The 57,671-nt window shown below is 37.4% G+C and carries 40 protein-coding genes and 2 tRNA genes (1 of these 42 running past the window's edge); 12 read left to right on the top strand and 30 right to left on the bottom strand.

Annotated features, from left to right (window positions below):
- The 3 genes from A6733_RS03140 to A6733_RS03130 all read right to left on the bottom strand — a co-directional run.
- Positions 1-738: the 5' portion of a cell division protein ZipA C-terminal FtsZ-binding domain-containing protein gene (locus A6733_RS03140; RefSeq protein ID WP_175330508.1), read on the bottom strand. Its footprint begins 312 nt before the window's first position; 738 of the gene's 1,050 nt are visible here — the first part of the coding sequence; it begins with the start codon at positions 736-738; its stop codon lies beyond the left edge, outside the window.
- Between the two features lie 87 nt (positions 739-825).
- Positions 826-4,341 (bottom strand): chromosome segregation protein SMC, encoded by a 3,516-nt coding sequence (gene smc / locus A6733_RS03135; RefSeq protein ID WP_175330507.1) that lies wholly within the window; start codon positions 4,339-4,341, stop codon positions 826-828.
- A gap of 102 nt (positions 4,342-4,443) precedes the next feature.
- The gene (locus A6733_RS03130) at positions 4,444-6,447 is read right to left on the bottom strand and encodes an acetoacetate--CoA ligase (protein ID WP_092402043.1); all 2,004 of its coding nucleotides are present in this window, start codon (positions 6,445-6,447) and stop codon (positions 4,444-4,446) included.
- Between the two features lie 316 nt (positions 6,448-6,763).
- Here A6733_RS03130 and A6733_RS03125 point away from each other — a divergent pair, with 316 nt between their 5' ends.
- Together A6733_RS03125 and A6733_RS03120 are read left to right on the top strand one after the other, a co-directional pair.
- The gene (locus tag A6733_RS03125; protein ID WP_176696101.1) at positions 6,764-8,125 is read left to right on the top strand and encodes a high affinity choline transporter 1; all 1,362 of its coding nucleotides are present in this window, start codon (positions 6,764-6,766) and stop codon (positions 8,123-8,125) included.
- A gap of 58 nt (positions 8,126-8,183) precedes the next feature.
- A complete protein-coding gene (locus tag A6733_RS03120; protein ID WP_175330506.1) occupies positions 8,184-9,626 on the top strand; it encodes a high affinity choline transporter 1 in 1,443 nt (480 codons plus the stop codon).
- 3 nt (positions 9,627-9,629) lie between these two features.
- On the opposite strand, the gene clpA is transcribed toward A6733_RS03120, so the two are convergent.
- The 7 genes from clpA to rplU all read right to left on the bottom strand — a co-directional run bounded on the left by clpA (position 9,630) and on the right by rplU (position 16,748).
- Positions 9,630-11,948 (bottom strand): ATP-dependent Clp protease ATP-binding subunit ClpA, encoded by a 2,319-nt coding sequence (gene clpA, locus A6733_RS03115; RefSeq protein ID WP_092402051.1) that lies wholly within the window; start codon positions 11,946-11,948, stop codon positions 9,630-9,632.
- A 315-nt stretch (positions 11,949-12,263) separates the two neighbouring features.
- Complete coding sequence (gene dapE / locus A6733_RS03110) at positions 12,264-13,412, bottom strand: succinyl-diaminopimelate desuccinylase (protein WP_092402054.1); 1,149 nt, start codon at positions 13,410-13,412, stop codon at positions 12,264-12,266.
- Entirely contained in the window at positions 13,405-14,232 is an 828-nt protein-coding gene (locus tag A6733_RS03105; protein WP_242641481.1) for a 2,3,4,5-tetrahydropyridine-2,6-dicarboxylate N-succinyltransferase, read from the bottom strand. Before A6733_RS03105 ends, dapE begins: the two co-directional genes overlap by 8 nt.
- Positions 14,233-14,273: 41 nt before the next feature.
- Positions 14,274-14,945, bottom strand: coding sequence for a VirB8 family type IV secretion system protein (locus A6733_RS03100; protein ID WP_092402057.1), 672 nt, complete (start codon positions 14,943-14,945; stop codon positions 14,274-14,276).
- 123 nt (positions 14,946-15,068) lie between these two features.
- Positions 15,069-16,121, bottom strand: coding sequence for an Obg family GTPase CgtA (gene cgtA / locus A6733_RS03095; RefSeq protein WP_092402060.1), 1,053 nt, complete (start codon positions 16,119-16,121; stop codon positions 15,069-15,071).
- Between the two features lie 6 nt (positions 16,122-16,127).
- On the bottom strand, positions 16,128-16,397 hold the full coding sequence (rpmA, locus tag A6733_RS03090) for a 50S ribosomal protein L27 (protein ID WP_092402063.1): 270 nt from the start codon (positions 16,395-16,397) through the stop codon (positions 16,128-16,130).
- 39 nt (positions 16,398-16,436) lie between these two features.
- On the bottom strand, positions 16,437-16,748 hold the full coding sequence (rplU, locus tag A6733_RS03085; protein WP_092402066.1) for a 50S ribosomal protein L21: 312 nt from the start codon (positions 16,746-16,748) through the stop codon (positions 16,437-16,439).
- 240 nt (positions 16,749-16,988) lie between these two features.
- Between rplU and A6733_RS03080 the strand changes: the two genes are divergently transcribed.
- From A6733_RS03080 to A6733_RS03065, 5 genes are all read left to right on the top strand, one after another.
- On the top strand, positions 16,989-17,972 hold the full coding sequence (locus tag A6733_RS03080) for a polyprenyl synthetase family protein (RefSeq protein WP_092402069.1): 984 nt from the start codon (positions 16,989-16,991) through the stop codon (positions 17,970-17,972).
- A 7-nt stretch (positions 17,973-17,979) separates the two neighbouring features.
- Positions 17,980-18,056, top strand: a tRNA-Pro gene (locus A6733_RS03075).
- A gap of 45 nt (positions 18,057-18,101) precedes the next feature.
- On the top strand, positions 18,102-18,293 hold the full coding sequence (locus A6733_RS08275; RefSeq protein WP_139057492.1) for a hypothetical protein: 192 nt from the start codon (positions 18,102-18,104) through the stop codon (positions 18,291-18,293).
- 3 nt (positions 18,294-18,296) lie between these two features.
- Positions 18,297-19,001, top strand: coding sequence for a hypothetical protein (locus A6733_RS03070; protein ID WP_092411353.1), 705 nt, complete (start codon positions 18,297-18,299; stop codon positions 18,999-19,001).
- Position 19,002: 1 nt separating this feature from the next.
- Positions 19,003-19,314, top strand: a complete 312-nt coding sequence (locus A6733_RS03065; protein WP_092402078.1) for a hypothetical protein — start codon at positions 19,003-19,005, stop codon at positions 19,312-19,314.
- A gap of 8 nt (positions 19,315-19,322) precedes the next feature.
- Here A6733_RS03065 and A6733_RS03060 read toward each other — a convergent pair.
- A tRNA-Met gene (locus tag A6733_RS03060) sits at positions 19,323-19,399 on the bottom strand.
- 666 nt (positions 19,400-20,065) lie between these two features.
- Between A6733_RS03060 and A6733_RS03055 the strand changes: the two genes are divergently transcribed.
- Both A6733_RS03055 and A6733_RS03050 read left to right on the top strand, forming a co-directional pair.
- Positions 20,066-21,967 carry a coiled-coil domain-containing protein gene (locus A6733_RS03055; RefSeq protein WP_092460405.1) on the top strand — a complete coding sequence of 634 codons (1,902 nt, stop codon included), beginning with the start codon at positions 20,066-20,068 and terminating at the stop codon, positions 21,965-21,967.
- A gap of 333 nt (positions 21,968-22,300) precedes the next feature.
- Complete coding sequence (locus tag A6733_RS03050; RefSeq protein WP_092411351.1) at positions 22,301-23,185, top strand: hypothetical protein; 885 nt, start codon at positions 22,301-22,303, stop codon at positions 23,183-23,185.
- 259 nt (positions 23,186-23,444) lie between these two features.
- Here A6733_RS03050 and A6733_RS03045 read toward each other — a convergent pair whose 3' ends face one another.
- The 10 genes from A6733_RS03045 to A6733_RS03000 all read right to left on the bottom strand — a co-directional run bounded on the left by A6733_RS03045 (position 23,445) and on the right by A6733_RS03000 (position 39,234).
- Positions 23,445-23,822, bottom strand: coding sequence for a hypothetical protein (locus tag A6733_RS03045; RefSeq protein ID WP_092460402.1), 378 nt, complete (start codon positions 23,820-23,822; stop codon positions 23,445-23,447).
- A gap of 1,616 nt (positions 23,823-25,438) precedes the next feature.
- Positions 25,439-25,969, bottom strand: coding sequence for a hypothetical protein (locus tag A6733_RS03040; protein ID WP_092460400.1), 531 nt, complete (start codon positions 25,967-25,969; stop codon positions 25,439-25,441).
- A 787-nt stretch (positions 25,970-26,756) separates the two neighbouring features.
- Positions 26,757-27,380 (bottom strand): hypothetical protein, encoded by a 624-nt coding sequence (locus tag A6733_RS03035; RefSeq protein WP_141663338.1) that lies wholly within the window; start codon positions 27,378-27,380, stop codon positions 26,757-26,759.
- Positions 27,381-28,172: 792 nt separating this feature from the next.
- Positions 28,173-28,625 carry a hypothetical protein gene (locus A6733_RS03030; protein WP_092460398.1) on the bottom strand — a complete coding sequence of 151 codons (453 nt, stop codon included), beginning with the start codon at positions 28,623-28,625 and terminating at the stop codon, positions 28,173-28,175.
- A gap of 150 nt (positions 28,626-28,775) precedes the next feature.
- Positions 28,776-29,669 (bottom strand): hypothetical protein, encoded by an 894-nt coding sequence (locus tag A6733_RS03025; RefSeq protein WP_092460396.1) that lies wholly within the window; start codon positions 29,667-29,669, stop codon positions 28,776-28,778.
- A gap of 2,228 nt (positions 29,670-31,897) precedes the next feature.
- Positions 31,898-32,062, bottom strand: a complete 165-nt coding sequence (locus A6733_RS08810) for a hypothetical protein (protein ID WP_176695669.1) — start codon at positions 32,060-32,062, stop codon at positions 31,898-31,900.
- Positions 32,063-32,570: 508 nt separating this feature from the next.
- Complete coding sequence (locus A6733_RS03015) at positions 32,571-33,548, bottom strand: hypothetical protein (protein ID WP_092460393.1); 978 nt, start codon at positions 33,546-33,548, stop codon at positions 32,571-32,573.
- A 1,570-nt stretch (positions 33,549-35,118) separates the two neighbouring features.
- The gene (locus tag A6733_RS03010) at positions 35,119-36,603 is read right to left on the bottom strand and encodes a hypothetical protein (protein ID WP_092460391.1); all 1,485 of its coding nucleotides are present in this window, start codon (positions 36,601-36,603) and stop codon (positions 35,119-35,121) included.
- A 673-nt stretch (positions 36,604-37,276) separates the two neighbouring features.
- Positions 37,277-37,705: a hypothetical protein gene (locus A6733_RS03005; protein ID WP_141663444.1), complete on the bottom strand. Its 429-nt coding sequence runs from the start codon at positions 37,703-37,705 to the stop codon at positions 37,277-37,279.
- Positions 37,706-38,448: 743 nt separating this feature from the next.
- Positions 38,449-39,234: a hypothetical protein gene (locus A6733_RS03000; protein ID WP_092460387.1), complete on the bottom strand. Its 786-nt coding sequence runs from the start codon at positions 39,232-39,234 to the stop codon at positions 38,449-38,451.
- Between the two features lie 1,523 nt (positions 39,235-40,757).
- On the opposite strand from A6733_RS03000, the gene A6733_RS02995 reads away from it, so the two are divergent.
- From A6733_RS02995 to A6733_RS02985, 3 genes are all read left to right on the top strand, one after another.
- Entirely contained in the window at positions 40,758-41,882 is a 1,125-nt protein-coding gene (locus tag A6733_RS02995) for a hypothetical protein (protein ID WP_092460385.1), read from the top strand.
- Positions 41,883-42,436: 554 nt separating this feature from the next.
- The gene (locus A6733_RS02990) at positions 42,437-42,958 is read left to right on the top strand and encodes a hypothetical protein (RefSeq protein WP_092402783.1); all 522 of its coding nucleotides are present in this window, start codon (positions 42,437-42,439) and stop codon (positions 42,956-42,958) included.
- Between the two features lie 1,119 nt (positions 42,959-44,077).
- Entirely contained in the window at positions 44,078-44,659 is a 582-nt protein-coding gene (locus A6733_RS02985) for a hypothetical protein (protein WP_092402785.1), read from the top strand.
- Between the two features lie 366 nt (positions 44,660-45,025).
- Here A6733_RS02985 and A6733_RS02980 read toward each other — a convergent pair whose 3' ends face one another.
- The 9 genes from A6733_RS02980 to A6733_RS08805 all read right to left on the bottom strand — a co-directional run.
- The gene (locus A6733_RS02980) at positions 45,026-45,229 is read right to left on the bottom strand and encodes a hypothetical protein (RefSeq protein WP_092402787.1); all 204 of its coding nucleotides are present in this window, start codon (positions 45,227-45,229) and stop codon (positions 45,026-45,028) included.
- Between the two features lie 15 nt (positions 45,230-45,244).
- Positions 45,245-45,463 carry a hypothetical protein gene (locus A6733_RS02975; RefSeq protein ID WP_092402789.1) on the bottom strand — a complete coding sequence of 73 codons (219 nt, stop codon included), beginning with the start codon at positions 45,461-45,463 and terminating at the stop codon, positions 45,245-45,247.
- A 15-nt stretch (positions 45,464-45,478) separates the two neighbouring features.
- Complete coding sequence (locus A6733_RS02970) at positions 45,479-45,661, bottom strand: hypothetical protein (protein ID WP_092415145.1); 183 nt, start codon at positions 45,659-45,661, stop codon at positions 45,479-45,481.
- Between the two features lie 736 nt (positions 45,662-46,397).
- The gene (locus A6733_RS09610; protein ID WP_278183846.1) at positions 46,398-46,520 is read right to left on the bottom strand and encodes a hypothetical protein; all 123 of its coding nucleotides are present in this window, start codon (positions 46,518-46,520) and stop codon (positions 46,398-46,400) included.
- A gap of 67 nt (positions 46,521-46,587) precedes the next feature.
- Positions 46,588-47,223: a ShET2/EspL2 family type III secretion system effector toxin gene (locus tag A6733_RS02960; protein ID WP_092415147.1), complete on the bottom strand. Its 636-nt coding sequence runs from the start codon at positions 47,221-47,223 to the stop codon at positions 46,588-46,590.
- Between the two features lie 633 nt (positions 47,224-47,856).
- Positions 47,857-50,364, bottom strand: a complete 2,508-nt coding sequence (locus A6733_RS02955; RefSeq protein ID WP_092415149.1) for a ShET2/EspL2 family type III secretion system effector toxin — start codon at positions 50,362-50,364, stop codon at positions 47,857-47,859.
- Between the two features lie 609 nt (positions 50,365-50,973).
- Positions 50,974-53,481 (bottom strand): ShET2/EspL2 family type III secretion system effector toxin, encoded by a 2,508-nt coding sequence (locus A6733_RS02950; RefSeq protein WP_092402799.1) that lies wholly within the window; start codon positions 53,479-53,481, stop codon positions 50,974-50,976.
- Between the two features lie 886 nt (positions 53,482-54,367).
- A complete protein-coding gene (locus tag A6733_RS02945; protein WP_092411374.1) occupies positions 54,368-56,848 on the bottom strand; it encodes a ShET2/EspL2 family type III secretion system effector toxin in 2,481 nt (826 codons plus the stop codon).
- Positions 56,849-57,399: 551 nt separating this feature from the next.
- A partial coding sequence (locus A6733_RS08805) for a hypothetical protein (protein WP_176696760.1) occupies positions 57,400-57,671 on the bottom strand: 272 nt, incomplete at its 5' end.

Below are 57,671 nucleotides of genomic sequence, written 5' to 3'. Positions count from 1 at the left end.
ATCTAGTGTAGTAAGGCGGAATTGTTCAACACCGTTAGTAGAAATACGACTAAAATACCCCCACTCACTGTTGTAGTAGCACGCAGAGGCCTCAGATAACGATCTAATCTTTGTCCCTAAGAAATTAATACGCTTAGGAATTATATTAATGGCTACAGAGGCATCAACCTCGGATACCAATTTGCTAAGTTTTTTTGCCTTGGACATAACATCAGCTACACTGTCAATATGTAAAACAGCGTTACGTGATTTTGCAAAAGACTCTGCTTGTTCATGAACGTAGCGAATAACATCTTCCGAAATCAACGACTGACGATCACATAACTGCAATGAAAATACCATCCTCTTGGTTTCAAAAGAAACTCTAAATGGCTGCCATACACCGGATAGATTGTGCCAATAAAAAATCCTAAGTTGTGGTATGGAAGAAACTCTAGAGTAAAATTCTGCAAAATCTTTATGCGTTACTGGTTCTGCAAAATTAATAATTAAAATATCATCAACCTGATCAGATAAACAGTTGGGATAAATTCCATTATCTAGAAGTGATTCTTGTAAAGTTGAAAAGCCATGCATATCATTATCAGCGCAAAGAATAGGAACATTAAAATCAGATGCCGTATCAATTTCATCTATAGTACCATTATCAACTACACTTTCCGATTTTGGTGATAAATTTTCAGCACCATTATCAAACGATCGTAAATCCATGCTCCTGCGCTGCTTTTTTTTAATCATATAAACTGTGCCTGGTACGACTAGAAAAACAGGTAACATAAAAACAACTGTGTACCAATGGAACATAGAATCTCCCATTCTATGAACTTAGTGAATAAGCTCACTTTCTTGATTTTTTTCTACCTGATCAACAACATTAACTGTGTCCCTTAATCCAACCTCGACTATACGTGAAATGCCTGACTCTTGCATAGTGACACCTACAAGCTGTTGGGCTATTTCCATAAATACCTTACTGTGCGTAACAAATATGAACTGAGTTTCTAGAGCCATATCTTGGATTAATTTACCTAGACGAATAGTATTAGCCTCATCTAGGGGGGCATCAACCTCATCTAGGAGACAAAACGGAGCTGGATTCAGCTGAAATAGTGACAGGATAACACTTAATCCCGTAAGGGCCTTCTCTCCTCCCGACAACAAATAAATGCTACTATTTTTTTTGCCCGGTGGACGTGCAACTATATCCATACCAGATACTAAAATATCGTCATCTAGTAGAACAAAACGCGCCTCTCCACCTCCAAAAAGACGTGGAAAAATCTGCAGCAGGTTTTCATTAACCTTAGCAAAAGTTTCTTGCAGTCTCTGGCGAGAGGTACCGTCAATCTGTGATATGGCATCTCTAAGAGTTTTGATAGCTTCTGTTAAATCATTAATTTGGTTTTGCAAAAAATCATGCCGTTTATTTTCCTCTTCCCACTTGGCACAAGCACCTAAATTAACAGTTCCTAATTTCCCTATCTCAATTTTCTTCTGATTTATCTCATCTGACACATCATCAAATGAACAACTAGCAAACCAAGATAAAATTTCATCCGAATCATACTCCCAATGATCTTTTCTATTTTCCATTAACTGGGAATACTGAATATGTAATCGCTCGTATTTTAATTGTTCCTTAGTTAGCATTGATTGGTTATTTTCCTTACGCTTTCTACAGGAACGTATTTTCTCTTCATGCTTGCTCAATAATATTTGCACACGAGCGTTATCATCCTCCACCGCGGCCAATTCAGATTCAGCCTTTAACTTTTCGGCTATAGCAGCCTCACTATCATCTTCATTTTCCTGCTCTAGTATACAAGCTGATAATTCTTCACAGCAATGTACATACTCCCTTTCATTAGCCTCTTGTATCAATGAAAACTCTTTCCTAAGATCAATTAGATGCTTTTCCATTTGCTTATATTCCATTACTCGAAGATATCTTTTCTGCTTTTCCTGATATACATCTTTGTAATCTTTTTTTACCTTCTCAAAACGTTCTCGCAAAGAATTAGCAGTGTTTCCAACCTTAACTTTTTCTGCATAAATAACTGCCCGCTCATCTTCCTTATCAGAAATAAGCTGCACTAAGTTATCGTGTACTGTACTCCAATGCTCCATTTTATTTTTTGCTTCATCTCGCACACGATTAAACTGCGCCTTCCTGTCATTATAAGACTTAATTTGCTCTTCACACTTTATTATGCTCAATTCGCAATCATAGATCAACTTAGAAATCACATCTTTTTTATTCCGCAAATTATCGATATCTATATTAGAATCATTAATACATTTATCATGGCGCTCAATATCTAAGCTGTATTTTTTTAACATATTATTATTCTTGGCAATTTCACTTTGCAACTCATCTATCTCCAATTGCCTAACTAAAACACCATTAGATGAATTAGCATAAAAAGAAATCATAGTTGCTGTAGCAATATCGCCTTCTGGAGTAACCAATATCTGATTATGTTCCAAATCTTTTTTTTTATCTATCAATTCACAAAAATTATCAGCGCAAATAACATCTGCCAACCAATCAATGAGCGCTCCTTTAAATCTATGATCAATAATCTCTACCTTATTTATCAAACTATTGGGACAAACAGGTATATCTACATTAGTGTCACAAAAGACAGTAGCACGAGAGGTAGGCCTATTTTCAAGACAGCTAAGCAAATAATCATTATTTGCAAAAAATCCAGCTTGCAAGCGATAATCCAAAACCACTTCAACTGCTTTTTGCCATCCTTTTTCTATTTTCAAGAACTGCCATATAGGACGAACAGTATTATCTCCTAACCATTTGCTTAAGTAAAAATCATCCGTGTCTGTAGATTGTTGATCCTCCAGTAGTTCACATCGAGCCTGAACAGCAATAGTCCTATTTTGAATTTCATGTTGTGATCGTATTACCTCACTACGCTCAAGTTTAATATTATCAACTTGTGCAAGTTTTTTATCTATTTCCTCTGACAACGAGGACAAAGTATGTTCATGTTGCTGCTTCTTCTGCACAATGGAGTCAAGATCAGAATTATCTAAAACTTGCAAACTAGATAGCATCTCTTCTGATTCTATAAGACGCTGTGACCAATCATCAATTTGACATTGAGCTGAACTTTTCTCAGTTTCATGCAAAGCCAATTTCTGGGTTAATTGGAGATACTTGTTCTCAAGTAGTCTAAACTGGGAGTCAGAAGCATTATAATCTCTCTCAGCCTCTTGCAACTCATTATTGATATTATCATGTTTAGAAAGTATCTCATCGTAATGCACCTGGCTTACTTCCAAATTCTTAGAAGCATCTAACAAACTGCCTTTTATTTCCTCAAGACGTTCTACCGTGGAATCAATCTTCTTTTGAATAGATTCCTTATGTACACAAAGATCATTCTTCTTTTCTTGCAAATATTTTTTCTCTGACTCAATTTTGGTAAGAATTTTCCCTTTCTCAAAAATAATTTCCCGGGCGTTATCTATTTTAAGGGAGATTTTAACTTGCTCAGCTTTAATTTCAGACAACTCTAGCTCTGATTTTGACAATAACGTATCTTCATTGGCAACTAAACTTTCTGTTTCTTTCAACGACTGTTGAACTTTATTACGATCGGACTCTAATTTTATTTTTCTATATCCCCATACCCAGTAATTAAGATAATCCAGCCGATCATTGAGACATTTGTATTCACTAGCAACCTTAGCTTCACCTTCTAGCACTGTCAAAGTACGAAGCAATTCAGAGCGAATGTCTTCTACCCGCTGTAAATTCTCCATCGAAGCAACTAAGCGTGATTCAGTTTCCCTACGACGTTCACGGTAACGTGACACTCCTGCGGCTTCTTCAATAAATAGACGAACTTCAGCGGGCTTAGATTCTATGAGGCGGGAAACCATACCCTGTTCTATGATCGCATAGGCACCAACGCCGGTACCTAAAAACGCGTCCACGACATCACGGCGGCGAACAGTCTGCCCGTTCATGGAATACACAGAATCACCAGAGCGAGTTATGACTCGCTTTATGGAAATCTCTGCATGACCACTCCAGCGACCGGGAAAGCTACCAGAATTATTATCAAATATCAACTCTACACTGGCTCTAGATACTGCCTTACGGGATTGAGAACCACAAAAAATAACATCCTGAGACCCCTGACCACGCAAAGCAGACGCTCTGGATTCACCTAGTACCCAACGTACAGCATCAATAACATTTGATTTTCCACAACCATTGGGCCCAACGATACCTACCAAACGACATGTTGTAACAATAAGAGTAGGATCCAAGAATGTCTTAAAACCAGACATCTTAATACTTTTTAAATACACAATCCCCCTCACACACATACAGGCCGTAAACACAAACCTAGATTAGGTCACAAATCCACCAATCTAGGAAAAACGTATATTCTATTGTTACTAACTTAGTACTCATTCAGTAGTTAACTCCTCTCTATCCTTGAAAAACTCAAGAACATCCGGATTGTCTAATGCGTCCGCATTGGATACTTCATGACCCAACACAGTGGCGCGAACAGACAACTCCGCCAACTTGGCATTGTGCGTTCTTGGCAAATCAGGTACAGACAAGATCTTGGATGGAACATGTCTGGGAGAAACATGAGTGGCCAAATAATTACGGATCTTGGAAGACAAATCACCATCTAAATCGACTCCTTCTTCCAAAGCAACAAACAAAATTATCCTCTCGTCACCTTCCCATGGCTGACCAATAGCGACACTACCACGTATAAAGGAAAAATTTCGCAAAGCATTGTAAATCTCAGCAGTTCCTATCCTGATTCCACCAGGGTTCAAAGTTGCATCTGAGCGTCCAAGGATAATAAACGTTGAGCGCTCGGTTTTTTGACAGTAATCGCCATGAAACCAAGAACCTGGATAACGCTCAAAATAAGCCCTGTTATATCTGGTACCTTTTTCATCATCATTCCAAAACTTAATTGGCATTGATGGAAAAGGCTTAGTACAAACCAGTTCCCCTGGTATACCAATACAAGGAAGGTCTGCTTTATCAAAAACTTGTACTGACATTCCTAGTCCAGCACACTGAATTTCTCCAGCAAAAACAGGCAAAATTGGATTGCCAAGCACAAAGCAGGACAATATGTCAGTCCCACCAGATATTGAAGCTAAACACAGATCTTTCTTGAAATTTTCGTACACATACCCAAATCCTTCGGGACTAAGTACTGAGCCTGTGGAAAAAATAAACCTAACAGATGACAAATCATGCTTTTTAAGAGGCTTAATATTCTCAGAGAGACAGTAGTGGATCCACTTAGCAGACAAACCTAGGTGAGTTATCTTTTCTTCAGTAACTAAGCGAAATAAAACCCTATTTTTTTCAGCAAACGGGTACCCATCGTAGCTGTAAATAGTGGCACCGACAGCCAATCCGCCTACTAGCCAATTCCACATCATCCAGCTACAAGTTGCATAGTAGAAAAATCTCGATCCCTTAACAATATCACTGTGAAGAGCGTGTTCCTTTAAATGCTGAAGCAACACTCCGCCAGAAGAATGAACAATACATTTAGGACTGCCGGTAGTACCTGAGGTAAATACTATGAGCAAAGGATGATCAAAGGGGAGCTGCTCAAAAAATATGGGATCATCTAAATTAGAAGTAATCCATTCTGACCAATCTACAGCACCAGTCAATGAAACTAAACTATCATTATGCTCAGAAAACGCTGTCTTTATGGAAACGACTGTTTCTACAGAAGATAATCCATTTAGAATTTGGCTATTTTTCTCTGAACAGTCATAGTCTTTACCATTGTAATGGTAACCATCCATCAGAAAAATTATCCTAGGAGAAACCTGGGAAAAGCGGTCCAATATGGCCTTGGCACCAAATTCCGGCGAACATGCACACCAGATAGCACCAATGCTAGATGCAGCCAAAAATATAACAACAGCTTCAGGACGTGCCGTCAATACTGCTACTACGACGTCCCCTCTACCAATACCAGCAGCGCGCATTGAAGAAGCACAAACCCTAACCTGCTCACGCAAGCTTCCCCAAGACATTAAAACCTTTTCTCCGCTTTCGGAGTAGAAACCAATTGCCGTATCTTCATCACTACAATCAGCCCTATACAACAGATTTTGCGCATAATTAAGCTGAGCTCCTGGAAACCACTTTACCGAGAAACTATTAGGGTCACCACGAGTAATTTCTTCTCCCCGTTGAGCCGCCATGATTTGGAAAAAATCCCACACAGAGCACCAAAAATCATCAGTTTTATCAATACTCCACTGATAAAAATCAGGCCAATTATTAATATTGAGCCCATTTTTTTCAATAGCGTACCTGGCAAATTGAGTAATCTGAGCGGATTCAATTTGCTCTTGCGTAGGAACCCATAATGGCTTTTGAAGCATTTTTGATGGGACAGACCTCTTTTTCATAATCACCACTCACTAAAAAATCATCTCAACAAAAACATCAATTCTTAGTACCTATGAGATACTACAAAAATAAATAGTAACTAAAAACCCATTACTGGTCTCAAATTAGAAACCACGCCGCTTTATCATGCAATAGCATTTAATCAGTATTCAACATAATACCAACAATACTTATCCGAATAGAAAAACCATCTTGTCAAAAAAAAAAAATTATTGAATTATTGATCCAATAGAGTGCAAGTATGCTGGAAGGCAATATCCCATGTTATTAGGTCTTATATCCGTTTTTATTATCTTCATCCTCATACTAAGTTATGTGTCATCGAGCAATGTTAAGACACTGGAAGACTTTGTATCAGCTGATGGCAAGCTGCCAGTATACCTTCTAGCACCAGTGGTAGTATGTTCTTGGATAGGTGGAGGCACCCTTATAGGTGCGCCTGCAATATTTGTTGATAAGGGTATATCAGGAATATTCGGGGATCCTCTTGGAACAACAATGTGCTTGTGGTTGGTTGCACTTTTTTTGGGAAAAACAATATATAGGGAAAAAGTAGTAACTCTAGGTGAATATTTTCGTAAGCGCTTTGGGCGTCAAGTTGAGCAAGTACTGTCTCTAGCCATAATCGCATCTTACCTGGGATGGTCGGTAAGTGTTATTCACGCAGCGCAAATAGTCATACAGCTTCTTACTGGCGAAGCCTTTGGCAAAACTTCTGCCGCTATTGTATCCGGTTTGGTCATAACAGCCTACACTATATTAGGCGGGATGTGGTCTGCAGCACTAACAAACTATATAATAACTGCCGCTGTTCTATCAGGGTTGTTCTGGGTGTTTTATTCCGTAAGCGCCCCACTAGGTGGCATTGTTCCATTGGTAGAAATAGCTATAAATCAGGGAAAATTTACTTTCTTCCCAGACACTTCGGCGGGTGCGCTATTAGCACAATTTTCCAATTTATCCATAATGATGCTCGGACTTATGCCACAACAGGACTTGTTACAAAGAATAAACAGTGCTACGAATGAAAGAACTGTCAGGTCGTCGCACTTAATTGGTGGGGCAATGTACTTACTTATCTCTATGGTGCCTATTTTAACTGCATATGCCGTAAAGATATCTCACCCAGACATATCCAACCACTGGATGCAAAAAGATCCCCAGTTTGTTCTACCAATGTATATACTCACATACAGTTCCACTGCGGTTAAAGTTTGTTTCTTTGGAGCCCTGTTCTCTGGTCTGTTAACTTCTGGTAGTGCATCTATGCTAGCACCATCAGTATCCTTAGTTGAAAACATTATCCGGCCATTTAAAGATATAACTAACGAGCAGGCCTTATTTCTATCTAGGGCGGTTGTTGTTTTATTTGCTCTGGGAGTTACCACAGTTGATATTTTATCTTCAGACTCAATTTATCAACAGATACTAAACGCGTACAGCGTAACCCTAGTATTGGTTCTAGTGCCCATGGTGGCTGGATTGTACTGGAAAAAAGCCAATATAAAAGGAGTTTTATTCAGCGTCATACTTGGCATAGTGTTTTGGGCTCTTTCTAATTTCACACCTTCTGAATTTCCTGGTGTATTGGTTGGAGTATCTGGAAGCGCTCTTGGTATGGTTTTAGGTAGTATGTTGCCCTCAAAAAGTCTAAATGTAATTTTTAGACCCAAGTAGTTTTAATTGGCTAATATATTATGCGTATAAATATTAAGTATTAAATACAGGAATCATTGTGAATTGGTTAAATTTAAGCATCGCCTCGTATGTTATATTTTCTGTCCTATTGGGTGTTTATGCGGGAAGAAAGGTTAAGTCTTCACGGGACTATGTAATAGCTGGCAAGCATCTTCCCTTCTCCATTGCTACGGCCACGATAATTTCTTCTTGGTTCGGTGCTTCTTCGGTACTGGGATCGTCAGGAAAATTCATTCGTGATGGTGTAATTGGTATTATTATGGATCCTTTTAGTGCTGCCATGTGTTTGATTGCTATTGCGATATTCTACGCACGGCGCATATATAGATGCAACACGGTAACAGTAGGTGATTTTTTCCACAATCACTATGGGGAAAAGATATCGATATTGTTTTGTTTCGTTAGTGCTATAACCTATATAGGATGGATTGCGGCACAAATCCAGGCATTTAGCTTGATAATAGATGTTCTTTCAGGAGAAAGCATATCGCATGTGTTGTCCATAGTAATATCATCAGCTGTGGTAGTAACTTACACTATGTTTGGTGGAATGTGGTCTGTAGCTCTTACAGACTTTCTGCAAACAACCATTATTATCTGTAGCATGATATTTTTGTCATTCCTTATCTTTGGCAAGATACACCCGGCTGAAATATTCCATCATGCTCAGCAAGCACACAAAATGGATTTTCTCAGAAACAGATCGTGGTCCGAGGTAGTTGCTCTTGTATCTTCACTTTTAACCATACCTTGCGGATTGATCCCGCAGCAGGATGTTTTTCAGAGGGTAAACTCTGCAAAAACTGAAAATACGATAGTCGCTAGCTCCCTAACTGCAAGTGTTTTGTATCTTATCTTAGGATTATGTCCAATAGTTTTTGGCTACGCTGCAACCATACTGGTACCAGATTTGGTGACTCAATATGCTGCAACTGATACCCAGATGATACTTCCGGAATTTATCCTCAACTATACTCCGTTTTTAGCACGTGTTTTGTTTTTTGGTGCAATAGTATCTGGGCTAATGGGAACAGCCAGTGCAGGAGTCCTTGCATCTTCTGTAATTATAGCTAAAAACCTGATAGTACCTATATTTAAATTCCCTAAGAGTGATAGTCAATTGCTTTTTACGATTCGTTCTGTTTCTGTGGGAATAGGTATACTTGTCGTTATTTTTAATCTGATATCCAACAAAATGATCCTAGACGTAATAACTGGATCTTTTTCTATAAGCTGTGTGTTTATATTTGTTCCGTTTAGCCTGGCATTGTTCTGCCCCAACAGGGCGAACAAAAAAGTAGCTTACTTCTCCATAGCTACTGCTATGTTGTTCTGGGCTACATGGGGTATATCAACTGGCAATATGTCAGCATCCACCTCCATTGTTGGAATATTAGGAAGCTTATTGGGTGGTGTTATAGGAATCTTCGCCACCAGATACGACAAAAAAGTAATCTATAAAATACATGCAATACAGTAGCGTTTAGGCTGTTTTTTCTTTCTCTGGCTGCCTCTCTTCCTTAGTAGGATTAAGTGGGAGGCGGTTATCTAGGTCGAATTTTATTATCCCGTTCTCATCTATATCGATACTGACCTTACCTCCGTTAGAAAGGCCACCAAAAAGAGTCTCCTCTGATATAGGTTTGCGTATTTTATTTACTATAAGTCGATTAAGTGGTCTAGCACCCATAACAGGATCAAAGCCATTTTTAGATAGATAGCTACGAATGTTATTAGTAAAGGTAACCTCAATATTTTTATCTAGCAGTTGTTCTTCGAGTTGTAATAAAAACTTATTAACAACAGAGTTTATTACTTCTTTATCAAGAGCTTTAAAACAAACAATTTCGTCTAGGCGATTACGAAATTCTGGAGAAAACACCTTCTTGATCTCTACTAATTCATCACCATGCTCTCTTTTGGAATTAAATCCCAAAACCGGCTTTTGCAAAGACTCAGCACCTATATTAGTTGTCATTATAATTATAATATTACGAAAATCTGCCTTTCTTCCAATGTTATCTGTCAGCGTACCGTGATCCATAACTTGCAACAAAATATTAAAAACATCGGTATGTGCTTTCTCAATTTCATCTAGCAATAAAACGCAATGTGGCACCTTACAAATTGTTTCAGTAAGCAACCCTCCTCGATCGTATCCGACATAACCTGGAGGTGAGCCTATAAGCCTTGATACAGCATGCCTTTCCATATATTCAGACATATCAAACCTAACTAAAGTTAGGCCTAATAAATATGCTAACTGCCTAGCCAATTCTGTCTTCCCGACACCAGTTGGTCCACTAAATAAAAAGCTGCCTATAGGCTTATTTGGCGAATTAAGACCAGCACGCGACAATTTAATAGCAGATGTTAGGGAATCAATTGCTGCATCTTGACCAAAAATAACGGACTTCAGGTCGCGCTCTATTCTAAAAAGCAGTGCACGATCATCACTACTAACGGCAGCAGGAGAAACTCTAGACATATTTGCGACTACATCTTCTATTTCTGCTTTATCTATAATTTTTTTACGATTCTTCTCTGAAAGTAGATGTTGTGCTGCCCCTGCTTCATCTAAAACATCTATGGCTTTATCAGGCAAGTTACGATCGTTAATGTATTTTGATGACAGTTCTGCTGCAGATACAATTGCTGCTTTTGTATATTCAACAGAGTGGTGTTGTTCTAGATATTCCTTCATTCCCATAAGTATTTGTATTGTATCTACTACTGACGGCTCATCAATATTTATTCTTTGAAACCGACGAGACAGGGCAGCATCTTTATCGAATATCCCTCTAAACTCAGAGTAAGTTGTAGCTCCTATGCAGCGTAATTGACCGGATGATAGAGCAGGTTTAAGCAAATTTGAGGCATCTAATGTACCACCAGAAGACGATCCGGCTCCTATCATGGTATGTATTTCATCAATAAAGAGAATAGAGTACGGTCGTTTGGACAGTCCGTGAATAACTGATTTTAGGCGCTGTTCAAAATCTCCTCTATATTTTGTTCCAGCAAGTAATACCCCCATATCTAAAAGGTATACTACTGCACCTCTGAGAATATCAGGAACTTTACGCTGCACGATTAGCTGAGCCAATCCTTCTACAATTGCGGTTTTCCCAACTCCAGCTTCTCCAACTAGGATAGGGTTATTTTTTCTACGACGACACAGTACTTGTGCTACTCGATTGATTTCTTTTTCCCTGCCAATTAGCCTATCTATACCCCCCGATAGGGCCATTTTGTTCAAATTATGTGTGTATACTTCAAAAGCATCTTCATCGGGATAGGAAACCTCGTCTGGCAAATTATGGGCCACGTTATCCATACTTAGGCTACGAGAAAAATCATTATCACTACTTCTATTAACACTACCATTGGATACACAATTTACTACGTCACTTCTAGTCAATCCCTGCTCATTTAAGAAATAAAGTGCGTGTGAATCTCGTTCTGAGAAAATAGAAACTAAAACATTGGCGCCTGTAACCTCGGTTTTACCGGATGATTGTACATGTAGAATTGCTCTTTGAATAACTCTTTGGAACCCCAAAGTTGGACTAGTATCAACAATTTGGTCACCTTGAACAATTGGAGTATGTTCATCTATAAATAGAGATAATTGACGCCTTAGAAGATCTATATGAACTGAACATAGGCGCAAAACATCTGCTGCGGAGTGGTTATCGAGCAGCGACAACAACAAATGTTCAACAGTAATGAACTCATGTCTTTTTTGTCGCGCCTCAACAAAAGCATTATGGAGAGTAATTTCTAGTTCTTGAGATATCATATACCTTCCAATAATGTAAGTTGTAATTCTTTGTTTTTATACATTATATATGTCCAATCTAGCTTCTTATAAATTTATTATTGACATCTTTATTGTTGATATCTTAATTTTTCATTAATTAGACAGTAATTCAGGGGTTGGACAAAAAACTACCAACAAAATTAGGCGGCTCATCTACTAAAATAACCCAACGGAAACGTCCGATATCTGCAAAACGTTATTACAGAAGGAAAAAATACGTTTAAACTAACAACAAAAATTTATTGATATTCTCAATTATAAAAAACTAGCTTAGAATCCATAATAAAACCGAGCTTATTTACTAACTCCTTCACGGTAACTCAACAATTCATCTAAAACGCCGCGATATATGCCAACGAGAATATCTACATCACTCACCAAAACTCGTTCATCTACTTGATGAGCTGTATCACCAACAACACCAAATTCTACTACTTCTCTACAAATATCGACGATGAAACGACCATCACTTGCACCTCCTTTTGTATTAACAACTGGTCTGTAACCGGTTATTAGTTCCGTTTGTTTAGATAAAACTTCGGACATATAACCTGTATTAGAATAGAAAGGAATAGCTCCAGAAACCCATTTCTTATTAGATAACGTTACCCTTGTATCAAGAATTATTTGATCAATCTCTGCCTTCAAATCACTTTCATGATGATCGGGGCAATATCTAATATTTATGGCTACATAGCAGGACCCAGGGACAACATTATCAACCCCAACACCTGCTTTAATATTGGTAATTTGCAGTGAGGTTTTTTGGAAATTATTGTTACCACAATCCCAATGATGTGAAACAAGATTAGTCAAGAACGCCAATGCGTTATGGCATGCATTATTTGCATTTTCGTATGAGACATGACCTTGTGTACCTGAAACAGTAAAGTTACAAGACAGCGACCCACGAGCGCCATTTTTAATTCTATCTCCTATACGAGACAGGCTAACTGGTTCACCAACAAGGCAAAAATCAATTTCTACATTCTGTTCCTTCAACCATTTTACTACTTTAGCCGTTCCATCTATCGCATAAGATTCTTCATCAGAAGTAACTAAAAAACATATAGTACCGCTATGATCAGGAAATTCCGTCACAAAATCTTCAGCAGCAACCACCAGAGCGGCTAATCCGGTTTTCATATCGCAGGCTCCTCTACCATAAAGATAGCCATTAGAAACAACTGGATCGAAAGGAGGATAGCTCCACTCTGAAAATAATCCTACTGGTACCACATCAGTATGTCCGGCAAAACAAATGCATGGGCTACCTTTACCATGGGTGGCCCAAAAATTTTTCACATTTCCATAATTAAGTCTTCTGCAAAAAAAACCAGACTTCTCGAGACGGGAGATAATAATATCCTGGCACCCTGCATCTTCTGGGGAGACTGATGGACAGGCAATAAGTTCCTTGGACAGCTCTAAAACTTTATTCATCCCTTAACAATTCACTAAAAACGATCTTCTTACGTGTACCATCATCAACTGTTTTTACTATAACAGCGCAGGATATGCTGCAACCACCTTTATCTTTGCATGATCCAGGAACAACCACTGAATATTCTGGAACTACACCGTATGATATAGATCCGGTATCTCTATTCACTATTCTAGTAGAAGCGCTTATGCAAACCCCTGCTCCTACAACGCTACCGCGTTTTACTATAATACCTTCTGCTATAACGGATCCTGCACCTATTAATACATCATCTTCGATGATAACTGGCCTATCTTGGATTGGCTCTAGGACTCCTCCGATCACAGAGTTAGCAGATATATGGCAATTCTTGCCAATCTGAGCACCCCCACCTAAAACTGCACCTATATCGATCATTGTACCCTTATCAACGTAACAGCCAACATTTACGAAGCATGGCATTAATATTACGCTAGGTGCAACATAGGAACCAAATCTTACTATTGCACCTGGAACAACGCGACACTTTGACTCATAGAAATCATTCTCGTCAAAATCTGAGAATTTAAGCTTGCACATATCAAAATAACGAAAAACACCATTTTCATATAATTTCATTGTTTGTGTACGAAATGACAAAACGATTGCCTTCTTCAACCATTCGTGGGTAATCCACTCACCAGATACAAATTCTGCTAAACGCAGATAACCATTATCTAAAGAAGATAAAATTCGGTTGATACAATCTCTATATTCTGGAGCAATAGTTTTACTTGATAAAGATGTGCGCTCAATCCATGCCTTGTTAACAATGTTCTCATCAGTCATTTGAAAAGACATATATGATTTTACCTTGTATAAACTTACTTCAACAAAAACAATCAGGAACTATGTCCTAAGCTTGATGCTATTCCGGAGGCATTCATAGGAGAAATAGAAAAATGAGTTACAAACAAACCTAATGGATTATATTTTGCATCATTTTCATGCACTGGTGGCAAAATAAAAAACTCTATGTGCATCATTTTATCTTCGCGGCTTGTTACTGCTCCATTGTGATAAATGGTCAATGTAAGGGTTAAGTCAGCATAGCGCGCATCATGATTTCCCCCGATAACTAGGGAGTGAAAAGACACGGAACGTCCATATCCTTTGTTATCGGAAATATTTTTGCCGGGCATATCTGACTGTACAAATCTGTATAGTTCTGTAACTGCTGGTCCCCTGACCCAAGAGGATGCCAAGGATAAATCCCTACGTATGCTACGAATATCAACTGACAATAGTCTTTCTACCCAAAGGCGAATAAAATATGAAACATTAGCTGCTGTAGGAAGAAATGGTTCTATATCTAAAGTTTTCAGATGTCCATTCGCATCTCCAACTATGATAAAGCGATTCTCTCTACTTGAGTCAATCAATTTCAAAATAACAACAGACTGAAGGATATTAGAAAGTACCAGTAGTATTACGAGAATAAAAACGCGTCTATTGATAAAAGCGGGCAGGATAAACAATTTATGAAAACGTTCCAAAGACGAGAAGGAACCCATACATCACCTTAAAGGTAAGATTCAGTTAACAAGATGATAATTTGAAATTAGCAATATTTATTCTTAATTATTAAATCAGGCCATGCCACTATGTATAAGTAAAGGAGGATACGGTCTACGTTATCAAGCAAGACCCTCTATGAGGGTACCAGTATAAACTGGTGTGCCTAACTCTCTCAGGAAAAGCGACACATCATTCACCAGTGTATTACAATTCATACCACTAAGGCTGGATATGCAGTAGATCTGCTCTATAGGAAACGGCAGACGTTTGGATAAATCTGATCTTAGTTGAGATATTTCATCATTTGAGTAAGATTCTGATTTATTGCAAACTAACCACCTTGGCTTAAGCAGCAATTCCGAATTAAAGTTTACCAGCTCTGTTTCTATAGCGCGAAACTCCTTTTCTATGGCATCTAGATCCATAGAAAAGGCATCAATTACCTGAAACAACAATCTAGTACGCTGTACATGCCTCAAAAATCTGTGTCCTAATCCCAGTCCTTCGGAGGCTCCCTCTATTAGTCCTGGAATATCGGCCATAACAAAGCTATTAAAATAGGAAGTACGAACTACTCCTAGATATGGCTGCAGGGTAGTAAATGGATAATCAGCTACTTTAGGCGTAGCGGAAGAAACGCAGCGAATAAGAGTTGATTTACCGACGTTAGGCTTACCAATCAGCCCGACATCGGCCACTACCTTCAATTCAAAATGTACATTAACTGACTCTCCAACTCCTCCTGGGGTAGATTGCCTTGGTGCACGATTAGACCCGGACTTAAAATGCTCGTTACCAAAGCCTCCTCGTCCCCCCTTAGCTAACAAAACTTTCTTTCCATGGGATTCTAGATCTCCCAAGATAATGCCAAGATCATGATTACGGACTATTGTTCCCACAGGAACTGGCAGGAACACATCCTCCGCGGCACGTCCATAACAGCTACGGCTTCCACCACGCTTGCCATTCTTGGCCTTACAATGATTCTTATAGCGGTACTCTATGAGGGTATTTATATTTTCATCAGCTATTGCCCAAACGCTACCGCCACGCCCCCCATCGCCGCCGCTTGGACCTCCCTTAGGAACGTACTTCTCCCTACGGAAGGAGACCATTCCGTCACCACCATCACCTGCACTAACTTTAACGAGCACCTCATCGATAAATTTCATTAAGGGCTAAGAAACGCAAGTAGCTGGAATAATTGATACTACTCTTCTCTTCAAACGTCCCCCCACAGTAAATTTAACGTGACCTGGGGTTAGTGCAAAGAGAGTATAATCGCGACCCAGGCCAACGTTCTTTCCTGGATGAAAACTTGTACCACGTTGACGAACAACAATACCACCAGCCTTTACAAACTGGCCACCAAAAACCTTGATTCCCAGTCGCTTTGACTCAGAGTCACGACCATTACGAGAACTACCACCAGCCTTCTTATGAGCCATAATAAAACCTCACATTGTAAGCGGAACAATCATCAAAAACTATCCAATGCTATCAATACGAACATCAGTGTAATACTGGCGATGCCCCTGTCTCTTCTGATAATGCTTACGGCGGCGCATCTTAAAAATATGTATCTTCTCCCCACGACCAGCTGATACCACAGTGGCTTTCACAGAAACGCCATCCAAAAAAGGGCAGCCTACATCTATTTCTTCTTCAGAACGCTTTACAAGCAAAATCTCTTCAAAATTCCAACTAGAACCAACTTCGGCATCCAAACGCTCCACACGTATGACATCCCCGACGGAAGCACGATACTGCTTACCACCGGTCTTAAAAACTGCATACATAAATTAAGCTCCTGAGTAGAAACGTGTTTAGCAAAAACACCGCTTAAACACGCGCAGTGTCAATTCTATGATAGGTTAAGCTAAAATGAAAGCTAGCGGATACCGAAAAGTATATGATACGGCCGCTGCTGCTGTATAAAGCGGAAAGATATTAACATGTCCCTTTCTTGAGTCAATACGGATAAGGTCTTGTAGCTCTGCATAAACCACATCACACGTTGCAAATCGCAGGGGTCAGATATGACACAACATCACGATAGATTGGTAGCAATACACGAATTTATGAAGGAAGAATTACTACATTTTGAAAATGCCATGAAAAAACATCTTTCCTCTGGAACAAAAAAAATTGAAGATATTTCCCAACATATTATCAACGGTGGGGGGAAAAAAATTAGGCCACTGATTGTGCTAGCTGTAGCACGCACGTGTGGTTACCAAGGATTACTGCATGCTGATCTTGCTGCCATGATTGAACTTATACATGTCGCTACGCTTCTTCACGACGATGTAGTTGACGAAGGTTCGCTACGTAGGGGGGGTAAAACGGCCAATGCTGTCTTTGGAAATGCAGTTAGTATTTTGGTGGGGGATTTTTTATACACACGAGCTTTCCAGATAATGGTTCAAGTAAAAGCACAAGAAATTCTGGAGGTCATGTCTGAGGCCACAAACAAGACAGCAGAGGGCGAAGTAATACAGCTAGTACACAATAAACACCTGGAACTCAAGAGACAGGACTATATGGACATAATAGACAAGAAAACAGCTCAAATATTCTGTGCAGCTGCGCAAGTTGGAAGCATAATTGCTGAATCCTCTCTAGACAATCAAAAAAAGTGGGCAAATTACGGATACAACATAGGCATGGCATTTCAGCTAATGGATGACCTACTTGATTACACGGCTAACCCCAAGCTTTCCGGTAAGGTTACGGGTCAAGATTTGTCTGAGGGAAAAGTCACCCTGCCGATTATACACGCCCTAGAACAATCTTCCTCAGAAGAAAAGCAAATAATTAGCGAAATAATGTCGCAAAAGAGCGTTAAAAACTTAGATAAAATAAGACATATACTGCATAAAAAATGCTCACTAGAATATGTTCATCAGCAGGCGGTACATTTTTCCCAAAAGGCTAAAGAGGCTATAGAAGAGGTAGTAGATTCACAATTCAAATCAATATTGCTAGAATTAGCTGACTTTACCGTCAATCGTCACAGGTAGGTTATCGCGGGGTGTAGCTTAGCCAGGTAGAGCGCTACGTTCGGGACGTAGAGGCCGGAGGTTCAAATCCTCTCTCCCCGACCAATATGATCTTCTATTCTATGGGGGATCTTTTAAAGGGGGATTATTATGAAATTAGGCAAGAAAAGTTTCCGTGCATCCAATAGTACTTGCAACGATTGCCATCAGAGCTCATACAAGCAATATGGTAGCTACGGTCAGTATGGTAGTAGCTATGGTCAGTCTTATGGAGCTTATGGCAATCATTATGGTTTTGCTTATGGCCAGTATGGTCAAAGCAAAATAAGTAAAACTAGGTAGTAAATGCAATCATCTAGGATTACTGTAGGATGGACACTATCCGAAGAAGGCGGATCCGTCCTTTTCTACAGCCCTGAGCCGTTATCGTCTTTGTATTCTAGAAAAATGATTGGTGTATCGGCGTGTCCTGCTGTTCAGCACTATGAGCATCGCGTGTTTTGTGTACGTAGTCCCTATTCTTTGCGCATACGTGCTAAGTTCGACAATGATAAATGGTATTTTTACCCTGTTTATCCTTTTACAGAAATGCCTGAGAGTAGTCTTTTCGAGCGTGTTCAATTTCAGCCAAGGTCTGCTTGGCGTGATCCTTTCGTTCCGGTGTTGCAGTTACTTTTACCGTATGTATTTGTAAGTGATGAGGATGTTTTTTTGAATCAGATTGAGGCTCCGTGTGGGAAAAACCGCAATTGGTCGCTTCTATCTGGTCGTTTTAACATTTATGACTGGCAACGCCCTATAAACTGGGCCATTTCGTGGACAGACACATCCGAAGATATAGTTATCAGACGAGGCGATGTATTGTTCGGTTTGTTATTTGAAAGTTGTCATCCGAACAAGGGGATAGTATTAAAGAGGATGCCATATGAGGGCGCCATAAGGGCTCTTGTTGAGGAAACAAGAGGTGTTAGCACACATGTGCGTGGTACTTTTAGTTTATTTGCCATACAAAGACAGAAAAGGCTACCTGTGTTAGGTACGGAATCTTAGCATGAAGAAGGAAACCATGTGGTATGCCAACCAATGTGTGGTGGACATACTGTTTGATGAAATAAGCCAAATATACCGTGTTGGCAACAACATATGCCTGCATATAGGAAGCGATTGTGGCATAGAAAGTGGAACTCACACCATAAAAAAAGAAAAAGCCAGGCTCATAATTCCCATAGAGAGCATCGGCTCCATAATATCTGACTTCAGCCAAAGCAAACTGTTAGTAAAAGAGGACTGCTCACAAGCAATCACAGAAGAAAAAGAGAATGAAGACAGCCTCTTAGGAGAGCCATTTCACGTAGACGACTAGGGAACCACTGGTTGCGGGGGCAGGATTCGAACCTGCGACCTTCGGGTTATGAGCCCGACGAGCTACCAAACTGCTCCACCCCGCGTTAAGTAAGAGGAGAGATGAAGATTCTGCATTTACAAATCGGTTCTGTCAATAAATTTCTTTGTAATGTGAAAATATTTTTTTCTTGGCCATCTATGATCAGTATGCAGAAAAAAAGTCTAGTAACCTAAGATATAGAACAAACATAAATCTCTCATGAATAAATAAAAATAGACCGAAACAAAAACCTATGCAAATATCATATAATAAAAATTGAATTGCACTTCACTTTATATTTTATTTGTCATTAAAAAAATTAAGTTGGTTTTTTATTTTTGCATTAAGCAATGCACCTAAAAATTAACGGGTTAAATTCGTAGGTAGTTTCTCTACTTTTATTGCTGCTAAGGAAAGATTAATAATGTGTTTTCTATGCTTATTAATTATTATCTCATAGTCATTAATGAAACCTAATTCGATTAGTACATTGTCCTGGTTATCCTTAATGATACGGGTAATGCCTTCCATGATTGATATTGTTTCATGGCGGCAGATGTGGTCACATAAGAGATATGCCATAGTTTTAGGTCTTACTATAATTTCTTATAGCTATGGTAGTTGTAGATCACTTTGTAAGTAGTATTACTTATACTTATTTGCGCTTCATAATGCAGGACATAATATCGAAAAGCATTTTTGCAATATAAGAATGAACGAGGATAAATTTATGGCCGAGGGCGTAACACCGGTCGGGAGATCTGGTAGTGATCCCGCTGATGGTGGTGAAACAACTCAAACAAATCCTAATGCATCGTTGGGTGACATTACTACACGCGAAGGACGTGCAGAAAGAATGGCACAGGCAAGAGGTGCCGCTGCTTCCGCTGGCGCGAGAGTATATGCTTCTGCCGCAGAGCATGCAGAAGCAGTGGAGGAATCGTCTAGAGCTGTAAAAGCTTTGAGTATCCAGAGGGATGTTCTGTTCTACTTAGGAATTATGCTCCTTATTGTAGCGATAGTAGCGTTAGTTTTATTGCTACTTGTTAATCTCGAGGTAATTACTGCCGGCGCCCTACATCTTTCAGTTAAAGCACTCACTCTTATAGCTCTTGGATGCTGTGTTATATCTTTGGTATTACTTATAGGATCGAAAATATCATCTTCTTACCTAGAGTCAGCTTCTGTTTCCCTCAAAGAGATGGAAGTACTCAACCGCGCTGACGTTACTCTAAAAAATGCGCATGCCAGAGACATGGTGGATAAATTAAGAAATGTCGTTAGGGATGATAGCATGTCTAGGCAATTATCAGCTCAATTAGGAACGCAAAGCAAGCTTATAGATCAACAGAGAAAAGACTTAGCCAATCAAAAAGAAGATTTGGATAAAATTAGGAAAGATGCTGAAGATACTATTACAAGAATGAATAGAGAGAGAGAAGAACTTAAAGCTGAAAGAGACAGGTTACAACAAGGAATGCAAAGACTTGACAAAGAGAAACTAGGTCTTATCGACGATAAGGAAAAGCTCGAATCTGCAAGGAGGGAACTGGAATGCAGGTGCACTAAGCTTGGGGAAGAAATGGTTACGATGGAGAAAATGGTTTCTGCTGCCCAACAAACCACAAAAGAAATGCAAGAAGCCGCTGAGCGTGGTAAAGAAGATTTGAAGAGTGAAAGGGAAACATTAGAGCGCGAGAGAGCCAAAGTAGAGAGAACGTTCTACAAGCTAGGCAAGGAATTTCCAGAGTATTTTGAACAAAAAGATTTAAGACTTGATTTTGATCCAGAAGGTAAGGGCAAGGATAGAAAACGTAGTGGATCATCCTCATCATTATCATCCTCACTAAGAAGCTTATCAAGTTCCTGGGGTGCTGCTATATCAGCTTCTTTTGGTGGCAACAGCAGTAGAAGATCGTCACAAGCATCACATCATAGTGACAACGGTTCCGACAGTGAAGGGTCACCTAGGATAGTACGTGCTGGTAGCAGTAAAGGTAGACAACATGCGCCAGAAGATTTTAGCCCAGAACTTGCTGGAACCTCCAGTTTATTTGGTGGTGCTATAGCTGCTGCTGTAATCCAACCAAAGCCTACTGACTCAGGTAAAAGAGCAAAAAGAGTTACCAGAAGCGGCTCATCCGGGCCTTTTGATCGTGGTAGTCGTTACCGCTCATCAGATGGTTCAAGATCAGGTAGTAACAATGGCAGAGGTACACATGGAGAAAGAAAAGAAGATGGCAGAGATGATGCTATGACTAGCTTAGCACAGAGATTAATGATGAGCATGTCCCCTGCTTCCCATGGACATATGGGACATCCTGGTGGAATGGAACCACCACATGATGCTGTGACAACTGGTAATGCTGGAAGTAGAAGAAGCTATGCTGGAGGTTTTGGTGCTGCGGGTGACACAGGACCTGGTGGTGAACCTAAGACTAGGAAGAGCTATGCGGAAGGCACGGGTGGTAGTAGAGAAGGAGATAATCCACTTGTTAGGTTTGGCTATGATCCAAGGCGTGTATTAGATCTAGGTTCAAATAGAGGGGGTGAAAATGATGGAGATGGTAAAAAAGATGGTAAGAAAGGTAGAAAGAGTAATAAATTTCTGAGATTGTTTAAAAATAAATAGAAGGTAGTATTTAACGTAATGTCAGTAAATTAGTTCATTTAATAGTTGCTATTAGTGGGGTTAGTTGTGCCTAAGTAAGAGACTATGTAAGAGAAATTGTTTATATAGATTACCATTATAAATACACAAAAAGGTTAAATATTGAAGTGCATGTCAGGCAATTGTGACATTAAAATGGAAAACTACAGTAATAAAGTACTGGGTGTAGTAAGTGCAGAAGTAGCAGATGAAAATGACTATAAGAAATGAAATGTTAGACCGATACTTCATGTGAATTTTAGTAGTTGGTGTATCCGGTGTAACGTTAATTAAACTTAAGAAAGGAATACGAATATGGCTACAAATGGTGTTGGTGGACCTGTAGACGGACCTGTAAACGGCGATGATGGTACTCAAGTATACTCAGAGATTGGTCCTCGTGGTGTAGGTGGAGCAGAGCAGGGGGGTAGTGATAACCCTTACAGCTTAGTAGGTCCAGATGGTAGTGGTGAACACGTAGGAGTACCTGTACGATCCGGTGGAAATGGTCCGCAACTACCACCAGGAGTTAATGGAGGATGGAGGGATAAAGTAAGACAGATACTTGGCGGTGTGGGTGATAAAATTGATCCAACTGCATATCATAGGTTGTTGGGACAATATAACGCTGATGACATTCGTGCAGTTGAGGGACGTCCTGGCTTCAAAGTTAGGCATGAGGATAACACGTACATTTACACTGCTCCTATGTCTCCTGCCACCAAATTGGTGATTGTGTTCATGGTACTTCTGTTTTTATTAGTTGTGGCGTTTGCTATATTGGCTATACTTCAGAAATTAGGAGTTGTAAAGCTACCTATTGACTTGCACATAGTTGGAATAGTGCTTGCCTGTACTGTTGGTGCGGGTATGTTGTTTACTGCTGGGTTCTTTCTCGGATTGAGTGCTGGAGAGTACAAAAAACACTCAGAGGTACGAGTCAGGACTATGTTAGAAAGAGATGCTTTAAGGCAAGAGTCCAAGTTGCTAACAAATGGCTTGAAAAAGTTGGGTAAGATTGAGGATGAAGTACATGCAGCTACGGAAGAGCTTGGAGGAGCTATCTTAGGATGTAATATTAGAACCAATGCTACAAACAATGAAAATCGACGTCTTATGGAAGAAAACAAACGATTGAGAGCTCATTTGGCTAGAGTAGGAGGTTCTGGTCCTGAGGTAAGTTCTGGTTCTGAACAGTAAGGCAGTAAATTTGGTTTATCTTGTGCATGCGTGGGGCAAAGTAACTGCCCCACCATGCCTCGTCTTTTTTTAGTTTTAAGAGTAGCAAATAGTAATAGAATGAATAATATGGTGTAGCAGTACGGTGTCTCATGTCCTTTATTTCTCAGAAGCGAATCCATGCTACGGCGAGTGCCTATAGGTTGGATGTTTTGTTAGCATTAAATTAAATTCCATCATCTGTTTTTAGATATCGCTTCTTGCCTCATCATACATGTCTCTATAAAATTCTTCCCTTCTCCTGCTCTAGTTTTACCTTGTCTATTAGAAGTAAACATGCGTTGCCTTGTTTTTCAATTCCAATAACTTTATTGCCAACAAAATACAATAAGGTCATTAAAGTAAAATGGGCAGAAACATGCAAGAGCACCACACCTATACGCCTTATCATAGTTAAAAGTTTAGGAAATGAAAAACCTTGTTGTATGTTGATATAATTAAGAAGAACAAATACTGCAAAAATAGCATAACGGATTAATAAAAATATCAACAGTACGGTAATCATTCCTTTGGTAGTATGTGGTAAAGATTGTGATACCTTAGTAATACAAGTCTCTACAACATCTACATTATGTAGCAATGTTAACAAACGAATCACAATATAGGGAATAGCAGTACTTCCAAGATACTGGGATAAACGAGGTAAGAATTAAATTTAAGAAACTTGTTGTCTATAATATTGCCTATCAAATCTATCATATCATTTGAATAATCGTCTCGTTGCTGACTTTTCAATACTGTAAAGCTGCTAAAGAATCCCTCGACATTTGGCTGCACAATAGTTACATTTACCTATCTATGTATAATCTGCACCTAATACAGGACACGCAAAAATCTATCAAAATATTTATTTGTAACTGTTACAAAAAATACAACATTTGTAACAGATAAAATACTAATTAGATTACTACACAAGATAAGACAAATTGAGCGTCGATTATTATCACCAATACAGTAAATACATGGAAAGTAACATCATGACACTTACAGAGTATCGTTCATAAATAATTATATATATAGTGAATCCACAAGGTGCAGCATAAAAAATATGCTTAAGAACACGAGGAGTATAAAAGTAAAGATATGCCAATCTCAATCTTATAAAAAGGTCTATCCAACGATATGACTAATCACAAAAAGGGGTAAGTTGTAGTAGACAGGCAGGTAAACATCGATTGCTAGGTGAAATTACCTGAGGTTCATCAAACACCAACTGTATAATTGGTACACGATACAAAGCAATTTGTGCACTGTAAAGATCATATTTTGTAAGATTTACCTAACAGAAAGTATTTAACACTGTAAAGATTTAACTTTGAATTGCAGGAACTAAAAATTGATTAATTATGTTAGATTAGGATCTATATTTGCAGCAACTACAAGACAAGAACGGTACCCCCAAAAAAAATAGTAACCTTTTATCAACAATAAACAACAACTCCAGAAGTTTTACATACATAAGAATAATGAATCAATAAAACCATTCAATCACTTTATACCTTGATTATATTCCACTACAAGTCAATATATAAAAATCAATATACCAATATGATAAAAAACTAATTAATCCACATACTAAACAATCCTACATAAAATAATGCTATCGGCTAAAATAACATTAGCACTACAACAGCACTACAACACGACGGCATACAATTAGTCACAAAATAACAGCTATTCAAATAAACAACTAAAGTATAATAAGAAAAATAGTAGTAACCACTGACAAAAAGATTAGGAGATTACGTAAAAATAAAAACAATTAATATTCACCTTAATTAAATCTTTCAATTAAACAACGCAAACCACCTAATAAACTATAATCCGACAGTATACTAGGAACAGGGAGCAATTTCTTTTACATCATCGCATCAACACCAATATCATCCGCCAAACAAGTACCATAAAAGCAGTCCACTAAAAACAAGGACTAACAAACTTTACGAAATATAATGGAGAAAAGAGGACCAAGCATGGCACAAAACAGTGCCATAACCTCTCAAATAAGGGGTAACCAAGCTCATCTACAAAAGGCTAGCAGTGTTTTTCTGAGCAATCACAAACACACATCCACTTCTTAATTGATATTAATGAGCATACAAATCCACGAACGCTGATAAAAATACACGCACCACCAGCATCTCTTTTATAACACAAACATGTACGTGACACAGGTCGAACTATGGCACGTACATACAAATAAACATCAATCAACTACCGCCTAAAGAATCTACGAACTGCACCCAACATTAGAGCACTCCTCCTAACTAAAACCATGTTTCTTCCTCCAGGAGGAGGTACAACAGGTTGGACAGAAACACGCCCCCCACGTCCCAGACCACTTGCATCGGAACGAGATCTATGCCTGCTAGATTGTTGTTGAACCGCACTCCAATCTATATCGAGAATACGCCAGTCATTAGGTCCTCTACCACCCCCTGTAACTAAAAATTCACCCCTGCTATCAAGAGCTGGCTCTTCATTACCAGCGTTGTCTTGTTGTGGTTGAACAACCCTTACACTACCAACTGCACCTTCTGTATAAGACCTTGACCTGTGACCACCACCTTGTGACAAACCGCCAAATACTCCCACAGCACCCCCGCCTTCAGGACCAGCCCCCCCTCCAGGAGCATTGCCGCCTACAGCACCCCCAACAGCTCCCTCTTCAGCATCATCTCCTCCTCCTACAAGATGAACAAAATCATTACCACCACCATTACCACCATACGGTACAATATTCATAGCATCTGCCCCCTTTTAGTTTATTGTTGTATTTGTTTTATATTTATCAACCAGAAAAATACAAACTCGCACCTACAAAAAATGTTTAACAGCCACCTATTATTTATCAAATTACCAGAATAAAATTGCATCATTCAAGTAGTAATACTTCATAAGTATACACTTCATAAGTGTATACTCTATAATCACTAAACTGAAATCGTGCACAACACCGATATAACAAATGCAATAAATTAGGGTATACACTACATTCTCTTTAAAAGATCTTTTTTTACCCAAAATCACGATTATTTAAAAAATAATCACAATGTATAATCCCAAACATGGGGTGCACCGTTGTAAAGAAAATAATAACAAATAGCAACAAGTTGAGTTACTCAAAATAAATAATTCTTGGCATAACAAATTAAAATATTTACTAAAACGATAAAAATTATTAATAAACTTGCAAAAATCAATTACAAAAACACATAAAATTAACGTTCATAAATAAGATGGTATGAACTAAACATCCATGATAGTATAAAATTCAATATTGCTTACAGGTGGCAATATATGTGATTTACATACTATGGGAAACAATTATCAATGACACATCAGATAAAAAAATATTACTTATAAATACTTCAACAAACATTATAAAAACATGATTAAAAAGCCCAATAACCTTACTAAAGAACAATCATATAAATAACCACATTTTTTATGCATAGTAAAAATAGGTAGAAATGTGTATAGTTTAGCAGTATATATTACATGCAAAGTAACAGTTTGCTATGGGCCGTACTTATGTATTTGGTGTTGTTAGCATTAAATTAAGTTCCTTCATTTGCCTTTCGATACCACTTCTTGCCTCATCTATGTCTTTATAAAATTCTTCCTTCTCTTGCTTTAATAGTTTTATCTTGTCCATTAGAAGTAAATCTACGTTGCGTTGTCTTTCAACTTCATCAACTTTTTTTCCAACAAAATATGACAAAGTCATTACAGTAAAATAGGCAGAAACATGCAAAAGCACCACACCAATACGCCTTACCATAGTTAAAAGTTCAGAAGATGAAATGCCTTGTATGTTGACATAATTAAGAAGAACAAGTGTTGCAAAAATAGCGTAGCAGATTAATGTAAATATCAACAGTACAGGAATCATTCCCACGGCAGTCTCTAAAGAGGATTGTGTTTCCTCAGTAATACAAGACTCTACAACATCTGCATTATCTATAGCAATGTTAGTAGACGAATCACGATATAGAGTAGAAGTACTTCCAAGATAGGGGGATAAACGAGGTAAAAATTCAATTTCAGAAACTTGTTGTGTAATATTGCCTATTGACTCTACCATATCACTTGAACAATCATCGCCTTGCTGATTTTCCAATACTGTAAAACTGCTAAAAGAATCAGTCGACATTGGGCTGCACATAATTACATCCACCTATATATAACCTGCAACTAACAAAGAATAAGCAAAGTTCTGTCAAAAATATTTATTTGTAATTATTACAAATAAATACAATGTTTGTAACAGCCAAATACTAATTAGACTACTATATAAGATAAGACAAATTGAGCATCAATTATAATCAACAATACAGTAAAGGGAAGTAATATCATAACACTTAAAGAGTATCGTTCATAAATAAGCAGATATAGCCAACCTACAAGATACAGCAAAAAAAACATGCTTAAGGATATGAAGAGTATAGCAGTAAAGGTATAGCCACCCTCAATCTCATAAGAAGGTCGATCCAGCGGTATACATAAGCACAAAAAGGTAAGTTATAGCTAGACAAGGAAACATCATTAGGTCGAGTAAAATCACTCAAGATTACATCAAACATCAATTGTAGAATTTTTACTCAACACAAAGCAATTTGTGCGCTGTAAAAATTATATTCTTCAAAATTTACCTAGAAAAAAGCATTGAATATGATAACGTAAAGAAATTGCAGAGATTAAAAATTGAATAATAATTAGAGGCCAGAATTTATATTTGTAGCAACTATAAGATATAACATACACCAGCGCCTCCAAAAAACTGGCAATCTCAATCTTATTAACAATCAGTAACAATTCCATAGATCCTACGTGCATCAAAATAACGCACCAACAAAATACTCACTCGCTTTATACCTTAATTATAGTCATCACCAACCAATATACAAAAATCAATACACCAATATATAATAATAATTAACCCATACTAAATCTTGCATAAAATAATGCTAGCAGCCAAAAGAGCAGCAGCACTAAGACATGACAGTATACAACTCGTCACAAAATAACGATTAGTAAAATAACCAACTAAAGATATAATAAAAAGAATCACAGCAACCGCTAACAAAAAGATCGAGAGACTACATAAAAACGAAGACAATGCATCCCCACCTTCATTAACTCTTTTAATTGAGCAACGCAAGCTACTTAACAAAGAATAATTTGAAGACATACTAGGACATAAACCTTCTTTACAATAATTGCTAGTATCTGCATAACAAGCACCAGAAAAAAAGCCACTAGAAGCAAGGCCTAAACAACTTTCACAAGGTGAACTATCAGAACCAAGCATGCATAAAACGACGCCATCACCTTCTGAACAAGGGGGAACAAAATCCTCTACAAAAGGTTGGTAGGACGCTTTGTTTTTAGTAATCACAAACACTCTCATATTTTAATTATTATTAAGGAGCCCAAGAACACACGAACACTAATAAAAAAATAAATGCATCACGCAGCTATTTCATAACATGAATATGTACGTGACATAGACCAACCATGGCACGTACATACAATAAACACACGAAACCTACCTCCTAAAAAACCTAAGTAACCTAGACACGATCATGGCACCCCTACTCCTCCTGGTCATAATAACCTCGGTTGGAGCCGGCCTAGCAACGGGAACTGGATGCGCACACTCTTCTAATCCTACACCTCTATCTACAACCGTATCCCAATCTATACAAAAATCTCCTCCCCCCCGACTATCTAGCAAAATCACACCCCCACCACCACTAACTGTGTAAGACCTACGACGAACACCAGCACCTCCACTAGCCTGGGATAAATCGAATACCCCATGCCCACCACCAAAGGTGTAAGATCTCTGACGAACACCATCACCACCGCCCGTATGAGGTAAACCAAACACTCCTTGATCATCACTACCACCACTAGCGAAAGACCCCTGACGAACACCACCACCGCCCGTATGAGACGGTACATCAAATCTTACATGCTGTAACCCACCACCACCAAAGGTGTAAGATCTCTGACGAGCACCACCACCTTGGGATAAATCAAAATCTTCATGACCCCTACCACCTCTAGCGGAAGACCCCTGATGAACAACATCATCACCGCCCGTATGAGTCGATAAATCAAATCTTACATGCCGCAACTCGCCACTAGAGGTGTAAGATCTCTGACGAACACCACGCCCACCACCACCTTGGGATAAATCAAACATCCCATGCCCACTGCCACCACTAGTGGTGTATGACCTCTGACGAACACCACCACCACCTCCATCGAGCCGGGACAAACCACCACCACCACGATTACCTCTACCACGAAGAGACCTCACGCCTCTAGAAGCAATAAGTGGGCTACGATTTCCAGCATTGCCTACTGCACCTCCATCATCTTCCTCAGCACCATTACCTCCATTGCCGCCACCAACATAAGGCACAATATTCATAGCATCCATCCTTTTTAGTTTATTGTTGTACTTGTCTTATACTAATCAGCAAAAAGCAAAACATCCCCGTGCTGCTCCAGGAAAAATCGAAATATTTAACAACATCAGTTTAACAAACTACCAGAGTAAAATTGTATTATTCAAGTAGCAATACTTCATAAGTATATAACCTGAGTGCTTAGCTAGCATCGCGTACAACACCGGTATAACAAATAACTATCTGGTAATTAGGGCATATACCATCTGCTATTCAAAACATTGTCCTAAAAATCATAAAAAACCATCGCCATCTAACAAAAATGATATCGCAACAAAAACATGTGTGCCTGCAACAAATAAAATGGCAATAGATAACAAGAATTTAAGTCACACAAAAGGTAATATTATCATAATAAATTCAAATATTTATTCAAATGATATAAATTATTAACAAATTTGTAACTGCCAGACCAAAAACACAAAAAATTAACAACCGTAAATAAAATAGTATGAACTAAATTTCCAAAAAAACAGTAGAAAATTCAAATATTGCTTGCAGATAACAGTAAATAAGTATTACACATTAGGTGAAACAACTATCTATAACATATCAAAGAATGACTCTACCAAATGTTTATTAAAACTTAATACGTAACTAAAAATTTAGAATTTAGTAGTGTTTATTAGTAATAGCGAGACATATCTGACAACGTGTACGGCGTAACAGTAGGTACTGTTTTTCATTGATTATAGTAATAGTTGGGTATTTATGGATTAGTTGTTAGAATTAAATCAATTTCCTTCATTTGCTTTTCTATACCACTTATATTGCCTAATCTAGGTCTCTATGAAAATCTCCCTTATCTTGCTCTAATAGTTTTGCCTTGTGTATTAGAAGCAAATATAAGTAGTACCATCTTTCAATTTCAGCAACTTTTTTCCCAATAAAATACGAAGTAGTCATTATAGTAAAATAGGAAAAATCATCAAACCAATACGCATCACAATAGTTAAAAGTTCAGAAGATAAATGCTTTGTATGTTGGCATAATTAAGAAGAACAAATACCGCAAAAATAGAGTAGTAAATTAACAGAATATCAATATACATAAATCACCACCACGACAGTCTCTCTAAAGCAGACGTGATTCCTAAATAATACAGCCCTTACAACATCTACATTACATAGCAATATTGATAGACTAATCACAATCTATGGTAGCAGTACTTACATAATATGGGAATAAATGAGGTAAGAATTTAATTTCAGAAACTCGTTGTGTAATATATTTACTATTGGCTCTACCATACCATTTTAATAATCGTCGCATTGCTTATTTTTCAATACTGCAAAACTGCTAAAAGAATCAGTCTAGGTTGGGACACACTTAATTAAATCTACCTATATACAATCTGCATCTAGTATAGTAAAAGCAAAGCCCCATCAAAATACTTATTTGTAATGTTACATAAAAGACAATAAATGTAACCGCTAAGTATTAATTGAGCTACTATGTAAGATAAAGCGAGTCGAGCATCAATTATAATCACCAGTACAGTAAATACTGTGGAAAGTAATATCAGGATACTTACAGAGCACAGTTCATAAATAAGAATATATAGTGAATTATGAGATATAAGCAGCATAAAGACTATGATAAAAAAACATTAAGAGTATAGCCCATCTTATAAAAAGGTCGATCCACAGACATGACTAAGCATAAAAAGATAAGTTGTAGCTGGATAAGTAAACGTCACTAGGTTAGGTAAAATTACCCGGTATTACACCAAAAACTAATCGTAGAATTGGTACACTGCACAAAACAATTTGTGCACCGTAAAAATTACATTTCGTAAGATTTACTTAAAAGAAAGTATTAAACATTGCAGATTATTTACTTTGAATTGCAGTAATTAAAAATTGATTAATAACGTTGTCTCAGGTTCATGCTTACAGGAACTACAATACACGAAATACAACACACCCCCACCGGCAACCTTACTAACAACAAACAACAACTCCATAAGTATTACATGCATCATAATAACGAACCAACAAAACACTCGCTCCGCGCCTACATAGCCTACATATTAGCCCATTGCAAATCAATATACAAAAACTAATTAATCCATATGCTGGGTAATCTTGCATAAATTAATTCTAACGACCAAAAGAACAACTGCACAACAAAATATGGCAGCACACAACTCATCGCAAAACAACGGCTAGTGAAACAATCAACTAAAGATTTAACAAAATAAGAAAGAAGAAAAAAAATCGAAGCAACCACCGACAAAAGGATTAGAAAAGCACATGGCACACAGAAACAGAGACACTCCACCTCCTAACCTCTTAACTTTTTTCACCGAGCAACGCAAATTAATTAGGTGAAGCATAATTTGAAGGCACACCATGCTGAAGTAAAGCACCCCCCTTTTCCATTATCGCTAACATCTGCACAAAAAGCGCCACAAAAGGAGCCACTACAAGCAGAGGACAAACAACCCTACAAAGGAGAATACCCTAGGAACAAATTCACATACAAAAACCAGACACGAAGAGCACCGTTTTCAGTAAACACAGTCCCATCCTTTAATTACCACCAAGGGTGGGCATACAAAAAAATCTAACAACGCCCGCTATCTCAAAAATGCCGACACGAGCACAAACCTACGCACGTACCGCAAACACCATCGCCAACTAACCAACTCAAACTTGCCGGTATAAGAAGAGCCCTACTCCTTCATTGCCTCCCACACCTCACAAACTCACACCCCGCTTGTTTTACCAAGAGGAACTAAGCGACCACACTCACACTCAAACAACCCCAAATCCCCACCTAAAAAAACACAAGTAGCACCACCCCCATCAGGCATGCACAAAACCGCGCAGCTTCTTTTAAAAACTGCGCAGCTTCTTTTTTTAGCTCATTCCTCTTCGCCCAGAACCACCACCACGACGATTACCACCACTGCGGCGCACAACTGGCTGCCTAGAATAATCATCTCTGTTAAAACCAGCTCTATCATTACGACCACTACCTCCGGAGCGGCTAGTAACCGGTCTCCCAGAGAATCCTCCGTCAGAACCTAATCCTCCACGATCATGACCTAAATGTCCACGATCAGAACCTAATCCTCCACGCTCAGAATGACCACCACCCCTAGGGCCGGCAAGCATCGCAAAAAGCTCTTCTCTGCCAACACGACCACCTCTGGGGCGCGGCCTCCTGACCAATCCTCTACCACGCTCATGACCTAAATGCCCACGATCAGAATGACCACCACCTCTAGGGACGGCAACCATAGCAAAAAGATCTCCTCTGCTAACACGACCAACTCTGGGGCGACTACGACGAGCAACCGGTCTCCTGAGGATTGATCCTGATCCTCTACCATGCCCACGACCTAAATGTCCACGCCCAGAAGAAACGCCATCACCGCGACCAGAACCTCTGGAGCGAACACATTGTCTAGAAGGATCACTTCTGTCAAAATCACCACCCTCATCACTAGAATAACCACCTCCTGGAGGAGCAACTCCAATTCTATCGCCTCTAACTGTTCCCCAATTTATATCGACAATACGACCATTACCCCCTAAAACGAACGGACCGCCGCTACCTTCCGAGTAAGATCTCCTCATGACACTAGAAGCGCCAGCACATTGCGGCATACAGTCCCCCTCAGAGTGAGATCTCTCCCTGCTACCAGTAAAGCCACCACCACCTTCGCCACCACCATCACCCCTAAGAAAAATAAAACTTCCACTTGAGTCATCCGAACTTCCCGAAGAACCCAAAAAAGTATCCTCAAAACCTCCACCTTCGTCAGAAGACTCATCTGTACCAAAAAAATCAAAATCATAACGATAACCACCAGAACCAGAACAATCTCTCATAACACCCACCCTCTTTTGTTATTTTTTTATGCATGTACTCCATACACACGAACAACTCATACGACGCCCCGAACGATCAAAAACGAACAACGCCCGAGGGGCCAGGGTACAACATTGAAACCAAAAAAATCTAAAAATAATCAATGACATTTGTGCGCCAAATTACCAAAACCGAATTGCCGGAACCATATCATTCAGTCAGACGATGATCTGCATACTTTAATGAAGTCATATAGAAAAGCCTAATTTCTGGACTGTCATTGTATTTGTATGTAACACCAGTAAGGCAAACACAAAACTGTTCTAATTTATGCTATGTGATACCTTATCTTCAAAACATATTTTATTAAATTCTCTTCTAAATAAATAAAATTATGTATCATGAAAAATAAAAATTTCTCACATATGATCTCAGTTCATACTCAAGGCATGTCAAATAAGGGTGGTATAGATTAAGAAAGTAATAATATATAAAATACATCAATTGCTTAAGCTACCAAGATAAATATAATATATAACGCCGACACAGCAAAAACCTGGCTTTTTCTTCAAAGGACATAAATTACCAACAAACAGTCAGTGTTAAAGCAAAGTGTTAAGGCAAAAAATTGAGCTAAATCTCCAAAGTAGCAACAAATTTATCGCTATCTAAAAAACAAAGCACCGTTATGCACTTTATTCCTAGGCTAATGACCATAGGTAACATGTTGAACAAACATCGCCGCTTGCACATCAAATTCAACAAGTATCCTAATAATCATCACTAAAATTGCCAAATTAGGAAAGCGCATATGGCTATTTGAAGATAGGAGCATACAATATTGCATGTAACTTAACTAAAAAGCTATAACTAACGATACTAATACAGTTATCACTGCATAACCACTACACAATCACCACTCTACATACGATAGAGTGTCGAGCGGTGCTTATGGTATATTCATCATTAACAAACGTGTGAAGATACACTAAAGATTGTTTCCTAAAACACGAGTAATAACCAATATCAACCAACAAAAATAATTACAATCACGAACACGATACTATAGGATCGCGATAAACGAACAAGCGCAGCAGCGTGTCATATACGAATAGCATATCGTAGGTGAACAATTTTATCTTAATTTAATTTATTTTTACTACGCAATAATGCAACGCCAAAAACGGCCACACACTATACACGAGATGTAGAGACGTTGATCACGAATAACTCAGCACTAAAAAACTGCATAAGACAAGAAACACTATAATAAAATCATTAGAAACAAAAACTCCAAAGCTCGGCACACCATTGAAATCAACAAACAGCAACCGTAAGAAATCACAACACTAAGCAAATCAATACTACTCTCAACCAAAACTAACCAACATATCTACAGCACCATAGTCAATATTAAGGCCTACTCAACAAAAAAACACCCAACAAACAACAACAGCTGTTACAAAAAATATAACTACTCAGCCCAGTGCCCACGAACAACAAATAACATACACAACACATCTACAAAATAGAATAAAAATCAGGGCGGCCACACCGTACAACATAAGTGTAACAATGAACACTTACTAATCAATCAACCTCTTCGTAAATAGTCTTACCACTAGAACCACTATCATCACCAGAACAAAGTATATTTTCCTCACCAGCTTCTCTCCCCAATTGAGGTGATGATAACGGCACAAGAGGTAGAGAACGTCCTACAAATAATGTATGACTCATCTCGCTTACAGGCGAATTATGCCCAACCACCTCCTCACAAGAAGAGGACGTGGAGGAAGAGGAAAAGCCGCCTTCACTCAATCCATCCATATCTAAACAACCGCCACCATCGCCGAGCATAAGGCCAAGACCACTAGCATATATCGGGTTACAACTCACCGAAGCAGACCCCAACTCCGAGACAGCATAGTGACAAGAAGCAGAAGCAGAGACACAAGAAGCAGGAGCACAGGCGCCAAAAGACATGTAATCACTTTCAACAACTACTGGGATTGGAGGAGGTGGAAAAGATGGTCCCCTTCTTGTAGGTACGTCACAATGTTGTAACGCACGGCCAACATCAGGTAACATATACACACAATCAGACGAAACATCTACCCCTGTGCCAGAAGAAGTAGGTGCATATCCACTACCACCAGAACAAATTGGACTCTCTTCACCAACTGCACCTCTCAATTGAGGTGATGACGATATAGGTAGTAGAGGAACCCCTTCAAATGACGCACAACTCACTGAGCCCGTAGAAACAAGACTCCCAACCTCCTCATAAGAAGAGGATGAGGGTAAACCACCTTCACTCAATCCATCCATATTTAAAAGTCCATAATCACCACCAAACGTAGGACCCAAAATACCAGCGTACAATGGATTATCGCTAACCAATCCAGACCCCAACTCCGAAGCAGCATAGTGACAAGAGTCAGAAGCACAAAAACCAAAAAATACGTAATCAGTTTCAACAAGCGTTGGGATTGGAGGAGGCGGATAAGATGGACCCCTCCTTGTGGGTACATCATACTCATGTAGGGACAAGCGGCCAATAGCAGAGGATACAGAATCAGACGAAGAGACATCCTCCCTTCTAACCATGCCATAAAAGTCAGGTGGCGGAACATCTACCCTTCTAACTATTCTAGAAGAGCCAGGCGAAAAAACAGGTGGAGGGACATCAACCCTTCTAATTATTCTAGAAGAGCCAGGCGAAGAAACAGGTGGAGGGACATCCATCCTTCTAACTATTCTAGAAGGACCAGGCGAAGAAACAGGTGGGACATCCACCCTTCTAATTATTCTAGAAGAGACAGGCGAAGAAAAAGATGAAATACCAGCCCTTATTGGCTCAGAGGAACCACTTGCACTGCTCGTAGCAAGGGAAGTAGCAACATCTACGCTTGTACTCTCAACAGCACCACCTCTTCCAAAATCATCAACAACCACTTGAGAAAGTGAACTAACACCTCCAACAGAACAATCACCATCACTCGACTGAGTCTCACTCTGTCCCTCTTGTGAAGCGTTACAAGAAGAACCAATCCCCCGAAGACTAGGATACACCCGACACCTCCAACAACATCCTAATTATTATTAATTAAACCTTGGATACAAACACAACCACAAAGAGCGCACAAGCAAAACATCCAACACAGATCTACTGACACCAATCGACTACCAGCACCACTTTTATTTTTTTATGTGAAATAAAGTGCAACAATAGTTGATCAAAAGTTATAAAAAACAACAACCACAAGAAACCAGTACTCTTAATGATTTTCATGGTAGGGAATACGTGACAAAGAGTACCCTCACCCATCTGCATGTTAAAGTGCAAATTTATCGACAAACCAACCACCTTGATAAGATGTGAATGCTATTAATTTAAAAAACCACATCACCTAAGTTAGATAATTTTTCACTATCTTTAACAATAATTTATATCATAACTTCCACAATTTTGTAAGTAACTAAGGACAATCCATTTCAAAAACAAACAGCAACCCTGACAGTGATAATACACAAATAATACACAAACAAAAATAATAACAGTAAACACTTTAAAAACGAGCCACAAAATATTCTGAACACTACAAAACTATCCCTCACATAAACACAAAAATACGAACAAAAACCGACGTGAGATGCCAAAAAAACTCCCTCCATCTGTTACAGCAACACAAAAAAACAGCAAAAATTACCACAAGAGCCCCGAGGTACCAAAGACTTACAAAATTCACTCATCGACAACACCCCTTACTGGGTGTACCACACGAACATGCTCACACCTCGGCCTAGGCACATCCAACGGAACTGAAATAACAAGCTTGCTAAAAACCTCAGGACCAGGATCAGGACCATGACCAATCGAACCTACAGGACAAGAAAACGCAACACTCCCACATCCTCCAAGTTGAGTCGAAATTTCAAGAGTAGTCGGTACAGGACCATGATCAAGATCAACTGACTCTTGTCCAGTACCCTTAAGAGGGCCTTCTCCTGCCCACGGAGCATGTACCACCGCAGTAGAATGCTCCTCAGAAGAAGAAACAGCTGGTTCTTCTCCAAGAAAAACAGCACAATATTCTTCCTCACGAGCAGAAGAAACTCCATCAGGAGAATCGGTACCCCCTCCTCCACCAAAACAGAAACACCTACTAAACATAAAAAACCCTCTATACTTACTGTAATCCTTAACAATTCTCAGCAAAACACCTCGCCCTTGAAGATAGGCAAAGAAACAACCCATAACAGAAGAAAAAAATCACCCCCCACAAGTAAAATCATAAAACAAAGCCACACAATCACGCCTAAACGCTTATAACTACGTGCTCACGCAATAAAAAAACCCACGCTATCAGGTCAAATACTAATAAAACTTCCAAAAACGCAAATCAAATATCCAACTATATAAACAAAGATCATAATCGAATAACAAACATCATAAGTAGTAAGTAATAGTATTATGCTATATACTTTTCTAAAATGATTGTTACTTTTACTGTAATAATTAAATTAAATAGAACTTACCCACCACTTATGAGTATAAATAAAAGTTAAGTGATTACATTTTGCTCTTGCATTGAAATGAATAAGAAAGGCAGAAGAAACATCTAGCAGCAACAATTGTTTTTAAGAAAGCACTTTATACTATAATAACAATGTAACTAGTCCAAAATCACAAATTGTGTAGCACGGTTGTAAAACTAAACTTACCTGCGTCACCTAGTAACAAAGACCCTCATTACCTCCGTACATATAACTTGATGATGTGCTTAGCACCCAAATTTGATAACAACATATGTAAAGAGACCAGAGGCCACAGAGTCCCTCCCTCATTGATATACGTAGGGTAATAGAAGACAAAAAAAACCGTGATTACCAATAAGTACCTGCGTTTACACTAAACTAAAAAAACTTGCAGCTCAGTGAACCAGAAGAAGAACTTTCAGATAAAGAGACAGAAGGTACCACACCACTCCAAGAAACCAAAGGACCTGCACACTCCCCAGTAGGAAGACTTCGACATTTAGATAAAAAAAGCAGAGGATTCCTAACAATCTTCCAGTCCTCACAAACCCTAGCAGAGCACTCAGTCAAAGGGACAGAAGGTACTACACCACTCCAAGAAACCAAAGGACCTGCACGCTCCTCAGCAGGAAGACTTTGACATCTAGGCAAAAAAATTAGAGGATTTCTAACAATCCTCCGATCTGCACAAATCCTAGTAGAACACGCAGTCAAAGGGGTAGATGGTACAACAACACTCCGAGACACCAAAGAACCTGCACGCTCCTCAACAGGAACACGAACCTCTTCACATGTAGGTAACCAGGTTAGAGGACACGCCGCCACCATAAAACTTGCACAAGCACTAGAACACACAGCCACATAGTGTGAACTATCAGGAGTATCTCCGGATCCGCCTGCGCTTTCAGCAGACTCACATACAGCACCAGTAGACATAGAACCCAAGTCAGATCTAACCGAACGCGAACAACATAAGGCAGTGGAACTAGCAACACGTGAAAAAAGGGGGGCAGAACAAACCAACCATGGACCTGGACCCGAACAAGTGCAATCCCTCAATGACACCTCACAACAGCTACACACAGTAGAAGAACCGTCAGTACATCCCAAACTGCCACCACGTGTCGAAGTAGAAATCGAAGACAACAAATCAACCCTATCCATACCACTCCCCTAAAAGATCAACCGTTTTCGCATTTATCCTTTCCTTTATAACCACCGCCATCTTCTGCTACTTATAATTTTCTACATAATCATGCACAGCCTTCAGTAACTAGCCTCTAATAATGTCAACGCCAGCAGCAACCACAACGCGCCACGCACAACGCAAATCGCAAAATCATTGATATAGGAGAAGGGCAGATGTAACCTTGTTCATAAAGTAATACTAATACACTTTTTCCCCTAGCAGTCCTCTTCTTATAGTAAGAGTAGCAACAACTGCAAGTAATGTAAGTAGTAAGTAATTTTCCTAATTTACAAAATATTGAAAGTCAAGCAGCTCAACAACAAAAAATCACACCAACTTAACAAAATTATCACAATATCCCGAAACACGGAGATTCACAGGTTGAAACAATAACCAAAAATCGGCAATACATAGAAACCAGCATAATTAGTCGAACGGTATAGCGTAGTAAAAAAACTTATATTTCCTTTAACTTTACTACTGCAGACGGTAGATAGTATAGTAATGATACTAATAAGACATCCTTTATCCATTATTACTATCTCAACACAAACACAAGGATAGCCTAATCTTTGTTGAATATCGTCAGTGCACATAAGGCATGTTATTTCTGTATATTTCTCTTAGATACTATGTTTTATATTTTATGTAATCCAGAATAATTATCAATATTTTTTGTGATTCCTTCCCCTTCATAGTTATCTTTCTCAATCTAACAACAATTAATAACAAAAATTATCATCATCACAAAAGTGAGAAATCTCACTATCCGTAGTTGATTCACAACACCATGTGTTAAATAGTTAGTTGCATAAACGTTACGGGGTAACATTTTCAAGATCACTACAACTTGTAACAAAATCACAGTAACCTGAATTACTGTATCTTCATTACTACGGAACATGCATTATGGTATAAGACAAAGATCAATAAGCACATTTATCACACTAGGAACTTTGCTTCATAAACAAATTTTGCATCTGTACTCAATCAACAATTAAAATAAAAAACAACATAGCACAGTGGTAAAAATGAATTATCAATATAATATGGTGATAATAAAAATTATATACTAACCATATTTGTATACTAACTGTTATTGCTAACTACATCAAAATACAAACCGCTCTACTTGTGTAACAAGTATAAGGACGTACGTTATATGGCGTGTTGATATAATTATTATGGAGCGCAGCCATCTAATTGTTACAAGTTGTTTCACAAAAAACACTCATATAAGTTAGATACTATTGCAATAGCACAACAAACCTTATTTAACTGACTTAGTACCCATAGAGTCACTGACAAAACCACCCCCTAATGTGCTTAACTGCACTATATGTCTGGATTCAAATACATAGGTAATAATATCTGTCCAGTACACCTAATAGTTGCAACTGCGAATCAAGACAATAAAGAACATATTAACTAAGATTATAACGACTGATGCTTGGAGTATTTTTTAAATGTAATAATTCACATGCTAGGAGTGTCAATAATGATTAATTCGCAAATTACTACAGTAAGAGAAGGAGCGCCTTGCGCTGCGGGTGGTGACGGTGGCGCGTGCGTGTATGGCAATGATAAGAACGGTCTTTCAACTGTACAGAATCATCATAATCATGATGAGGATGGGCACGGCTATCCTGCAATGCGGAGAGATGACAATGGAGGAACTGGGTTGGCATTATCGTCCGGACAACATATCGGCTTTGATAGGGAATCAATTGAAGGTGACAAATGCCCACTTTTACCACAAAGTGGCAATCGGTGTGAAAACCATAGTGAAAAGTTACAGATATCACTACCTAGACTCTTAGGATCAACTAAAACCCCTCGAGATACCGTGGTGGTTGCAGCATCTATACTTCTTTTACTGATCATAGTAGCCGCAATTATTACCGCTGTGTTGTTCTACATGAGGATAATACACATTCCTGGCATGAGTAATAATTTATTCTTAAGAGTAGCTGTCTCCGTCGGGTGCTCGATAATGATATTGTCTCTTCTTGCAGGCATTGCACTTGCCCTAATCATAGGAAGATCAAGAGGAGAAATATCTGGGTATCGTTCATGCATTAAAAGTACATCTAGAGTCATGAGACGCGTAGCTGATAAAGAGAAACTGCTTGCTGAGAAAGAGAAACTACTCGCTGAAGAGTCGGAAAAAAACGATAGAATCTTGAAAGACATTGCAGATAAGCAGTCTCAGGCAAATGGAATGTTAAGAGATCTAGAAAATAAACAAAAAGATCTAGAGTTTAGAGAAGGAAGAACACTAGGAATTCGTGAAATTGATGATATCTTGAGAGCATCTACGGAAGCATTCGAAAGAGCAAGGAATGAACTTGAGATGGAAACTGATAGAGCTCGTGTGTGTCGTGTTTCTTTCTTAGCTGATCTTGGTGAATCTAAAAATATGGAGGGAATGAAAAAGTCCGCACGAGAATTAATCTGTAATATAGAACGTAGGGAATTCACTATAAGCAGAATGGAGCCCTGTATGGTTGCGCATGTTGAAAGAAACCATGCACTTATGATGAAAGAACAATCCGTAAATCATAGGGAAAGAGAGGTTGCTCTTAGGGAAGCAGAGCTTGCTCGTAGAGAGAGGATACAATAAGTAGAACAAAACTTACCTAGTGAAGGATTGGATTCAGTAGTAATTGGATTCAGTAGTAAATGGTTAATTTATAATTAATACGTTGAAAAATAAGCAGCACACCTAAGATAGGAGTGGCGGGTTGAGGGTTGTCACTCCTACAGCTCTTTGTAATTATTTTCTTACATGTACTGTAACACTGTGGAGCTTGTGTCGGTAGCAGGGTTTTGTAAATATGCTTACGTCATAAATATGAATTTTCGACTCATCCATGCAGCGACATAGTACAAGATGTGCATGATATTTACATAAAATAATTTCTAGATAATCATAAAAATAATGATAATTGCTACGATGTATTTTTATACGAGTGTTGTTATGTGATGCTATAGTTACTTAATTTATATGTATATGTAATACGAGCACAAACAAAACTCAATATAAAAGACTCCTTGTCAAATCATATCAAAAAAAGTAGCATGGCATGGCCATTGTGCACTGTGACAGTAATAATTGTGTATAAATTATAGGTCTGCTATTTAAAATCAAATAATGACGAAATAAGGAAAAGTGGTATGAGTACAAATATTAATTATGATGCTATGCGTCATTCACAAATGGGATCAACAGAATTTACAGATAAAGAAGAGCTATTAGGTTCTTCTGACATTTTTACAGAAACTGCATCTTCGCCATCATTATCATCTTCTGATAAAACAACCAGTGGAATAAATATTTATTCAAGAAAATTATCAATCACTTGTAACGACACAAAAGGATTGGCAGAAATTAAGCAAAACGAGATACCAGAACATGTTGGCAAACTAAGCAAATCAAGCAAAGCTCTTATTGCTATTTCTGCATGCATTATACTTCTTACAATTACATGGATAGTTGTTGCCACCTTAGTATCATTAAAAATGATTAAAATACCAGACATGGCTAGGCATATGGCTTTAAGAATTGCTTTCTATGGAGTATGCGGCATGATTGGCATTTCTGCTATATTTCTCTCTGCTACTACCTTTGTTGTTGGAAAATCTCACGGTGAAAAAATGGGATACAAAAAATGCCTAGAAGACAAAATAAATACCTAATTCTCACGATAAAAGGCACAAATAAAAACCATCAGTGTACTAAATCAGAATAGGAAAAATCGTACAAAAATGTTGTAGTAAATATGTAACAATTACACATAGTGCATGTTATTTGCAATTATTAACAAATACAAGATTAGGCTAGAGCGTATATAAAATAATGTTTTATAAAAATTTAGAAGTTGGCCTGATGAACCGTACAATATTAAATGTACCTCGCATAAAAAACTCACGCGCCAGTGGGTAGAACATGATGTGGTATCTACCAGAAAAATATGCGCAAGAATTGTACCAACATAACCCAGAGCCTGTACTCTTTATGAAATACCAATACCCACTAAGTATACTGATGTAACCCAAAAACATGATACAAGATATCATTTGTATAAATAAAACCACAAAACACATTAATGATAAAAATGTTAGATTAAAAACAAACATCTACCTTAGTATCTTTGCGCAATGACGTAAGCTACTAAAAATCATAGCATACAAAATAGTGTGCATCTTTTGCATAATCTATAACGCAAAATATTAAACAAAAACATCACATGCAGCACAATCTGCAAACAAGATTTACTGTATAAAAAACTAAAAATCAGGTGCCATAATTAGCTTAATGTAAAGATAAAATAATCTAAGCCTAAGATATAGAAATGAATAATAACCCATACCGCATTACAAAAAATAAATCATCGAATGTGTAATCTACATGTGATTGTAATAATAATATCCATATAATTTAATAAAATGTTTTAACTAAGACTAATTCTATCATGACCTGAGCATAAGATCTAACGAGTATAGTCGTACAATCGCAGACGAAAAAAATACATAATAAGATCAAAATGACCTATAATGAAGTATACGGTGTGTTTTATATTAAGTAAGTGCCTTTGTGCGTGAACAAATTTAAATCTAGCTATTTTAGGATCCACTTATGCACTGGCACGTAATAATCAACCAAATTAAGTATGAATTAAGTGTATAAATATCTCTCTTAGTACGCATGTTGCACCAAAATGGACACATCAGGTAAAGGTATGATGCGCTTGTGTATATTGATAACATGGTTTTGGTAATAGTTACGTAACCACTATGATATAGGAGATAATATCAATGGAAAATAAGCCGATTACAAGTAATCTATCTGATATCCCTGCGTTATCTTATGAATTAATTATAGATTATGAAGATGCTGCACTTATGATGGAAGAAGAATCAGATACATTATTAGAACCCAAGTCTGAATCAAAAGGATCGTTATTAAATCATCCTACTGGTAAAAATCCTATCTCACTAAGCTCGTGCGGAATTGATTACCAAGAACAACCTGCAAATACTTCAACAGTTGATTCAAATACGTCGACAAAGAATGATTGTAGGGAATCATTGCCAAAGACGGACAACAGCACAAAAAAACCTATTACTGAAGAAGTAGAGGAAGAAAAGCCATTAAGCTCAAATAGTGGATGTCTGACTATTACTTACCTGATTATAGCCTCGATAATTATTTCATTTGCGGTTCTCCACATATTGGCCGCGCTAAACATACTACAAATACAAGGAATAGAGCAAGAAACACTCAACGAAATTATTTCTTACGCACAGTATGGGGTACTTGGTATGTCTACGGTTTCTTCCATATCAAATTGTTCGTTGCATGTACTATCATTTGCAAAAAAATGTGCTAAAAAATGAAATTAGTCCACTGTCGATAGCCAATCACGTAAAACACTGAGTTATAAAACTGATTCTGTGGCAAGGCTGTTAAAATTGATCTTATTAGCAGCAAGCAAAATGTCAGCCCAAATTTTTTACTATAATTATTACGCAGTTAACATCAATACGGTAACATGCTACCAATACCAAAGCTTTAGCTAATGCTTATACAACATCGCAACATTTAGTATCACCCGATGACCCAGGTTAATCATTTTTATGATCTGTAAGCTAATCTAGAAAAGCCTCATACCTAGCAGCTTCAAAATTTTCACCTCGATATCTAGATACTCTCTACACTTTGTAAATTCTGTTAATTTTGTATGTACCTCTAAAAACACATCTTCAGGTAGTTTTACCAACAAACTGGCAGTATTCATCAACAACACCATGATGCGCTGTAAATGTGGCGGAAACACCTAGCACATCTCTAGCAATCAAAAGGTTAGCCCAATGTCTCTTAGGAAGTTTACTCGCCAATAAAAAAATAGCTAGCAATAACATTGACACAATTATCTCGTAAAGCAGAAAATAACCCAGGACAACCATCAGAATTTCTGGACATTACTCGCCTAGTAACATACCAAAGGCACTAACATAACATTCCTCATCACGAATCAATGCGCTATATGATCCAGGTCTACCCGAATCACTTTTAGCCACTAATATGTCAAAGGTAAGACTAAAAATCTCCTCTATGGAAATAACCCCACCTTCTAACATAAATAATTTTTCTAATAACTCAGAAAAAGCAACTATAGAATCTCCGTGTCCCTGCTGCAAGGCAATGAACCATCCTTATATACCATCATCGCTACCTAACATAAATAACTCACGAAGCATAACTAACAATCTATCATGAGGAATTTGAGCACTCAATGACATAAATTGACTTATCAATTTAGCAAAAGCTTTAATGGAATCTTCACAACCGTTTGCAAGGTCATAAATAATCCAGGTTCGCCTTCGCGATCTTGCCATCAATAATTAGTGAAACATATTATAAAACTCACAATCAGGCATTCCTCACCTAAAAAGAGTAAACTTTTATAACAATCCACTGTAAGCATCAACTAAATTAATATTATTCTCATATAAGGCAAAACACATACCAGATTTGTAATTTAAAGATTCCATCATTAATAATTTAAAAACTATTCTATTAACATTTACAAAATAGTCAGAATTATTAAAATGAGTAAATCTAAGCAATAGTTCACCAAAGACTCACCAGACTCAGAACTATCTTTCAAAATTGCAATATGTAGACCTATAACACCATCGCTTCGCTTAGACATTAGAAAATCATAAACCATGTCGCAAAGTTCATATACTTAAATTTCATCACGAATAATCAATAATAAACAAAATTGACTGACTGCTTCATAATGATTTTCCTGAAAGGCTAAAAACAATCCTGGAAGGCCATATCTCCTAGCCATAAGCAAGTTAGAAAGTATATTAGCCATAGTGTACGCAGGAATTTTGTGTGGTATATTAATTATATCTAGCAACTTACGATAAGCAGCAATATACTTTGCATAATCACTCTCTAAAGTAAGAAAAATATCTAACGTACATTATATATTTTCAGCCCACAACAATTCTGGAATAAATCTAAGCATTTCATCACTAAACATAGTATCCAACAATGAGCCATAAGCATCTGTATTTTCGTGCTTACCCAATCTTAAAGCAATACTAAGTGCCGTAATCCCTACGCTACTCTTACCCCTACTGCATTAACTAGCCCCATCACATCATTTGCACTACCCTCTGAAATCAAATGAAATACCATGCATGGAGAGACTCCGTATTGGGATAAAGTTTGACGTGTCAAAAAATCTTTATTAGTATCTTTAAGTTCACAATGCTCATATACAAGACATTCACATTCTTCAGGTTGATCAGATAAGTTTTTTAAAATATCTTCCGTAAAGATTGTTACTAACAAAACTTTGTAAAGCAAATCTAGATCCATCTAAAAAATCACTAGGATCACTAACTGCAACACGTGCCGCTACATTCGTTCTATTGTGATCAAAAAACCAAACTACGTACTTACTTAGTAAAGTTTTACAATATTTTTTATGTAAAAGTATAAAGGACATTACATGACAAAAACTGCCTAATAAAAAAAATCTCTGTTCGTAAAGACTAGTATCTTTGGCGATACCACACAAAAAATCACCGAACTTACGACACGCCACAATATGCCTGCCACAGGACCTATCTATCATGCTTTTATATATTTTACCAATGTCTTCAGGAATGATACTTTCTATTAAATAGATACTTCCAAAAATATCTCTAACCATTAATTTTTCATTTTTAACGTGATAATCAACAGCATTACGAAGATATAAAGCTGACAGATGAGTACAATTTACATCAACACCACCAACATTTACTTTGCAGTTTAAGTTTACCTCTTCTTGTTCAAGATAGGCACTTGATATGTAAGGAACACTCTTATCATCAGGTGGCATCTCCTCTTTAGAGGAAGCATTCAACCTGATTGGTGGATTGGCAGAAATAGCCACCCCTATTCTCCGGTATTATTATTTTTTACTGGCACACTTACACCGTTGCAACTAATAATTTCTGATATAGTTATATAATTATGGTGATAATTTTCGTGTACTATTTATCATTAGTACGACACCCGCAAACACGCGCCCCATTGATAGATAAAAAATAAGCTCCGACCCGGGAGTACAACATTATCGAGGAGTAGATATAAAGTAAAAATTACCATAATCAAATTAGAGGCAACGTATCAATGGTAATGGTAACATCCATATAACAACGAAAGCATAGAAATACGTAACAAGCAGGAATAAATGATTATTAATCATTTATAAAAGTCAAACCAGAAGAATATAATTCACCAGGTTATAATAGCAAGTGCACGACTATTAATTACCTAATTGTAGCTTCAATGGTCATTTAAATTATTCTTTGCATGCAGAGCACATTTGCAAAAAATGAAATTAGTCCGCCATCAATAGCCACTCACGTAAAATACTGAGTTATAAAACTTATTCTGTAGCAAGGCTGTTAAAATTGATCTTATTAGCAATAAGCAGAATGTCAGCCCAAATTTTTTACTACAATTTTACGCAGTTGAGATCAATACGGTAACATACTACCAATACCAAAGCTTTAGCTAATGCTTATGCAACCTCGCAACATTTAGTATCACCTGATGCCCCAGGTTGATTATTTTTATGATCTGTAATCCGATCTAGAAAAGCCTCATACCTAGCAGCTTCAAAACTTCCACCTCTACTAACAATATCTAGATACTCCCTGCACTTTGTAAATTCTGTTAATTTTGTATGTACCTCCAAAAACACATCTGCCGGCATATTTACCAACAACTGGCAATATTCATCAATAACATCATCATGCGCTGTAAATATGGCGGGAACACCTTGCACATCTCTAGCAATCAAAAGGTCAGACCAATATCTCTTAGGAAGTTTACTCACCAACAAAAAATAACTAGCGATAACATTGGCACAGTTACCTCGTAAAGCATAAAATAATCCAGGACAACCATCAGAATTTCTGGACATTATTAGCTCATACATAGCATTAAAAATTTCATTTTCAGAAATTTTTCCCTTAAAAAAGTCAAACTTACCTAGTAACACACCAAAGGCACTAACAGAACATTCCTCATCACGGATCAATGCTATGTTTAATCCAGGTCTACCCGAATTATTTTTAGCCACTAATATGTCAGAGACAAGACTAAAAATCTCCTCTATGGAAATAACTCCACCCTCTAACTTAAATAATTGGCCTAGTAAATCAGAAAAAGCAACTATAGAACCTCCATGTCCCTGCTGTAAAGCCATGAATAATCCTGATATACCATCATCGCTGCTTGGCATAAATAACTCATGGAGCATAACCAACAATCTATCACGAGGAATTTGAGCACTTAATGACATAAACTGACTTACCAATTTAGCAAAAGCTTTAATGGAATCTTCACAATCGTTCTGCAAGGCCATAAATAATCCAGGTGTACCTTCAGATCTTGATACCAATAAGTCGTGCAACATATCATAAAACTCACAATCAGACACCCCACCTCTAAAAAGAACAAACTTTTCTAACAATCCACCAAAAGCATCAACGGAATTACTATTATTTTCAGATAAGGCCAAACACAGACCAGATTTGTAATTTAAAGATTCCGCCTTTAATAATTTAAAAACTATTCTAGTAACATTTCCAAAATAGCTAGAATCATTAAAATTAGTAAATCTTAGCAACAGCTCACCAAAGGCTCGCACAGACTCAAAATTATCCAAAAAAAGGGCAATTTGTAGACATGAAGCACCATCGCTTCTCTTAGACATCAGTAAATCATAAATCATGCTACAAAGTTCACATACCGAAAGTTCATCACGAATAGTCAATAATCTGTCCAGTAATAAACAAAATTCAATGACTGCTTCATGACTGTTTTCCTGAAGAGCTATAAACAGTCCTGGTAAGCCATCATCTCTTCTTCTAGCCATAAGCAAGCTAAAAAGTATGCTAGCAATATTATACATAGGAATTTTGTCTGACATATTGAGTAATCTATCTAGCAAACCACCATAAGCAGCAACAGATTTTGTATGTCCTCTCTCTAAAGCAAGGAAAAGCCCTGGCGTGCCTTTAACATTCTCGGAACGCAACAATTCTGGAAGAAATCCAAGCATTTCATCACTAGACATAGTATCCAATAATAAACCATAAGCATCTATATTTTCGTGATTACCTAATCCTAAGGCCGAGTTAAGTGCCGGAACCCCTTCACTACTCTTACCCCAAAAAATTTCTCTTCTAAACTCACTATCAGGATCTAATAATGATACTATATCAACTATTCTCATCACATCATTTGCACTACCCTCTGACATCAAATGAAACACCATGCATGAGGAAACTCCGTATTGGGATAAAGTTTGAAGTGTCAAAAAATCTTTATTAGTGTCTTTAAGTTCACAATACTCGTATATAAGGCACTCACATTCTTCAGGTTGACCAATAAGTGTTTTAAAATATTTTTCGTAAAGAGAGCTATCAACAAAACTTTGTAAAGAAAATGTAGATTCGTTCAAAAAATCATTAGGATCATCAACTGCAACACGTGCAACAACATTCGTTCTGTTAGGATCAAAAAACCAAACTACGTACTTACTTCGTAAATTTTTACAAGATATTTTATGTAAAAGTCTAACAGCCATTACGTGACTACTGCTGCTTAACAAAAACAATCTCTGTTCGCAAATAGCAGTATCTTTGGCAATACCACTTAAAAAATCACCGAACTTACGACAAGCTACGATATGCCTGCCACAGGAACTATCTGTCATATTTTTATATATTGTATCAATGTCTTCAGGAATAATACTTTCTATTAAATCAACACTTCCAAAAATATCCCCAACCATTAATTTTTCATTTTTAATATGATAATCAACAGCCTTACGAAGATATAAAGCTGACAGATGAACACAATTTATGGTAACACCACTAATAGTTACTTCACAGTTTAAATTTATCTCTTCTTGTTCAAGATAAAGACTTGATATGTAGGGAACACTTTTATCACCAGGCGACATCTCCTCTCCTGAAAATGCACTCACCCTAACTAGTGAATTAGCAGAAATAGCCACTTTTGTTCTCCACTATTATTTTTGCGAGTATATTCACACTACTGTGATTAATAATTTCTTATATATTTTATAATTATAATACAAGATTTTATGTACTATTTATCGTTAATATGATGCTGCAAGCATGTACCTATTGTGAATAAAAAAACAATCCCGACATAGGAATACAATATATTTGGAAAAAGATAAAGTAAAGATCACTATAATCAAATATTTATCAATATTATCACTTCTCTATACTACTTGCTAAAAGCAATATATTAATGATCACGGCAATATCCCCGTAGCAACGTAAGTACAAAAAATACATATAAGCAGGAATAAAAAATTATTAATCATCAATGATGATAAGTATCCAATTAATACGATTATATGTATTAAAGCACATTAGTTATATAATATAATGCACTATATTAAAGCGCAATTTAAATACCAAATTAGGGAAAAAGCAGAAGAAGAGAAGCAACTAAGCTACAAATAGTAAATGTATGAGCAATTGACTTGCAAAAAATATGATAAAAAAGAAGACCAATCAACCAACAATAGATCATCACAAAACATAGCCTAGGTTAAAACCTGGCTCCGTAGCCAAATTGCTGAAACTAAGACTTACACAACCTCACAACCTTTAGGATCACACCCAAATTGTTGATCATTTTTATAATCTGTAAGCCTACCTAGAAAAGCTTCATATCTAGTAACCCTAGGACTTCCACCTCCATTAACAACATTCAAATACTCTCTGCGCCTTGTAACTTTAGTTAATTTTGCATGTACCTCTGAAAACACCTCAACCGGTAGTTGTACCAACAACTCGTAGTATTCATCAATAACACCATCATGCGCCATAAATATAGCTGGAACACCACGCACATCTCTAGCAATCAAAAGATTGGCCCAACGACTCTTAGGAAGTTTACCTACCAATAGAAAATAACTAGCAACAACATTGACACAGTTATCTCGTAAGGCCGAAAATAACCCGGGACGACCCTCATAATCTCTGGACATTATTAGTTCATCAATAGTATTAAGAACTTCATTTTCAGAAATTTTTCCCTTAAAAAAATCAAGCCTCTCTAGTAACGCACCAAAAGCGCTAACAGAACATGCTTTATCACTGATCAATGCTGCATTTAGTCCAGGTCTACCCAAATCATTCTTAGCAACTAATATTTCACGAACAAGACCAAAAATCTCCCCTATGGAAATAACTCCACCTTCTAACATAAATAATTGTTCTAGCATCTTAGAAAAAGCAATTATAGACCCTCCGTGTCCATGCTTCAAAGCCATAAATAATCCTGATACACCATCATCACTACTTGACATAAATAACTCATGGAGCATAACCAATAATCTATCACGAGAAATTTGAGCACTTAATGACATAAACTGACTTACCAATTTAGCAAAGGCTTCAATGGAATTTTCACAACCGTTCTGCAATGCCATAAAAAGTCCAGGCACACCTTCAGACCTTGCTACCAACAAGTGGTGAAACATATCATAAAATTCATAACCAGACACCCCATATCTAAAAAGAGAGAACTTTTCCAACAATCTACCATAAGCCTTAACGGAATCACTATTATTTTCAGATAAGGCCAAACATAGACCAGATTTGCAATCTAAAGATTCCGCCATTAACAATTTAAAAACCATTCTGGTAACATTTCCAAAATAGCTAGAATTATTAAAATGAGTAAATCTTAGTAACAGTTCACCAAAAGCCTGCACAGATTCACAATTATCCCAAAAAAGAGCAATTTGTAGACCTGAAACACCATCGCTTCTCTTAGACATTAGCAAACCATAAATCATGTCACAAAGTTCAAATACTGAAAGTTCATCACGAATAGTCAATAGTCTATCCAGTAATAAACAAAATTCACTGACTGCTTCATAATGATTTTCCTGAAGGGCCATAAACAGTCCTGGCAAACCATCACCTACTCTTCTAGCCATAAGCAAATTAAAAAGTATACTAGCCATAGTATACGCAGGCATTTTGTCTGACATACTGAGTAATCTATCTAGCAACTTACCATAAGCAGCAACAGACTTTGCATAACCTTTCTCTAAAGCAAAAAAAAGTCCTGGCACTCCTTCCATATTTTCAGACCGCAACAATTCTGGAAGAAATTCAAGCATTTCATCACTAGACATGATATCCAACAATGAACCATAAGCCTCTATATTTTCGTGATTACCTAATCTTAAAGCTACGTTAAGTGCTGGAATCCCTGCACTACTTTTACCCCAAAAAATTTCTCTTCTAAAGTCACTCTTAGGATTTAATGACGATACTATACTAACTATCCTCATCAAATCATTTGCATTACCATCTGACATCAAATGAAACACCATGCATGAAGAGACTCCGTATTGAGATAAAGTTTGAAGTGTCAAAAAACTTTCATTAGTATCTTTAAGTTCACAATGCTCATATATAAGACATTCAAATTCTTCAGGTTGATCAGTAAGTATTTTAAAATATTCTCCGTAAAGAGAACTATCAATAAAAAGTTGTAAAGAAAACCTAGACTTATCCAAAAAATCATTGGGATCATTAACTGCAACACGTGAAACAACATTCGTTATATTAGGATCAAAAAAACAAACTACGTACCTACTTCGCAAAGTTTTACAAGACATTTTATGTAAAAGTCTAAAAGCCATTGCGTGACCACTACTGACTAATAAAAACAATCTCTGTTCGTAAAGACTAGTATCTTTAGCAATATCACTCAAAAAATCACCGAACTTACTGCAAGCCACAATATGCCTGCCACAAGACCTATCTACCATGTCTCCATACATTGAATCAACATCTTCAGGAATAAGACTTTCTATTAAAGCAGTACTTCCAAAAATATCACCAATTACTAATTTTTCATTTTTAAGATGATAATCAACAGCCTTACGAAGGTATAAAGCTGACAGATGAGTACAGTCTATAGTAACGCCACTAACATTTACTTCGCAGTTTAAGTTTATCTCTTCTTGTTGCAGAGACAGCTTTGATATGTAAGGAATACTTTTATCACCAGGTGGCATCTCCTGCCCCGAAAACGCACTCACCCTAAATGATGAATTGGCAGAAAAATCCACCATTGCTCTCCATTATTATTTTTCAGAGATAAATTCATACTATTTGTGTCAGTAATTTATGATGCATCCCATAATTATCATGAATAAATTTAACATACTATTTATCGTCAGTACGATGCTTGTAAACTTATACCTTCATGATAGGTAAAAAAACAGGCTCCAGCTTAAAAATACAATATACGAGGAAAAATACAAAGTAAAAATTACTGTAGCCAAATATTTATCAAATTACCATATTGCTTACCAAAAGCAATATACGATACACCAATGACCATAGTAATATCCCCAAAAATGTAAGTACAAAAAACAAGTAGTACTAAGCAGAAACAAGGACATCGATGCTGATAGGTATCTAATTACACAATGATATGCATTAAAGCACATCAGTTGCTAAATACAATGCACTATTTCAAAGCGAACTTTAAACAGCAAATTTTAAGAAAAAAGCAGAGAAAGAATTGCAACTAAGTCACAAATATTGAATTCTTAGCTACTTACCTTATTATATCTTAGATAATTATTTATTCGAGATTCGCCACATATCGTCAGCTCCAAACATGCTACGAATACACAGAATAGAGAAAAAAATACTCTACCAAATTATTTATTACGCACAGCAAAAAAGATCTGGTATGTCTACAGCTTATTCTATAATTGCTCTTTGCACGTGTAACATAGATTTGCAAAAAAATGTGCTAAATAAATGAACCAACCTACCAGTAACAGCCGCTCACAAAAAACGTTAGGTTAAAACTGGTTATGTAGCCAAACTGTTGAAGCCAAGCTTTACAAGGCGCATAGTGAAATAATATCAGTGTAATAATTTAGAACTAAGTCTACTACCATACAAATCTACACAACTTGGGAGACCTATCACATTAAGCCCCAATCACATTTGGGCCCCAGGTTGGTCATTTTTATAATCTGTAAGCTTACATAGAAAAGCTTCATATCTAGCGACTATAGAACTTCCAGCACTATTAACAATATCCAAATATTCTCTGTGCCTTGTAAACTCAGTTAACTTTGCATGTACCTCTAAAAACACCCCAAGCGGCAGCTGTACCAACAACCGGTAGTATTCATTAACAACGTCATCATGATCCGTAAATATGGCAGGAACACCAGACATATCTCCAGCAATCAAAAGATTAGCCCAATATCCCCTGTGAAGTTTACTCACCAATAAAAAATAATCGGCAATAACACTGACACAATTATACCGTACAGCCGAAAATAACCCGGGACAACCACCAGAATCTCTCGACATTATTAGCTCATTCATAACATTAAAAATTTTATCTTCGGAAATTTTTCCCTTGAAAAAATTAAACCTGTCTAGCAACACACCAAAGGCATGAACAGAACATGCTTTATCATACATCAACGCTGCATTTAATCCAGGTCTACCCAAATCATTTTTGGCCACTAATATGTCGTAGATGAGACTAAAAATATCCTCTATGGAAATAACTCCACCTTCTAACATAAATAATTGGTCTATCAACCGAGAAAAAGCAATTACAGAGCCTCCGTGTCCCCCCTGGAAAGCCATAAACAATCCCGTTACACCATCATCACTACTTGACATAAATAACTCACGAATCATAACTAATAATCTATCATGAGCAATTTGAGCACTTAATGATACAAACTGGCCTACAGACTTAGTAAACGCTTCAATGGAAGCTTCACAACCGTTCTGCAATGCCACAAATAATCCAGGCACACTTCCAGACCTTGTCATTAATAATTCGTAAAACATATCATAAAATTCACAATCAGATACCCCACATCTAAAAAGGGTAAACTTTTCTAACAACTCACCATAAGCTGCAATAGAATCACTATTATCTTTAGATAAGGCTAACCAAAGACCTGATTTGTAATTTAAAGATTTTGTCATTAATAATTTAAAAACCATTTTGGTAATATTTCCGTAATAGCTAGAATTATTAAAATGAGTCAATCTTAACAATAGGTTACCAAAAACCCGCACAGACTCAGAATTATCTTTAAAAATTGCAATTTGCAGACCTGTAACACCATCGCTCCTCTTAGACATAAGCAAATCGTAAATCATGGTACTAATTTCGCATACTGAAATTTCAGCACGAATAATTAATAATTTATCTAATAATAAACAAAATTCACTGATTGCTTCATAATGATTTTCCTGAAAGGCTATAAACAGACCTGGAAGGCCATCATACCTACTAGCCATAAGCAAGTTAGAAAGTATATTAGCCATAGTGTACGCAGGCATTTTGTACGGCATATTGACTAATCTATCCAGCAACCTACCATAAGCGGCAATAGACTTTGCACAACCTCTTTCCAGAGAAAAGAAAAGACCTGACGTACCTTCAACATTTTCAGAACGCAATAATTCTGGAAGAAATCTAAGCATTTCATCACTAGACATAGTATCCAACAATGAACCATAAGCATCTATATTTTCGTACTTACCTAATCTTAAAGCAATATTAAGTGCCGGAACCCCTGCACTGCTTTTACCCCAAAAAACCTCTCTTCTAAACTCACTACCAGGATTTAATGAAGATACTGCATTAACTAGCCCCATCACATCATTTGCACTACCCTCTGACATCAAATGAAACACCATGCATGGAGATACTCCGTGCTGGGATAAAGTTTGAAGTGTCAAAAAACTTTTATTAGTATCTTTAAGTTCACAATGCTCATATATAAGGCATTCATATTCTTCAGGTTCATCAGTGAGTTTTCTAAAATATTCTAAATAAGAATAACTATCAACAAAACATTGTAAAGAAAACCTAGATTCATCCATAAAATCAGTAGGCTGACTAACTGCAACACGTGCAACTACATTAGTCCTATTAGGATCAAAAAGCCAAACTACGTACTTACTTCGTAAAGTTTTACGAGATTTTTTATGTAAAAGTCTAACAGCCATTACGTGACTACTGCTGCCTAATAAAAACAACCTCTGTTCGTGAAGACCAGTATCTTTGGCAATACCACACAAAAAATCACCGAACTTACGACAAGCCACAATATGTCTGCCACAGGACCTATCTATCATGCTTTTATAAATTTTACCAATGTCTTCAGGAATAATACTTTCTATTAAAGTAGCGCTTCCAAAAATATCTCCAACCACTAATTTTTTATTTTTAACATGACAATCAACGGCATTATGAAGATACAAAGCCGACAGACTAGTACAACTAACAGCAATACCACCAATATTTACTTCGCAATTTAAGTTCATCTCTTCTTGTTGAAGAGAAAACTTTGATATGTAAGGAACACTTTTATCACCAGGTGGCATCTCCTCCCCTGAAAATGCACTCACCCTAGCTGGTGAATTGGAAGAAATAGACATACTTGTTCTCCATTATTATTATTTTTTAGAGGTATATTACATCATTGCGACTAATAATTTCGAATATAGTTTATAAGTATAGTGCCTGTAGACACATATCCTATGACATATATAGAAACAAGATCTAGTATGGGGGATATAATATGTGGAGTAAAATGTAAAGTAAAAATTACTATGATCAAATTTCACTATTCTCTATACTGCACAATAGAGGCAGTATATTAATAATTATAGTAATATCCCTATAACAATGGAAGCGTAAAAAATACGTAATAAGCAGGAATAAAAAATTATTAACCATTGCTACGTAGATAATGGGCATCAAATTAGCGCTAGGATATACATTACAAGTACATCGATTATAAGGGATGGTACACTAGAAGTGTAATTTCGAAGAAAAAAGCAGAATAAGAAAAGCCACTAATCTTAAATGGGTCCTCACAAAATATGGTCCAGATTAAAATTCGCTCCGTAACTAAATTGTTGGGACCGACTTTTCAAGGCACATAGGACAAAAATGTTATTGTAATAACTTAGAGCTTCATCTGATCCTACATAATTAGGCAACCTCTAGGATCACATGACGCACCAGACTGATCATTTTTATGATCTGTAAGTCTATTTAGAAAAACTTCATACCTAGTAATTTCAAAACTTCCGCCTCTATTAGCAATATCTAAATACTCTCTGCGCCTTGTAACTTTAGTTAATTTTGCATGTACTTCTGAAAACACATCTATCGGCAGTCGTAACAACAACTTGTAATATTCATCAATAACACCATCATGCGCTGTAAACATAGCTGGAACACCACGCACATCTC

The organism is Candidatus Ichthyocystis sparus (assembly GCF_900078745.1).
Classification (GTDB): Bacteria; Pseudomonadota; Gammaproteobacteria; order Burkholderiales; family 2013Ark19i; genus Ichthyocystis; species Ichthyocystis sparus.
The sequence above is the reverse complement of the archived record's forward strand: the minus strand, read 5'-3'. Positions and strand labels throughout refer to the sequence as shown.

What these genes read in the sequence shown, in the direction of transcription:
- A6733_RS03100 (WP_092402057.1), bottom strand. Translation starts at nt 14,945, where the DNA reads ATGGGTTCCTTCTCGTCTTTGGAACGTTTTCATAAATTGTTTATCCTG.
- A6733_RS03000 (WP_092460387.1), bottom strand. Translation starts at nt 39,234, where the DNA reads ATGGATAGGGTTGATTTGTTGTCTTCGATTTCTACTTCGACACGTGGT.
- A6733_RS03035 (WP_141663338.1), bottom strand. Translation starts at nt 27,380, where the DNA reads ATGTCGACTGATTCTTTTAGCAGTTTTACAGTATTGGAAAATCAGCAA.
- A6733_RS03070 (WP_092411353.1), top strand. Translation starts at nt 18,297, where the DNA reads ATGCAATCATCTAGGATTACTGTAGGATGGACACTATCCGAAGAAGGC.
- A6733_RS02980 (WP_092402787.1), bottom strand. Translation starts at nt 45,229, where the DNA reads ATGGTTGTCCTGGGTTATTTTCTGCTTTACGAGATAATTGTGTCAATG.
- A6733_RS02990 (WP_092402783.1), top strand. Translation starts at nt 42,437, where the DNA reads ATGAGTACAAATATTAATTATGATGCTATGCGTCATTCACAAATGGGA.
- dapE (WP_092402054.1), bottom strand. Translation starts at nt 13,412, where the DNA reads ATGAATAAAGTTTTAGAGCTGTCCAAGGAACTTATTGCCTGTCCATCA.
- A6733_RS02950 (WP_092402799.1), bottom strand. Translation starts at nt 53,481, where the DNA reads ATGGTGGATTTTTCTGCCAATTCATCATTTAGGGTGAGTGCGTTTTCG.
- cgtA (WP_092402060.1), bottom strand. Translation starts at nt 16,121, where the DNA reads ATGAAATTTATCGATGAGGTGCTCGTTAAAGTTAGTGCAGGTGATGGT.
- A6733_RS03130 (WP_092402043.1), bottom strand. Translation starts at nt 6,447, where the DNA reads ATGAAAAAGAGGTCTGTCCCATCAAAAATGCTTCAAAAGCCATTATGG.
- A6733_RS03080 (WP_092402069.1), top strand. Translation starts at nt 16,989, where the DNA reads ATGACACAACATCACGATAGATTGGTAGCAATACACGAATTTATGAAG.
- A6733_RS03025 (WP_092460396.1), bottom strand. Translation starts at nt 29,669, where the DNA reads ATGAATATTGTGCCTTATGTTGGTGGCGGCAATGGAGGTAATGGTGCT.
- A6733_RS03105 (WP_242641481.1), bottom strand. Translation starts at nt 14,232, where the DNA reads ATGTCTTTTCAAATGACTGATGAGAACATTGTTAACAAGGCATGGATT.
- rplU (WP_092402066.1), bottom strand. Translation starts at nt 16,748, where the DNA reads ATGTATGCAGTTTTTAAGACCGGTGGTAAGCAGTATCGTGCTTCCGTC.
- A6733_RS02945 (WP_092411374.1), bottom strand. Translation starts at nt 56,848, where the DNA reads ATGTCTATTTCTTCCAATTCACCAGCTAGGGTGAGTGCATTTTCAGGG.
- A6733_RS02995 (WP_092460385.1), top strand. Translation starts at nt 40,758, where the DNA reads ATGATTAATTCGCAAATTACTACAGTAAGAGAAGGAGCGCCTTGCGCT.
- A6733_RS08275 (WP_139057492.1), top strand. Translation starts at nt 18,102, where the DNA reads ATGAAATTAGGCAAGAAAAGTTTCCGTGCATCCAATAGTACTTGCAAC.
- A6733_RS03050 (WP_092411351.1), top strand. Translation starts at nt 22,301, where the DNA reads ATGGCTACAAATGGTGTTGGTGGACCTGTAGACGGACCTGTAAACGGC.
- A6733_RS03065 (WP_092402078.1), top strand. Translation starts at nt 19,003, where the DNA reads ATGAAGAAGGAAACCATGTGGTATGCCAACCAATGTGTGGTGGACATA.
- A6733_RS02970 (WP_092415145.1), bottom strand. Translation starts at nt 45,661, where the DNA reads ATGGCAAGATCGCGAAGGCGAACCTGGATTATTTATGACCTTGCAAAC.
- A6733_RS03040 (WP_092460400.1), bottom strand. Translation starts at nt 25,969, where the DNA reads ATGAATATTGTACCGTATGGTGGTAATGGTGGTGGTAATGATTTTGTT.
- A6733_RS03015 (WP_092460393.1), bottom strand. Translation starts at nt 33,548, where the DNA reads ATGAGAGATTGTTCTGGTTCTGGTGGTTATCGTTATGATTTTGATTTT.
- A6733_RS03005 (WP_141663444.1), bottom strand. Translation starts at nt 37,705, where the DNA reads ATGTTTAGTAGGTGTTTCTGTTTTGGTGGAGGAGGGGGTACCGATTCT.
- clpA (WP_092402051.1), bottom strand. Translation starts at nt 11,948, where the DNA reads ATGATATCTCAAGAACTAGAAATTACTCTCCATAATGCTTTTGTTGAG.
- rpmA (WP_092402063.1), bottom strand. Translation starts at nt 16,397, where the DNA reads ATGGCTCATAAGAAGGCTGGTGGTAGTTCTCGTAATGGTCGTGACTCT.
- A6733_RS08810 (WP_176695669.1), bottom strand. Translation starts at nt 32,062, where the DNA reads ATGGTGTGCCTTCAAATTATGCTTCACCTAATTAATTTGCGTTGCTCG.
- A6733_RS03055 (WP_092460405.1), top strand. Translation starts at nt 20,066, where the DNA reads ATGGCCGAGGGCGTAACACCGGTCGGGAGATCTGGTAGTGATCCCGCT.
- A6733_RS02985 (WP_092402785.1), top strand. Translation starts at nt 44,078, where the DNA reads ATGGAAAATAAGCCGATTACAAGTAATCTATCTGATATCCCTGCGTTA.